Origin of the sequence: Nocardiopsis sp. NPDC006198 (assembly GCF_040613895.1) — a bacterium.
Taxonomy (GTDB): domain Bacteria; phylum Actinomycetota; class Actinomycetes; order Streptosporangiales; family Streptosporangiaceae; genus Nocardiopsis; species Nocardiopsis tropica.
Window position 1 is genome coordinate 145,322 of record NZ_JBEXSY010000007.1, and the last position, 45,953, is coordinate 191,274.

General features: G+C 72.0%; 42 protein-coding genes, 2 tRNA genes, 1 other RNA gene and 1 pseudogene. 21 read left to right on the forward strand and 25 right to left on the reverse strand.

The features are described from left to right. Positions 1–80: 80 nt before the first annotated feature. The 4 genes from ABZ234_RS07565 to ABZ234_RS07580 form a co-directional block, all read right to left on the reverse strand. The gene (locus tag ABZ234_RS07565; protein ID WP_267947301.1) at positions 81–1,139 is read right to left on the reverse strand and encodes an aspartate-semialdehyde dehydrogenase; all 1,059 of its coding nucleotides are present in this window, start codon (positions 1,137–1,139) and stop codon (positions 81–83) included. Further along, a complete protein-coding gene (locus ABZ234_RS07570; RefSeq protein WP_267947302.1) occupies positions 1,136–2,407 on the reverse strand; it encodes an aspartate kinase in 1,272 nt (423 codons plus the stop codon). Before ABZ234_RS07570 ends, ABZ234_RS07565 begins: the two co-directional genes overlap by 4 nt. 181 nt (positions 2,408–2,588) lie before the next feature. Continuing rightward, on the reverse strand, positions 2,589–3,188 hold the full coding sequence (gene recR / locus ABZ234_RS07575; RefSeq protein ID WP_267947303.1) for a recombination mediator RecR: 600 nt from the start codon (positions 3,186–3,188) through the stop codon (positions 2,589–2,591). Between the two features lie 124 nt (positions 3,189–3,312). Beyond that, complete coding sequence (locus ABZ234_RS07580; RefSeq protein ID WP_267950577.1) at positions 3,313–3,660, reverse strand: YbaB/EbfC family nucleoid-associated protein; 348 nt, start codon at positions 3,658–3,660, stop codon at positions 3,313–3,315. A 300-nt stretch (positions 3,661–3,960) separates the two neighbouring features. Here ABZ234_RS07580 and ABZ234_RS07585 point away from each other — a divergent pair, with 300 nt between their 5' ends. Next, complete coding sequence (locus tag ABZ234_RS07585; protein WP_355011414.1) at positions 3,961–5,133, forward strand: methyltransferase domain-containing protein; 1,173 nt, start codon at positions 3,961–3,963, stop codon at positions 5,131–5,133. 120 nt (positions 5,134–5,253) lie between these two features. Here the strand turns inward: ABZ234_RS07585 and ABZ234_RS07590 are convergent, their stop codons facing one another. Further along, on the reverse strand, positions 5,254–5,460 hold the full coding sequence (locus tag ABZ234_RS07590) for a DUF6243 family protein (protein WP_355011415.1): 207 nt from the start codon (positions 5,458–5,460) through the stop codon (positions 5,254–5,256). Between the two features lie 119 nt (positions 5,461–5,579). Here ABZ234_RS07590 and ABZ234_RS07595 point away from each other — a divergent pair, with 119 nt between their 5' ends. Continuing rightward, the gene (locus ABZ234_RS07595) at positions 5,580–6,209 is read left to right on the forward strand and encodes a TetR/AcrR family transcriptional regulator (protein ID WP_355011416.1); all 630 of its coding nucleotides are present in this window, start codon (positions 5,580–5,582) and stop codon (positions 6,207–6,209) included. 202 nt (positions 6,210–6,411) lie between these two features. Here the strand turns inward: ABZ234_RS07595 and ABZ234_RS07600 are convergent, their stop codons facing one another. After that, a complete protein-coding gene (locus tag ABZ234_RS07600) occupies positions 6,412–8,658 on the reverse strand; it encodes a DNA polymerase III subunit gamma and tau (protein ID WP_355011417.1) in 2,247 nt (748 codons plus the stop codon). Positions 8,659–8,764: 106 nt separating this feature from the next. After that, an RNA gene (ffs, locus tag ABZ234_RS07605) (signal recognition particle sRNA small type) lies at positions 8,765–8,860 on the reverse strand. Between the two features lie 116 nt (positions 8,861–8,976). Here ffs and ABZ234_RS07610 point away from each other — a divergent pair. Continuing rightward, positions 8,977–10,329, forward strand: coding sequence for a DUF2252 domain-containing protein (locus ABZ234_RS07610; protein ID WP_352982188.1), 1,353 nt, complete (start codon positions 8,977–8,979; stop codon positions 10,327–10,329). A gap of 173 nt (positions 10,330–10,502) precedes the next feature. Further along, positions 10,503–10,587 (forward strand) — tRNA-Ser (locus tag ABZ234_RS07615). 138 nt (positions 10,588–10,725) lie between these two features. Here the strand turns inward: ABZ234_RS07615 and ABZ234_RS07620 are convergent. Beyond that, on the reverse strand, positions 10,726–12,474 hold the full coding sequence (locus ABZ234_RS07620; protein ID WP_355011418.1) for a pyruvate dehydrogenase: 1,749 nt from the start codon (positions 12,472–12,474) through the stop codon (positions 10,726–10,728). A gap of 189 nt (positions 12,475–12,663) precedes the next feature. Here ABZ234_RS07620 and ABZ234_RS07625 point away from each other — a divergent pair, with 189 nt between their 5' ends. The 4 genes from ABZ234_RS07625 to ABZ234_RS07640 all read left to right on the forward strand — a co-directional run bounded on the left by ABZ234_RS07625 (position 12,664) and on the right by ABZ234_RS07640 (position 17,214). Next, a complete protein-coding gene (locus ABZ234_RS07625) occupies positions 12,664–13,443 on the forward strand; it encodes an SGNH/GDSL hydrolase family protein (RefSeq protein WP_355011419.1) in 780 nt (259 codons plus the stop codon). A 211-nt stretch (positions 13,444–13,654) separates the two neighbouring features. Continuing rightward, positions 13,655–15,670: an NADPH-dependent 2,4-dienoyl-CoA reductase gene (locus ABZ234_RS07630; protein WP_355011420.1), complete on the forward strand. Its 2,016-nt coding sequence runs from the start codon at positions 13,655–13,657 to the stop codon at positions 15,668–15,670. A gap of 118 nt (positions 15,671–15,788) precedes the next feature. Further along, entirely contained in the window at positions 15,789–16,646 is an 858-nt protein-coding gene (locus ABZ234_RS07635) for a Rieske 2Fe-2S domain-containing protein (protein ID WP_355011421.1), read from the forward strand. A 28-nt stretch (positions 16,647–16,674) separates the two neighbouring features. After that, positions 16,675–17,214: a PadR family transcriptional regulator gene (locus ABZ234_RS07640; RefSeq protein WP_355011422.1), complete on the forward strand. Its 540-nt coding sequence runs from the start codon at positions 16,675–16,677 to the stop codon at positions 17,212–17,214. A gap of 139 nt (positions 17,215–17,353) precedes the next feature. Here ABZ234_RS07640 and ABZ234_RS07645 read toward each other — a convergent pair whose 3' ends face one another. Continuing rightward, positions 17,354–18,652: an ROK family transcriptional regulator gene (locus ABZ234_RS07645; RefSeq protein ID WP_355011423.1), complete on the reverse strand. Its 1,299-nt coding sequence runs from the start codon at positions 18,650–18,652 to the stop codon at positions 17,354–17,356. Between the two features lie 400 nt (positions 18,653–19,052). On the opposite strand from ABZ234_RS07645, the gene ABZ234_RS07650 reads away from it, so the two are divergent. Further along, the gene (locus ABZ234_RS07650; protein ID WP_355011424.1) at positions 19,053–21,554 is read left to right on the forward strand and encodes a glycoside hydrolase family 2 protein; all 2,502 of its coding nucleotides are present in this window, start codon (positions 19,053–19,055) and stop codon (positions 21,552–21,554) included. After that, positions 21,554–22,414 (forward strand): substrate-binding domain-containing protein, encoded by an 861-nt coding sequence (locus ABZ234_RS07655; protein WP_355011425.1) that lies wholly within the window; start codon positions 21,554–21,556, stop codon positions 22,412–22,414. Before ABZ234_RS07650 ends, ABZ234_RS07655 begins: the two co-directional genes overlap by 1 nt. 500 nt (positions 22,415–22,914) lie before the next feature. Here ABZ234_RS07655 and ABZ234_RS07660 read toward each other — a convergent pair whose 3' ends face one another. From ABZ234_RS07660 to ABZ234_RS07680, 5 genes and pseudogenes are all read right to left on the reverse strand, one after another. Then, positions 22,915–23,388 carry an NUDIX domain-containing protein gene (locus tag ABZ234_RS07660; RefSeq protein WP_355011442.1) on the reverse strand — a complete coding sequence of 158 codons (474 nt, stop codon included), beginning with the start codon at positions 23,386–23,388 and terminating at the stop codon, positions 22,915–22,917. A gap of 48 nt (positions 23,389–23,436) precedes the next feature. Beyond that, positions 23,437–23,850: pseudogene (locus tag ABZ234_RS07665) on the reverse strand (Clp protease N-terminal domain-containing protein); the annotation flags it as partial. A gap of 114 nt (positions 23,851–23,964) precedes the next feature. Next, complete coding sequence (locus ABZ234_RS07670) at positions 23,965–24,465, reverse strand: Clp protease N-terminal domain-containing protein (protein ID WP_355011426.1); 501 nt, start codon at positions 24,463–24,465, stop codon at positions 23,965–23,967. A gap of 47 nt (positions 24,466–24,512) precedes the next feature. Beyond that, positions 24,513–24,749 carry a hypothetical protein gene (locus ABZ234_RS07675; RefSeq protein ID WP_355011427.1) on the reverse strand — a complete coding sequence of 79 codons (237 nt, stop codon included), beginning with the start codon at positions 24,747–24,749 and terminating at the stop codon, positions 24,513–24,515. Between the two features lie 45 nt (positions 24,750–24,794). Next, the gene (locus ABZ234_RS07680) at positions 24,795–25,052 is read right to left on the reverse strand and encodes a hypothetical protein (RefSeq protein WP_355011428.1); all 258 of its coding nucleotides are present in this window, start codon (positions 25,050–25,052) and stop codon (positions 24,795–24,797) included. Positions 25,053–25,166: 114 nt separating this feature from the next. Between ABZ234_RS07680 and ABZ234_RS07685 the strand changes: the two genes are divergently transcribed. Then, positions 25,167–25,382, forward strand: a complete 216-nt coding sequence (locus tag ABZ234_RS07685) for a hypothetical protein (RefSeq protein ID WP_355011429.1) — start codon at positions 25,167–25,169, stop codon at positions 25,380–25,382. A gap of 168 nt (positions 25,383–25,550) precedes the next feature. Here ABZ234_RS07685 and ABZ234_RS07690 read toward each other — a convergent pair. The 4 genes from ABZ234_RS07690 to ABZ234_RS07705 form a co-directional block, all read right to left on the reverse strand. Continuing rightward, positions 25,551–25,638: transfer RNA gene (locus ABZ234_RS07690), tRNA-Ser, on the reverse strand. 92 nt (positions 25,639–25,730) lie between these two features. After that, positions 25,731–26,225, reverse strand: coding sequence for a nucleoside deaminase (locus ABZ234_RS07695; RefSeq protein WP_267947319.1), 495 nt, complete (start codon positions 26,223–26,225; stop codon positions 25,731–25,733). Position 26,226: 1 nt separating this feature from the next. Beyond that, positions 26,227–26,715 (reverse strand): tRNA adenosine deaminase-associated protein, encoded by a 489-nt coding sequence (locus ABZ234_RS07700; protein ID WP_355011430.1) that lies wholly within the window; start codon positions 26,713–26,715, stop codon positions 26,227–26,229. A 42-nt stretch (positions 26,716–26,757) separates the two neighbouring features. Next, a complete protein-coding gene (locus tag ABZ234_RS07705) occupies positions 26,758–27,258 on the reverse strand; it encodes a tRNA adenosine deaminase-associated protein (RefSeq protein ID WP_267947321.1) in 501 nt (166 codons plus the stop codon). A 321-nt stretch (positions 27,259–27,579) separates the two neighbouring features. Between ABZ234_RS07705 and upp the strand changes: the two genes are divergently transcribed. The 9 genes from upp (at position 27,580) to ABZ234_RS07750 (ending at position 35,570) form a co-directional block, all read left to right on the forward strand. After that, a complete protein-coding gene (gene upp / locus ABZ234_RS07710) occupies positions 27,580–28,233 on the forward strand; it encodes a uracil phosphoribosyltransferase (protein WP_267947322.1) in 654 nt (217 codons plus the stop codon). A 410-nt stretch (positions 28,234–28,643) separates the two neighbouring features. After that, on the forward strand, positions 28,644–28,877 hold the full coding sequence (locus ABZ234_RS07715) for a hypothetical protein (protein ID WP_355011431.1): 234 nt from the start codon (positions 28,644–28,646) through the stop codon (positions 28,875–28,877). A gap of 318 nt (positions 28,878–29,195) precedes the next feature. Then, entirely contained in the window at positions 29,196–29,360 is a 165-nt protein-coding gene (locus ABZ234_RS07720) for a hypothetical protein (protein ID WP_170293704.1), read from the forward strand. A gap of 18 nt (positions 29,361–29,378) precedes the next feature. Next, entirely contained in the window at positions 29,379–29,888 is a 510-nt protein-coding gene (locus tag ABZ234_RS07725; protein WP_267947324.1) for a PH domain-containing protein, read from the forward strand. A 375-nt stretch (positions 29,889–30,263) separates the two neighbouring features. Continuing rightward, entirely contained in the window at positions 30,264–30,494 is a 231-nt protein-coding gene (locus ABZ234_RS07730; protein ID WP_267947325.1) for a hypothetical protein, read from the forward strand. A gap of 563 nt (positions 30,495–31,057) precedes the next feature. Further along, a complete protein-coding gene (locus tag ABZ234_RS07735) occupies positions 31,058–32,719 on the forward strand; it encodes a TlrC/CarA/OleB/SrmB family ABC-F type ribosomal protection protein (protein ID WP_355011432.1) in 1,662 nt (553 codons plus the stop codon). Positions 32,720–32,837: 118 nt separating this feature from the next. After that, a complete protein-coding gene (locus tag ABZ234_RS07740; RefSeq protein WP_355011433.1) occupies positions 32,838–33,899 on the forward strand; it encodes an AraC family transcriptional regulator ligand-binding domain-containing protein in 1,062 nt (353 codons plus the stop codon). Positions 33,900–33,950: 51 nt separating this feature from the next. After that, a complete protein-coding gene (locus ABZ234_RS07745) occupies positions 33,951–34,952 on the forward strand; it encodes an NADP-dependent oxidoreductase (protein ID WP_355011434.1) in 1,002 nt (333 codons plus the stop codon). Between the two features lie 36 nt (positions 34,953–34,988). Beyond that, a complete protein-coding gene (locus ABZ234_RS07750) occupies positions 34,989–35,570 on the forward strand; it encodes an NAD(P)H oxidoreductase (RefSeq protein WP_355011435.1) in 582 nt (193 codons plus the stop codon). Here the strand turns inward: ABZ234_RS07750 and ABZ234_RS07755 are convergent. Beyond that, positions 35,537–38,362: a replicative DNA helicase gene (locus tag ABZ234_RS07755; RefSeq protein WP_355011436.1), complete on the reverse strand. Its 2,826-nt coding sequence runs from the start codon at positions 38,360–38,362 to the stop codon at positions 35,537–35,539. The two genes, ABZ234_RS07750 and ABZ234_RS07755, sit on opposite strands and share 34 nt — an antisense overlap. 150 nt (positions 38,363–38,512) lie before the next feature. Between ABZ234_RS07755 and ABZ234_RS07760 the strand changes: the two genes are divergently transcribed. Next, positions 38,513–39,862: an MATE family efflux transporter gene (locus ABZ234_RS07760; protein ID WP_267947329.1), complete on the forward strand. Its 1,350-nt coding sequence runs from the start codon at positions 38,513–38,515 to the stop codon at positions 39,860–39,862. 517 nt (positions 39,863–40,379) lie between these two features. Here the strand turns inward: ABZ234_RS07760 and ABZ234_RS07765 are convergent. The 6 genes from ABZ234_RS07765 to ABZ234_RS07790 form a co-directional block, all read right to left on the reverse strand. Next, entirely contained in the window at positions 40,380–41,213 is an 834-nt protein-coding gene (locus ABZ234_RS07765; RefSeq protein WP_355011437.1) for a peptidoglycan recognition family protein, read from the reverse strand. Between the two features lie 222 nt (positions 41,214–41,435). Further along, the gene (rplI, locus tag ABZ234_RS07770; protein WP_267947331.1) at positions 41,436–41,882 is read right to left on the reverse strand and encodes a 50S ribosomal protein L9; all 447 of its coding nucleotides are present in this window, start codon (positions 41,880–41,882) and stop codon (positions 41,436–41,438) included. Between the two features lie 27 nt (positions 41,883–41,909). Then, entirely contained in the window at positions 41,910–42,146 is a 237-nt protein-coding gene (gene rpsR / locus ABZ234_RS07775) for a 30S ribosomal protein S18 (protein ID WP_013155832.1), read from the reverse strand. A 114-nt stretch (positions 42,147–42,260) separates the two neighbouring features. Continuing rightward, positions 42,261–42,860, reverse strand: coding sequence for a single-stranded DNA-binding protein (locus ABZ234_RS07780; RefSeq protein ID WP_267947332.1), 600 nt, complete (start codon positions 42,858–42,860; stop codon positions 42,261–42,263). Positions 42,861–42,981: 121 nt separating this feature from the next. After that, positions 42,982–43,272: a 30S ribosomal protein S6 gene (gene rpsF / locus ABZ234_RS07785; RefSeq protein WP_267947333.1), complete on the reverse strand. Its 291-nt coding sequence runs from the start codon at positions 43,270–43,272 to the stop codon at positions 42,982–42,984. Positions 43,273–43,523: 251 nt separating this feature from the next. After that, positions 43,524–45,887: a transglycosylase domain-containing protein gene (locus ABZ234_RS07790; RefSeq protein ID WP_355011438.1), complete on the reverse strand. Its 2,364-nt coding sequence runs from the start codon at positions 45,885–45,887 to the stop codon at positions 43,524–43,526. Positions 45,888–45,953 lie beyond the last annotated feature (66 nt).

Below are 45,953 nucleotides of genomic sequence, written 5' to 3' on the forward strand. Positions count from 1 at the left end.
CGGCGCCCGCCCCCCCCCCCCCCCCGCCCCCCCCCCCCCCCCCCGCCCCCCCGCCCCCCCCCGCCCCCGGATCGATGCCCCTAGGAGGTGAACTCCCGGGCGACGACCTCGGCGATCTGCGCGGTGTTCAGCGCGGCGCCCTTGCGCAGGTTGTCCCCGCACAGGAACAGCTCCAGCGCCTTCGGGTCGTCCAGCGACTGGCGGATCCGGCCCACCCAGGTCGGGTCGGTGCCCACCACGTCGGCCGGGGTCGGGAACTCGCCCCGGGCCGGGTCGTCCAGGACCGCGACGCCCTCGGCGGAACCGAGCAGCTCACGGGCGGCGTCGGCGGTCACCTCCCGCTCGAAGGTGGCGTGCACGACCAGCGAGTGGGTGGTGATCACGGGGACGCGCACGCAGGTCGCGGAGACCCGGAGGTCCTGGAGACCCAGGATCTTGCGGGACTCGTTGCGGACCTTCAGCTCCTCCGAGGACCAGCCGCCGTCCTTGAGCGAACCGGCCCACGGCACGACGTTGTAGGCCAGGGGCGCCGGGAACGGGCCGAGCTCGCCGACGGCGGCGCGGACGTCGCCCGCCCTGTCGCCGAGGCCGCGGTCGGCGCCTGCCTTCGCCATCTGGTCGCGCAGGGTGTCGATGCCCTCCTGGCCCGCACCGGAGGCGGCCTGGTAGGAGGACACGACCAGGCTGGAGACCTGGTAGGCGCGGTGCAGCGCGCCGATGGCCACGATCATCGACAGCGTGGTGCAGTTGGGGTTGCTGATGATGCCGCGCGGACGGTTGGCGACCTGGTCCGCGTTGACCTCGGGCACCACGAGCGGGACGTCGGGGTCCATCCGGAACGCGCCGGAGTTGTCGACGGCGACCGCGCCGCGGGCGGCGGCGATCGGGGCCCACTCCTTGGAGACCTCGTCGGGGACGTCGAACATGGCGACGTCGACGCCGTCGAAGACCTCGGGGGCCAGGGCCTGGACCACGACGTCCTCGCCGCGGACCCGCAGGACCTTGCCCGCGCTGCGCGGGGAGGCGACGAGGCGGATCTCGCCCCAGACGTTCTCGCGCTCGGACAGGATGCCGAGCATCACGGTGCCGACCGCTCCGGTGGCGCCGACGACGGCGAGGGTGGGAAGACGGTTGCTCATCGGCCGGTACCTCCGTAGACGACGGCCTCGACCTGGTCTGCGTCGAGCCGGAACTCACTGTGGGCCGCACGGACGGCCTCGTCGACCTGGTCCTCCTCGACGATGACCGAGATGCGGATCTCCGAGGTGGAGATCATCTCGACGTTGGTGCCGGAGGCGGCGATCGCGTCGAAGAAGCGCGCGGTCACGCCGGGGTAGGAGCGCATGCCCGCGCCGATCAGCGAGACCTTGCCGATCTTGTCGTCGTAGCGCAGCGACTCGAAGCCGACCTTCTCCTGGACCTTCTTCAGCGCGGCGACCGCCTCCTTCCCGAAGTCCTTGGGGACCGTGAAGGAGATGTCGGTGCGCGAGGTCGAGACCGCCGACACGTTCTGCACGATCATGTCGATGTTGATCTCGGCGTCCGCCAGGGCCCGGAAGATCGTCGCGGCCTCACCGATCTTGTCGGGCACTCCGACGACGGTGATCTTGGCTTCGCTCCGGTCGTGGGAGACCCCGGAGATGATCGGCTGTTCCATGCCTTCGCTTTCCTCGACTTCCGGGACGACCCAGGTCCCCTGCTTCTGGCTGAAAGATGAACGGACGTGCAGGGGCATGTTGTACTGGCGCGCGTACTCGACGCAGCGCAGGTGCAGGATCTTCGTCCCGCACGCAGCCATCTCCAGCATCTCCTCGTAGGAGATCTGGGGGATGCGCCGCGCGGACGGCACGATGCGCGGGTCGGCGGTGAACACACCGTCGACGTCGCTGTAGATCTCGCAGGCGTCGGCCTCCAGCGCGGCGGCGAGCGCCACCGCGGTGGTGTCCGAGCCGCCCCGGCCAAGGGTGGTGATGTCCTTGGTGTCCTGGGACACGCCCTGGAACCCGGCGACGATGCAGATCGCGCCCTCGTCCACGGCCTCCTTGATGCGGCCCGGGGTCACGTCGATGATCTTGGCGTTGCCGTGCAGCGACGTGGTGATGACACCGGCCTGGGAACCGGTGAAGGACCGGGCCTCGAAGCCCAGGTTCTCGATGGCCATGGCGACCAGGGCCATCGACATGCGCTCGCCGGCGGTGAGCAGCATGTCGAGTTCGCGCGCGGGCGGCAGCGGGGACACCTGCTCGGCGAGGTCGATCAGCTCGTCGGTGGTGTCGCCCATGGCCGAGACCACGACGACGACGTCATATCCCGCTTTTTTCTGAGCCACGATCCGTTGGGCTACTCGCTTGATGGCTTCCGCGTCGGATACGGAAGACCCACCGTACTTCTGCACGATTAGGGCCACGATCGATTGCTCCTGAGGAGTTGGGATCAAGACAATGAAATGGAGTGTAGCCAGCGACGCCGTCGTCTACACCGTCCGACCTGGGACGGGAACGCTCGGAGTGCATGACGCACCAGCGCTCGGGCCTACCCGGTGAAACGGAGGTTACTCATATTTCGCCTGGATTACGGCGAAGTGTGAGCTAGAACTCGAGACTGCGGCGGCCCTCGAAGGCGCGGCCGAGGGTGACCTCGTCGGCGTACTCCAGGTCGCCGCCGACGGGCAGCCCGCTGGCCAGGCGCGTCACCTTCAGACCCATGGGTTTGACCAGCCGCGCCAGATAGGTCGCGGTGGCCTCCCCTTCCAGGTTGGGGTCCGTGGCGAGGATCAGCTCGGTGATCTGGCCGTCCGCCAGGCGGACCATCAGGTCCTTGATGCGCAGGTCGTCGGGGCCGACGCCCTCGATCGGGCTGATCGCGCCGCCCAGGACGTGGTAGCGGCCGCGGAACTCGCGGGTGCGCTCGATGGCGACGACGTCCTTGGACTCCTCGACCACGCAGATGACGGCGGTGTCGCGCCGGGCGTCACGGCAGATACGGCACTGCTCCTCCTCCGCGACATTGCCGCAGACGGAGCAGAAACGCACCTTCTCCTTGACCTCGACCAGCGCGTTGACCAGGCGCTTGACGTCCGCGTGCTCGGCGGACAGCAGGTGGAAGGCGATTCGCTGCGCGCTTTTCGGACCGACGCCGGGCAGTCGCCCCAGCTCGTCGATCAGATTCTGCACCGCGCCTTCGTACATCGCCTACCCACCAGGTCGGACCGGATCGGCGGGGCGGTCCGTATCCCCTGACACCACCGTATCCGGCGCGACGACCTCTCGCGTACGCGCCGCGGAGGCCGCCCCGCCCGGCGGCCGCTCCGGGTCAGAAACCGGGGAGGCCGGGCATGCCCCCGGGCATCCCGCCGCCGCCGAGCCCCTGGGTGAGCGGGCCCATCTTCTCCTGCTGGAGCCTTTCCACCTGTGCCTCGGCGTCGCGGATGGCCGCCAGGACCAGGTCCGCGACGGTCTGCGCGCTCTCGTCCGCGTCGCTCGGGTCGATCGCGTCGGCGGAGACCGTGATGTCCTCCACCTGGCCGCGGCCGCTCAGCCTGACCTTGACCAGGCCGCCGCCGGAGGTGCCCTCGACCTCGGCCTCGTCCAGGGCCTGCTGGGCCTCCACGAGCTGCTGCTGCATCTGCTGGGCCTGCTGGAGCAGGGCCTGCATGTCCATTCCGCCAGGGTTCACGGCCGTCTCCTCGCCGCACTCATGGTGCTGGGTCTCGCAGTTGTGTGGCTGTCGCTGTGAGACTAACCGGTCGTCAGGGAACATGCTGGACCGACCCGGGCGGCCCGGCGGCCGGGCGGGGCGACGCGGAGTCGACTCTCCGGAAGGCGCCCCGACCCGTGGCCAGCGCGAAGAGTAGCGGTAATATCACTTTCGGTCGAAGAGATGTCCCGCGGGGCACGGCCGTCCCGGTGGAGCCCGCGGGCGCCGCCGGCATCACGACAGCCACGGGGGACTGAGGACGTGTTGACCGCCAGTGAACGCCACTCGGCACTGATCGAGGCGATGATCGCGGACGGCACCCTGACCGACGCCGCGCTGATCCACGCCTTCCGGTCGGTTCCGCGACACCGGTTCATCCCCGAGACCGGCGCGCTGACCGCGCGCGGCGGCGTGCTCGACGCCACCAACGACCCGGAGCGCTGGCTGGCCGCCGTCTACGCCGACAACGCCATCGTCACCCAGGTGGACGAGTCCGGGATCCCCCGGGACCGCGAGGCGCCCGCGCCGCGCGAGCCCGAGCCGGCGGCCCCCGCGCCGGAAGCGGCCTCGGCTTCCTCCAGCGCGGCCCCCACGGTCCTCGCCCGCATGCTGGAGCTCGCCGGCCTCGCCGCCGGGAACACGGTGCTGGAGATCGGCACGGGAACCGGTTGGAACACCGCGCTGCTGGCCCACCGGCTGGGCGACGGAGCCGTCACCTCCGTGGAGATCGACCCCCGCCTGGCCGGGACCGCGCGCGGGGCCCTGCGCGCGGAGGGCCTCTCCCCCGCCGTCCACGTGGCCGACGGGTACGGGGGCCTCGTGGACGGCGCCCCCTACGACAGGATCGTCTCCACCTGCGGCGTGCGGCGGCTCCCGCCCGCGTGGCTCGACCAGGTGCGGCCCGGCGGGCTGGTGGTGTGCCCGTGGGGGCTGTTGGAGGGGGCCGGGGTGCTCGCCCGGGTGGAGTGCCCGGGCGACGGGACCGCCCGGGCGAGCTTCCACGGCGGCGTGGGGTTCGTCCCGCTGCGCACGCCCGACCCGGCGGCCCCGCCCGCGCGCGACTCCGGGCAGCAGCCGGACGAGTACCGGCTCACGCAGACCGACCCCCTGGCTCCGCTCATGGCCTTCACGACGGCGTTCGCCCTGTCGGTGATGGTGCCCGACTGGCGTGTGCGGCGGCGGTGGATCGGGACGGGATCGGGCGTGTGGGTGTGCGACCGGGAGGGCGGCTCGTGGGTGAGGGTCTACCCCTACGGAACGTCGTGGATGATCGAGCAGGGCGGCCCGAGGAGCATCTGGGACGAGTTCGAGGAGGCCCTGGCCCTGTGGGCCGAGCTGGGCAGCCCCGAACCGGACCGGTTCGGTCTGTCGGTGTCGGACGACGGGGCGCACCGGGTGTGGCTGGACTCGGCGGACGGCCGCGCCTGGGACGTGTGAGGGCGTCCGGTCCTCACAGCGGCGCCCGGTCGGACGGGGGCCGGGGCCGTGCGGACGGACCCTGCGGGCGGGAACGCCGACGGCCCCCGACCGTCTCCGGTGGGGGCCGCCGCCGTGCGTTCACGCCGTTCCTTCGGTGTCCTCGGACTCCTCGGAACTCTCGGGCGCGTTCTTCTCGCGGAGCTTGCGCAGCAGCTCCTGCTTGCGCTCCTGGGCCTCGGCGCTGGGGCCGCCCTTGCCCCCGCCGGGGCCTCCGCGCATCGCGGAGCGGGAGACCGTGGTGCGCTGTCCGCCCATACCGAGAAGGTTGTCACTGTTCTTGGACATGCGGACCTCCTTTCGGTTTCGGCGAGACGTGCCGTCTCGCCAGATGTGATCCTGCCTCTGTAGGGTATCGGTGTCAAGACGATACGTCTCGTCATTTTTGAGCGGTTAACGTGGCAGGTATGGCTGAGAGCACCCCATTGGAAGACTCCCGGGCACCCCGGCGCGGCCCGGACCCCCGCCGCCGCAGCGAACGGGCGCGACGCGCCGTCCTGCGCGCCGCGTCGGAACTGCTGGGCGAGGTCGGTTACGCCAAGGTGACCGTCGAGGCGATCGCCGCGCGGGCCGGTGTGGGCAAGCAGACCATCTACCGCTGGTGGCCCTCCAAGGCCGCCGTGGTGTTCGACGTCTTCACCGCGCTGACCGGCGGCACGGCCGGCGAACCCCTGCCCGACACCGGCAACCTGGCCGCCGACCTGAGGACCGTGCTCCGCGCCATCGTCGACGAGTTCAACGACCCCGAGATGGACCGGACCACCCGCGCGTTCACGACCGAGCTCCAGAACGACCCCGTGTTCGCCGAGGCCGTCAACGAGCGCCTGCTCCGGCCCAACACGGAGGCGTTCAAGGACCGGCTGCGCGCCGGGCGCGAAGCGGGCCAGCTCGCCCCCGGGGCCGACCTCGACATCGTCACCGAGCTGCTGACCGGACCGCTCCACCACCGCTGGCTGATGCGCACCGGGCCGCTGACCCACGCGTACGCGGACGAGCTCGTGGAGACGGTCCTGGCCGCCGTGGGCCCCCGGGACTGACCGCGTCGGCCGGGGGCGGCGCCCCGGTGCCGGGCGCGGGCTCCGGGGCCGGCCGGGGCCTCCGCCGGGCACGCCGGCGCGGTGACCGAAACGGTGCTCCCGTCCCGCCCCCCACCTCACACCGGCAACGCTTCCGGACACTCCCGGGGAGCGCGCTCGGCGGGCGCCGCCCGCCGCCCGGCGGGGTGGGTGCCCGCCGCACCTAGAAGGGCGCGTCCGTGTCGGCCCCGTGCTCGATCTCCTCGATCATGCGGCCGCCCAGCTCCGTCTCGATGAGCGACGTTCCGCCCGCGCCGGGGGACGCGGACCCGCCGGCGGGGGCCCGGCCCGCGGCGGAACCCTGTCCCCCTGCCGGCGCGGTGTCCACGGCCGCGGACGACGGTCCGCCCGAGGGCGCCGGAGCCGGCCGCTGCGCACCGCCCGGGGCCGGAGCGGGAGTCGGGGAGGGTGCGGCCTCCTGGCGCCCGGGGGCGGGGACCGTCCGGGGCTGCGACCGGCCGGCGGACGGGTCGTCGTACTCCGGCGGCGGGGACGCGGCCGCGTCCTCGTAGGGGTCCGGCGGCGGCTCCTCCAGACCGGTGACGATCCGGTCCGGCGGCGGGCCTGCGGCCCGGCCCGCGGCCTCCGGCTCCGGGGCGGTGGGCGGAGGGGCGGGTTCGGCCGGCCGTGCCGGGGCGGGGGCGTCCCACCCGGAGGGCTCGGCCGGGCGCGCGGGCTCGGGGCGCCGGGCTGGCGCCGCGGCCGACGCGGCGCCGCCGGCCGCGGCGACCCGCACCTCGATGCCGAGGACCTGCCGGATCGCGTTGGCGACCACCTGGTCGCTGCCGCTGTTGCTGAAGCCCTTGGCCTCGCTGGGGCGGGAGAAGCCGAGCAGGACGGCGTTGCCCTCGACCCCCACCGGCCGGACCTCGCCGCCGGAGAGCACCATCCAGGTGAACCGGCGCAGACCCTTGACCGCCTCCAGGATCTGGCTCCACGACCCCTGGACGCGTCCCAGGTCGAGGGCGCCGCCCCCGCCGGACGGGGCGGCGGGCGCCGGCGGTGCGTGGCGGGCGGGTTCGGGCGTGCTTGGACGGGCCGGAGCGTCCCAGCCCGCCGGCTCGGCGGCGCGCTCGGGGGCGGGCGCCGGCGCGGGGGCCGGGGACGCGGGGGCCGCCTGCGGGGCGGCCGGGGCACGGGAGGGTCGGGGCGCGGGAGACTCGGGAGCCCGCACCGGCTCGGGGGCCGGGGCGGCGGACCGGACCGGCGCGGCGGGTGCTGCGGGTGCGGCGGGTGCGACGGCGCCCGAGGCGATCCGGCGCTCCATCTGCTCCAGGCGTGCCAGCAGGGCTGCGCCCTGGCTGCCGTCGGTGCCGGGCAGGAGCACCCGCGAGCACATGAGTTCGAGCAGCAGGCGGGGCGCGGTGGCTCCGCGCATCTCGGTCAGGCCCTGGTTGAGGATGTCGGCGGCGCGGGTCAGCTCGGCGGGCCCCATCCGGGCGGCCTGCCCCCTCATCTGCTCCGCCGCCTCGTCGGCCACGTTGACCAGGCCCTTGTCCAGGGCGTCCGGCACCGCTGCCAGGACGACCAGGTCGCGGAAGCGCTCCAGCAGGTCCGTGGTGAACCGCCGCGGGTCGTGCCCGCCCTCGACCACGCGGTCGATCAGCCCGAACACGGCGGCGCCGTCGCGGGCGCCGAGCGCGTCGACCATCTCCCCCAGCAGGCTGGAGTCGGTGTAGCCCAGCAGGGAGACGGCGCCCTCACGGGTGATGCCGCCCTCGCCGGACCCGGCGATGAGCTGGTCGAGCACCGACAGCCCGTCACGGGCGGAACCGGCGCCCGCCCTGACCACCAGCGGCAGCGCGGCGGGGTCGTAGGAGATCCCCTCCTCCTTGAGGAGGTCCTCGAAGAGCTCCCGGAGCGTGCTCGGCGGGATGAGCCGGAACGGGTAGTGGTGCGTTCGCGAGCGGATCGTGCCGATGACCTTCTCGGGCTCGGTGGTCGCGAACACGAACTTGAGGTGCGGGGGCGGTTCCTCCACCAGCTTGAGGAGCGCGTTGAAACCCTCGCGGGTCACCATGTGCGCCTCGTCGATGATGTAGATCTTGAAGCGCGAGTTGACCGGTGAGAAGAAGGCGCGCTCGCGCAGGTCGCGGGCGTCGTCCACACCGCCGTGGGAGGCGGCGTCGATCTCGATGACGTCGATGCTGCCGCCGCCATCGGGGGCCAGCGCCACACACGAGTCGCAGGTCCCGCACGGGTCCGGGGTGGGCCCCTCGGCGCAGTTCAGCGAACGGGCGAGGATGCGCGCGCTGGTCGTCTTGCCGCAGCCGCGCGGGCCGCTGAACAGGTAGGCGTGGTTGATGCGACCGCTGCGCAACGCCTGGCGGAGCGGGTCGGTCACGTGTTCCTGGCCCCGCACCTCACCGAACGTCGCGGGGCGGTACTTGCGGTACAGCGCGATGCTCACGGTGTGCTCACTCCCCTGGTCCCTGCCACCCGTCCATTCAACCCGCCGGCAGTGACAGCTCGCACCGGATCGGGGAACCGGGAGGGTCCGACCGGGCCCGAGAAACAGAAAGGACCCCCCGCGCACCCGCCAGAGCCCATTTATCCTTGCTGCCTTCCGGCCCTGGGGAGGTTCATAGGGTGACGCCGCACGAGGGGTCTGCCCCGAGTGTATCCGACCTCCCGACCGCTCTGGCAACCCCGCGCGCCCGCCCCCGCGGGGCGTCCCACGGCGCCCGGATCCCGGCACGCATGGCCATGACGGCCCCGCGGGGCCATCATGGACGGCATGTTCGACCCCCTGGAAACCACCGACCGCTCCTCCGAGCGGCAAGACCTCATCGTGGACACGCTGGAGAACGCCTTCTCCGACCTGATGTCCACGGCCCCGGCCGCGTTCCGGGCCAAGTTCCGCAAGATGGCCGCCAGTCCCTTCGCGTTCTACCGGGGCAGCGCCTCGCTCTTCTACTCCGACGTGGCGTCGATGGAGGACCCCTGGGCGGACGACCGCACCTCACGGGTGTGGATCCAGGGCGACCTGCACGCCGAGAACTTCGGCACCTACATGGACTCGACCGGGCGCCTGGTCTTCGACGTCAACGACTTCGACGAGGCCTACCTCGGCCACTTCACGTGGGACGTGCTCCGGTTCGTCTCCAGCATCGCCCTGATGGGATGGCAGAAGGCCCTGTCCGACGAGGACATCGGCGCGATCGTGCCGTGCTACGTCGACGCCTACGTGTCCCAGGTCCGCCAGTTCGCGACGCGGGGCGGCGACTCCGGTTTCTCCCTCAAGCTGGACAACACCGACGGCACGGTCCACGACGTGCTCCAGCGCGCCCGCCTCCGCAGCCGCGCCGCCATGCTGGCGTCCATGACCGACAGGGACGGCTACAACCGCCGGTTCCGGGAGGGCCCCCGGGTGCGCCGGCTGGAGGACGGCGAGCGCGAGAAGGTGCTCGCCGCCTACCACGACTATCTGGGGACCATCCCGGACGACCGGCGCTTCGCCTCGCTGGACTACGGGGTCAAGGACGTGGTGGGCAGCGGCGGCTTCGGGATCGGCTCCGCGGGGCTCCCCGCCTACAGCGTGCTCATCGAGGGCCGGTCCGAGGCGTGGGACAACGACATCGTCCTGTCCGTCAAGCAGGGGAACGTGGCCGCGCCGTCCCGGGTGGTGACGGACCGGCGCATCATGGAGGCCTTCGAGCACCACGGGCACCGCACCGCCGTGTCCCAGCGCGCGCTCCAGGCCCACGCCGACCCGCTGCTGGGGCACACCGAGATCGACGGCGTGGGCTTCGTGGTGAGCGAGGTGTCCCCGTACACGAACGACCTGGACTGGGAAGGGCTCACCGAGCCCGAGGAGGTCGTGCCCGTACTGGACTACCTGGGCCGCGCCACCGCCAAGGCGCACTGCGTGTCCGACTCGCACGCGGACGCGACCCTGGTGGCGTGGGAGACCGAGGAGGCGCTCATGACGGTGCTCGACGGCCGTGAGGCGGAGTTCACCGAGTGGTGCGTGCGCTTCGCCCACCGCTACGCGGCCCAGGCCCGGGCGGACCACTCGCTGTTCGTGGACGCGTTCCGCAACAACGCCATCGAGGGGGTGCGGTCCAGCCGGGCCGGCTGAGCCGCGGTCGGCCCCGCGGGGCCGTGAACAGGGACGGAGAAGGTCCGCGCGACGGCCCCGGCCGCCCGGCGGGGCGCTCCCCGGAGCCTTCCCGGGCCCCTCCCGGCGGCCCTCGGGGAGGGCCCCGGGAAACCCGTTCGGACCACCCCCCTCCGGCGTGTAGAGTTGTGCGCGGAGGATTCGCCTAGTGGCCTAGGGCGCACGCTTGGAAAGCGTGTTGGGTGCAAGCCCTCAGGGGTTCGAATCCCCTATCCTCCGCAGCGGCTAGCTGCCGAGACGAAGGCCCCGACCGGACACCGGTCGGGGCCTTCGCCGTTCGCGGCCCCGATCCCGGTCCCGGCCGGCCGTTTCCGGGCCGCTCTCCCCCGCCCGGGCGACCCGGCCTCCCCCGCGCCCCTACGGCCGGGGGATGTTGCGCAGGTTGGAGCGGGCCATGTCCACCATCGCCCCCACCCCTCCCCGGAGCACCGTCCGTCCCGCGGACAGGGCGAAGCCCGCCACCTGGTCGGCGGTGATGCGGGAGGGGATGGAGAGCGCGTTGGGGTCGGTGACGACGTCCACCAGCACCGGCCCGGGGGCCGCCAGGGCCTCCCGGAGCGCGTCGCGGACCCGGTCGGGGCTCTCCACCCTCAGGGCGCGCATGCCGATCGCCCCGGCGACGGCCGCGTAGTCCACGCGCGGGTGGTCGGTCTGGAAGGAGGGCATCCCGTCCACCATCATCTCCAGCTTCACCATGCCGAGCGAGGAGTTGTCGAACACGACCGTGGTGATCGGCAGGTCGTGCTGGTGGACGGTGATCAGCTCGCCCAGCAGCATGCTCAGCCCTCCGTCGCCGGACAGCGAGACGATCTTCCGGTCGGGCGCCGCGTAGGCCGCGCCGATCGCGTGCGGCAGCGCGTTCGCCATGGTGCCGTGCGTGAACGACCCGATCACCCGGCGGCGGCCGTTCGGGGTCAGGTAGCGGGCGGCCCACACGTTGTTCATGCCCGTGTCGACGGTGAACACGGTCTCCCCGTCGGCCTCCTCGTCGAGGATCCTCGCCACGTACTCGGGGTGGACGGGCGTGTGGTGCTCGATGTCCCTCGTGTACGCGTCCACCACCTTGGTCAGCGCGCGTTCGTGGCGGGCCAGCATGTCGTGGAGGAACCGGGTGGCGGAGGCGGCCGTGCGCTCCCCGACGAGCGGCCTCACGGCGCGCAGGGTCGCCGCGACGTCCCCGTGCACCGCCAGCCGGAGCGGCACCCGGCGGCCGAGTCGGCGCGGGTCGTGGTCGACCTGGACGACGTTCTTCCTGGGCAGGAAGTCGTCGTAGGGGAAGTCGCACCCGAGCATCAGCACCAGGTCGGCGCCGTGCAGCGCCTCGAAGCACGCGCCGTAGCCGAGCAGGCCGATCATGCCGACGTCGTACGGGTTGTCGTACTGGATCCACTCCTTGCCGCGCAGGGTGTGTCCGACCGGGGCGTGCACCCGTCCGGCCAGGGCCATCACCTCGTCGTGCGCCTCCCTGGCCCCGGCGCCGCAGAACAGGGCGACCTTGTCGGCGGCGTTGATCAGTTCGGCCAGCGCGCGCACGTCGTCCTCGGCGGGCCAGGCGGTGGCGCGTCCCGCGGCCACCGGGCTGGTGTCGGCCGGGCCCACGGCCTTGCGCCCGGCGATGTCCCCGGGCAGGACGAGGACCGCCGCGCCGGGGGTGCCGAGGGCGTGCTGGACGGCGATCCGGGCCAGGCGCGGCATCTGCTCGGCCTCGGAGACGAGTTCGCGGAACTCGGTGACGTCCGCGAACAGCCTCTCGGGGTGGGTCTCCTGGAAGTAGCCGGTGCCGATCTGGCGCGAGGGGATGTGGGAGGCGATGGCCAGGACGGGGGCTCCGCTGCGCTGGGCGTCGTACAGGCCCTGCACGAGGTGGGTGTTGCCGGGGCCGCACGACCCGGCGCAGACGGCGAGCCGCCCGTCGATCTGCGCCTGGGCCGAGGCGGCGAACGCCGCCGCCTCCTCGTTACGCACGTGGATCCACTCGATGCCGTCGGTCTCGCGGACGGCGTCGACGATCGGGTTGAGGCTGTCGCCGACGACCCCGTAGATCCGGGTCACCCCGGCGGCGACCAACGTCCGGACGAGCTGTTCGGCGACGGTGTTCCTGGCCACGTTGGTTCCTCCTGGGCACGTCATCGCAGGTCCGGGGCGCCACGGGGGCGCCCCGGTCCACGCTAGGAGCAGGAACCGGCGCCGTGCCGCACCGCCACGCGCCTCCGTCCGCCTACCCCTACTCCCCTAAATGATTAGTCATCGAGTGGAGTACTCTTCCGGTGCTGTCCACGAGGAGGAGGAGAGGGCATGGAGCTCGAGGGGGACCTGCGCTACGTGGCGCTGGGCGACAGCCACACCGAGGGGGTCGGGGACGGTGACGACGAGACCGGGCTCCGGGGCTGGGCGGACCGCCTCGCCGACCGCCTGGCCGCCACCGGCGCGCGGGTGGAGTACGCCAACCTCGCGGTCCGGGGGCGGCTGGCCCGCCAGGTGCGCGAGGAGCAGCTGGCCCCCGCCCTGGAGATGCGCCCGGACGTGGCCACCGTGTTCGCCGGGGTCAACGACGTGATCCGGTCCGGGTACGACGCCGGGGCGGTGGTCGGCCACATGGAGGCGATGTTCGCCGAGCTGACCGCGTCGGGGGCCCGGGTGGCGACCCTGACCTTCCCCGACATCGCCAGGATCGCGCCGCTGACCAAGCCCCTGCTGCCCAGGGTGCTGGACTTCAACGAGCGCCTGCGCGCCGCGGCCGGGCGGCACGGCGTCGTCGTGGCCGACGTCGCCGCGCACGAGGTGTCCACGGACCGGCGCCTGTGGGCCACCGACCGCCTGCACTGCACGCCGCTGGGGCACGACCGGATCGCCGGAGCGCTGGCCTCCGCGCTGACGCTCCCCGGCGCCGACGGGTCGTGGGCGGACGCCCTGCCCCGGATGCCCGAGCGGAGCGCGCTGCTCGCGGTGGCGGAGGAGGTCCGCTGGCTGGGGACCTTCCTCGGCCCGTGGATCCTCCGACGCCTGCGCGGCCGCTCCTCGGGCGACGGCCGCGTGGCCAAGCGCCCCGCGCTCCTGCCGGTGGAGCCGGTCTGAGCCGGACGCCCGGCGGTCCCGTACCCCCGGGCGCGTGCACGCCGTGGCCTCCGGGCGTCGCGGCGGCTCCGCCCCGACCGTGCTCCCGGGCGCGCGCGGACGTCGTCCGCGAACCGTCGCCGGGGCACCGCGCGAGTCATTTTGCAACTTGTTGCATAATGAAGTCGAGGTCGGCCGGACACCGACCGGGCAACCGCGCGAGGAGACGAGCATGAGCGACTACCCCCACCTTCTGGAACCCCTGGACCTGGGCTTCACCACCCTCCCCAACCGCGTGATCATGGGCTCCATGCACATCGGCCTGGAGGAGGCCCCCCAGGGGTTCGAGCGGATGGCCGCCTTCTACGCCGAGCGTGCCCGCGGCGGCGTCGGCCTCATCGTCACCGGCGGCATCGCGCCCAACCCCGAGGGCGCCACCTACACCGGCGCGGCCAAGCTGACCACCGAGGCCGAGGCCGCCGAACACCGCGTGATCACCGACGCCGTGCACCGCGAGGGCGGCCGGATCGCCATGCAGATCCTGCACACGGGCCGGTACGCCTTCAGCGAGCAGTCCGTAGCGCCCAGCGCGATCCGGGCCCCCATCAGCGCGTTCACCCCCCGCGCCCTGTCCGACTCCGAGGTCGAGCAGACCATCGAGGACTTCGCGCGCGCGGCCGAGCTCGCCAGGCTCGCCGGATACGACGGCGTCGAGGTGATGGGCTCCGAGGGCTACCTCGTCAACCAGTTCATCGCCTCCGCGACGAACCACCGGGAGGACCGCTGGGGCGGCTCCTACGAGAACCGGATGCGCTTCCCCGTCGAGATCGTGCGGCGCGTCCGCGAGCGCGTCGGCGACGACTTCATCCTCGTCTACCGGCTCTCCATGCTCGACCTGGTGCCCGGCGGCTCCACGTTCGACGAGGTCGTCCGGCTCGCCAAGGCCGTCGAGGAGGCCGGCGCGACCATCATCAACACCGGCATCGGCTGGCACGAGGCCCGCGTCCCCACCATCGCCACGTCCGTGCCGCGGGGCGCCTACAGCTGGGTGACCCGCAAGCTGATGGGCGAGGTGTCCGTCCCGCTGGTCGCGGTCAACCGCATCAACACCCCGGAGGTCGCCGAGGCCGTCATCGCCGGGGGCGACGCCGACATGGTCTCCATGGCCCGGCCGTTCCTCGCCGACCCGGACTTCGTCGCGAAGGCGGCCGCCGGGACCCCCGAGGAGATCAACACCTGCATCGGCTGCAACCAGGCCTGCCTCGACCACACCTTCAGCCTCAAGATCACCTCCTGCCTCGTGAACCCGCGTGCCTGCCACGAGACCGAACTGGTGCTCTCCCCCACCAGGAACCGCAAGCGCGTGGCCGTCGTCGGCGCCGGCCCCGCCGGCCTCGCCTTCTCCGTGTCCGCCGCCGGGATCGGCCACGAGGTCACCCTGTTCGACGCGGCCGAGGAGATCGGCGGCCAGCTCCGCTTGGCCCGCCGCGTGCCCGGCAAGGAGGAGTTCGACGAGACCCTGCGCTACTTCCGGGTGCAGCTGGACAAGCACGGCGTGGACGTGCGGCTGGGGACCACCGTGACCGCCGCCGACCTGACCGGCTTCGACGACGTCGTGGTGGCCACCGGGGTCGTCCCGCGCACGCCGGAGATCCCCGGCGTCGACCACCCCAAGGTGGTCGGCTACGCAGATGTCCTGCGGGGGAACGCGGACGTGGGCGCGCGGGTCGCGATCATCGGCGCGGGCGGCATCGGCTTCGACGTCGCCGAGTTCCTGACCGACGGCGGCGAGGGCGCGAGCCGGGACCCCGACGTGTTCTTCCGCCAGTGGGGCGTGGACACCGGCCACACGACGGCGGGCGGGCTCCGGACCCCCGAGCGCCAGGCCCCGCCGCGCACCGTGCACCTGCTCCAGCGCAAGGCGGACAAGGTCGGCGCGGGCCTCGGGAAGACCACCGGGTGGATCCACCGCCTGGAGCTGCGCCACCGGGGTGTGGAGATGATCGCCGGCGTCTCCTACGACCGGATCGACGACGAGGGCCTGCACCTGACCGTCGGGGACGACAAGACCGTGCTCGACGTGGACACCGTGGTGCTCTGCGCCGGCCAGGAGCCGCGCCGCGACCTCGCCGACGAGTTGGCGGCGGCGGGGATCGGCGTGCACGTCATCGGCGGTGCGGACGTCGCCGCCGAACTGGACGCCAAGAGGGCCGTCGACCAGGGCACCAGACTGGCCGCCGCGCTGTAGCCGGGGCCGGGCCCGGGGCACCCGCACCCGGGTCCGGACAGGGGAAAATCCGGTTCAAGCCCTCCCCGGGCCCCCGGAACGGCGAGTGAACCCGGGGGACCGGGGTAGCCGTCCCACCATGAGGCTTGGTGAAGACGTGCGCAAGATCGAACGGAACGACGGACTCGACCCCGCGGTCTCCCTGTTCAAGCGGGTGGCGGGTCGCATCCCCCGCGGACGGGCGCGCGACCTGCTGAACGGTGTGCAGCTCGGGCACCCGGCCCACCCGATCCTGGTCCAGCTGCCCATCGGCGCGTGGATGTCGGCGGTCCTGCTCGACCTCCTGCCGGGGGACCACCGCCGGAGCGCCCACGCGCTCGTGAACACCGGACTCCTGGCCACCCTGCCCGCGGTGGTGAGCGGGCTCGCCGACTGGTCGCAGCAGCACGAGAGGCAGCAGCGCGTGGGCGTGGTCCACGCCGCGTCGAACGCCGCGGGGAGCCTGCTGTTCGCGTCCTCCTCCCTCGCCCGGGCGCGTGACCGCCAGGGCTGGGGGCGGGTCCTGGCCCTGGCGGGCATGGGGGCGGTCGCCCTCGGCGGCTCCCTCGGGGGACACATCGCCTACTACCGGGCGGGCGGCGCCAACAGCGCGGACCACCTGACCGACCTGGTGCCCGGCGGATGGCACGACCTCGGCCCGCTCGACGGGTTCGACGAGGGGGAGCCCGTGCGCGCCTCGCTGGGCGACGTGCCGGTCGTGGTGGTCCGGACGGGGGACGCCGTGCGGGCGGTGCTGGGGACGTGCACGCACATGGGGGCCCCGCTCGCGGACGGCTCCGTCGTGGACGGGTGCCTGCGCTGCCCCTGGCACGGGAGCGAGTTCGACATGGACGACGGGTCGGTCGTCCACGGTCCGGCGACCGCCGGGCTGGAGACCCTGGAGACGTCCGTCACCGGCGGGACCGTGCGGGTCCGCCACCTTCCGCCCGACGCCTGACGTCCCCGGGCCTTCCTAGAATGCGCTCATGTCCCTGCCCCACGCGATCCTGACCGCCCTGCTCGAGAAGCCGTCCTCCGGGCTGGAGCTGACCCGCCGCTTCGACCGCTCGATCGGGTACTTCTGGTCGGCGACCCACCAGCAGATCTACCGGGAGCTGAGCAAGCTCGAGAAGGCGGGGCTGATCAGGGCCCTGGACGGCGAGGGGCCGACCCGGGGGCAGAAGAAGGAGTACGAGGTCCTGCCCTCGGGCCGGGAGGAGCTGGAGCGGTGGGTCGGCGTGCGCGAGGACCCGCGCGCGCCCCGCGACCCCCTGCTGCTGCGCCTGCGCGCGACGGGCGTCGTGGGGGTCGGCGGGGACATGGTGGACGAGCTGCGCCGCCACCGCGCGCTGCACCGGGAGCGGCTGGCCGAGTACCGGGAGTTCGAGAGGCGCGACGCGGCGCGCGGCCACGGGACCGAGCGGGACCGCGTGCACCGCCTGGTGCTCCAGGGCGGGATCGAGCTGGAGCTCTTCTGGCTCACCTGGCTCGACCGGGCCCTCGCCGACCTGGAGGGCGCCGGCTGAGCCGCGTCCGCGGCGGAGGCCCCGGGCGGTCGCGGCGTTGCGGCCGTCCCCGCGCCCCGGCCGCACCGGGGCCGGGGCACGGCCCGGGTCGGGGCCGGACGCGCCCGGCGGAGCGGTACGCGCCCCGCTCCGCCTCCGCTCACCGGGGAGCGGGCGCCGCCGACTCCGACAGGTCCTCGGGCAGGCGCACGCGCGGCCGCAGCGGCACCAGCCGCGACTGCAGGACCATGGTCGCCGCCCCGATCGCGGGGGCCGTCGCCGCCGACGCGGACAGGCGCACCTCGACGGGGTGGCTGGCGCGGGCGAAGAAGGCGCCCTCCAGCTCGGACCTGATCGCGGGCAGGTAGACGGACCCCGCCACCGCCAGGCCCGGCCCCGTCAGCACGAGCAGGTCCAGGTCCATGACGTTGGCCAGCGTCCGCACCGCCGCCGCCAGGTACCGGGCGGAGCGCTCCAGGAGGGCGCGCGCGGTCGGCTCGCCGCGACGCGCGGCCCGGACCACGGCGGCGAACTCCGCCGCCTCGGACCGCCCCGCGCGCCCGCCGCCCCCGGGGCCGTCCGTCGGGCCGCCGTCCGCGCCGTCGGCCTCCGCCGCCCCCAGCTCGGCGGCGCGCGCCAGTCCGGCGTCCGCACGCGCGGCACGCACCACCGCGGCGGGCCCGGCGAGCGCCTCGACGCACCCGCGCGCGCCGCACCAGCACGGCGGGCCGTCCACGTCCAGGCACACGTGCCCGATCTCCCCGGCGTTCCCGCTGGCCCCGTGGTAGGGGATGCCGTCGACCAGGATCCCGGCGCCGATGCCGGTCCCCATGTACACGGCGGCGAAGACCGACGTCTCGCCGACGCCTCCGGACCAGTACTCGCCGAGCGCGGCGGCGGTCGCGTCGTTGCCGGGCACCACGGGCAGGCCGCAGGCCCTCTCCAGCTCCTCCGCCACCGGGAAGTGCGCCCAGTGCCGCATCGACGGCAGCGGCCTCGCGCCCCCGGTCGCGGAGACGAGCCCCACGCCCAGGACCCGGTCGCGCTCCACCCCGGCCCCCTCGACCAGCGCGTCGACCTGGCGGGCCGTCCGGGCGACCATCGCGGCGGGGTCGTCGCCGCCCGCGTCGGCCCTGGTCACCCTGGACACGACGGCGCCGGTGAGGTCGGTGAGCGCGTACGTGACGCCCATCGGGTCGAGGTGCACACCGACGGCGTACCGGGCCCCGTGGTCGAGCTGGAGCAGCACGCGCGGCTTGCCCCCGGTCGACTCGGCGCGGCCGGTCTCGCGGACCAGGCCGTCGTCGATGAGCGCGCGGACGACCGTGGAGATGGTCGCCCCGGTGAACCCGGTCGCGGCCACCAGTCCGGCCCGGCTGATGGTGCCCGCCGCCCGGATGACGTCGAGGACCGCCGCCCTGCTCGTGGTGTGGGGGGTGGCGCGTGATGGACCGCCCAAGGGAACCTCCGCCGCTTCCGTGCCGTGGCGTCCGCGCGGGGAAAGGCCTCGGCGTACGCCCGGCGGCCCTGCCGCCGCGCCCCGGCGGGGCGCGTACCAGCGTACCGCCGCACGCGCCCCTCCCCCGGGGGACGGTCGCCCGGCCCCCGGCAGGCGGCCCGCGACCGGGCATCCGGGGAGGCCGGCGCGGAGGAGCCCGCGGGCCGCTCGGCGGGGCGCAGGCCCCGTCCGCGAGCGGGGGCGCGTACCGCTCTCCTCCGACGGGTCACCGCACCCCATTGACTTAGTTAGTTCATCGAAGTAAGAATCTTCGGAGTGGTCCGGCGCACATCGGCGCGCCCGGCCGCCGACGGCCCGCCTCCCCCGGGCGGTCGTCCCCACACCCCCGGAGAGGCAGAGGATGATCCGCCGCACCCTGCATGACGGCTGGCTGCTGACGAGCGCCACCGGAACCGTCCCCGAGCACATCGCGGGGCGCTCCGTCCCGGCCCTGGTACCGGGAAGCACGCACCTCGACCTGCTGGCCGCCGGGCTCATCCCGGACCCCTACCTCGACTCCAACGAGACCGAGCTGGCCTGGGCCCACCGCGTGGGCTGGCGCTACACCCTCACCTTCGACGCCGAGCAGGCCGCCCCCTCCGAACACGTGGACCTGGCCTTCGACGGCCTCGACACCGTGGCCACCGTCGAGCTCAACGGGGTGGAACTGGGGACCACCGCCAACATGCACCGCGGCTACCGCTTCCCCGTGGGCCGCGTCCTCCGCGAGGGCTCCAACGACCTCACCGTCTCGTTCCGGCCCGCGCTGGAGTACGCCGAGGAGGTCCGCGACGCACTCGGCGCGCGCCCCCACACCAACACCCACCCGTACAACATGGTCCGCAAGATGGCCTGCTCCTTCGGATGGGACTGGGGCCCCGACTTCCAGACCGCGGGGATCTGGAAGCCCGTGCGCCTGGAGCGCTGGAGCACCGCCCGCCTGGCCTCCGTCCGCCCGCTGGTCACCGTCGGCGAGGACGGCGTCGGCCGGGTCGAGGTCCACGCCGACGTCGAGCGCTCCCTCACCGAGGCCCCGGCCGCCCTCACCCTGACGGCCGAGGTCGCCGGGCACACGGCCACCGCGACCCTGGCCCCGGACGCCGACACCGGCGTCGTCGTGGTGGAGGTCCCCGACGCCCGCCTGTGGTGGCCGGTCGGCTACGGCGACCACCCCCTGTACGACCTGGCCGTCACCCTCGCCCCGGGCGGCGACGCTTCCGCCGGCTCCGACGCCCCGGCGGCCCTGGACACGGCCGAACGCCGGATCGGCTTCCGCACCGTCACCGTGGACACCGAGCCCGACGAGCACGGCACCCCCTTCACCGTCACCGTCAACGGCAGGCCGATCTTCGTCAAGGGCGCCAACTGGATCCCCGACGACCACTTCCTCACCCGGATCACCCGCGACCGCCTCGCCCGGCGCGTGGATCAGGCCGTCGACGCGCACATGAACATGCTGCGCGTGTGGGGCGGCGGGATCTACGAGAGCGAGGACTTCTACGACGTCTGCGACGAGCGCGGCGTCCTCGTCTGGCAGGACTTCCTCCTCGCCTGCGCGGCCTACCCGGAGGAGGAGCCGCTGCGGAGCGAGTTCGAGGCCGAGGCACGCGAGAACGTCGCCCGCCTCACCTCGCACGCCTCGCTCGCCCTCTGGAACGGCGGCAACGAGAACCTCTGGGGCTTCATGGACTGGGGCTGGCAGGAGCAGCTCGGCGACCGCACCTGGGGCCACGGCTACTACACCGACCTCTTCCCCCGGATCGTCGCCGAACTCGACCCGACCCGCTTCTACTCCGCGGGCAGCCCGTACAGCCCCGGGTTCGCCCCGGACGACGTCCACCCCAACGCCGAGGCGCACGGCACCCGCCACGAGTGGACCGTCTGGAACCAGACCGACTACCGGGCCTACCAGGACCACGTCCCCAGGTTCTGCTCCGAGTTCGGCTTCCAGGGCCCCCCGACCTGGACCACCCTCACCGACTGGGTGCACGACGAGCCGCTCACACCCACCTCGCCCGCCTTCCTCCTGCACCAGAAGGCCGAGGACGGCAACGGCAAGCTCGACCGGGGGTACTCGGCCCACCTGCACACCCCGCGCACCTTCGAGGACTGGCACTGGGCCACCCAGCTCAACCAGGCCCGCGCGGTCGCCTTCGGCATCGAGCACTTCCGGTCCTGGTGGCCCCGCACCTCCGGTGCCCTCGTCTGGCAGCTCAACGACTGCTGGCCGGTGACCTCCTGGGCGGCCGTGGACGGCGACGAGAGGCTCAAGCCCCTCTGGTACGCGCTCCGCCGCGCCTACGCGCCCCGCATGCTCACCGTCCAGCCCAGGGACGGGCGCCTCGTCGTCATCGCCGTCAACGACACCGACGAACCCTGGACGGGCCCCCTCGACCTGCGGCGCCAGGGCTTCGGGGGCGAGGTGCTCCACACCGGGAGCGCACAGATCTCCGTGCCGCCCCGCTCGACCGCCGAGGTCGAGCCGGAACGGCGGCTCCTCGCCCCCGCCGACCCCGACCGGGAGGTCTTCGTGGCCGCGTCCGGGGAGGTGCGCGTCGTCCACACGTTCCGGGAGGACCGCCACCTGGCCTACGACCCCGAGGCCCTGACCGCCGTGGCGGTCCCCGTCCCGGGCGGCTACCGGGTGGACGTGCGCGCGTCCTCGTTCGCCCGCGACGTCTCGGTGCTCGCCGACCGGGCGGCCCGCGACGCCGAGGTGGACGACATGCTCGTGGACCTGCTGGCCGGGGAGACGCACAGCTTCACGGTGCGGACCGGGGCGGAGATCGACCCCCGCTCGCTGACCACGGCGCACGTCCTCCGCTCGGCGAACACGCCGCACGCGTCGGCGAAACAGGTCTGATGGGCCGTCCCGAACCCGTCGGCGCGGTCGGGCTGGTCCTGGCCCGGCCGCGCCGCCTGCTCAGCGCGGAACCGTTCTTCATGGAGTTCGTCGCCGGGATCGAGGAGCGCGTGGCCGCCCGCGACATGGCGTTCCTGCTGCACCTGGTGACCGACGCGGACGCCGAGGACGCCACCTACCGCCGGTGGGCGGAGCGGCGCCTGGTCGACGCGGTGGTCGTGGTCAACCTCGCCGAGGAGGACGCGAGGCCCGCCCTCCTGCGCGGGCTCGGCCTGCCGGCGGTGCTGGCGGGCGTCCAGGAGCCCGACCCCCCGGGCGCCCCGGCGGTCCGTACCGACCACGTGACCCCGGTCCGGGAGGCCCTGGCACGCCTCCTGGACCTGGGGCACCGGCGGATCGCCCGGGTGTCCGGGCCCGCCCGGCTGCTGCACACCCGTGCCCGCACCGCGGCCCTCGCCGAGGGCTGCCGCCGGGCCGGGATCGCCGCCCCCGTCGTCCTGGAGGGCGACTACTCGCACGAGGAGGGCGCACGGCTCACCCGGGAACTGCTCGGCCGCGAGCGGCCCCCGACGGCGATCCTGTACGACAACGACGTCATGGCCGTCTCCGGCCTGGAGGCCGCCCGCGACATGGGCGTCTCCGTCCCCGGGCAGGTGAGCATGGTCGCGTGGGACGACTCGACCCTGTGCCGCCTGTCCTCTCCGGCGCTGACCAGCGTGAGCGTGGACGTCTACCGGTACGGGACGGAGGTCGGCGCGTCTGCGCTGGAGTGCGCCGACGGCCTCCCCGTCGCGGAGCGGTGGTCTCCCGCGGCGGCCTTCGCGGCCCGAGGGAGCACGGGCCCGGCCCCCGCCCCGTAGCGGGAGGGCGCGGGCGGCGGGGCGGGCCGCCCGCGCCCCGGGCCGGGGAGGGCCGGCCGGGTCCGGCCGGAAGGCCCGCCGCCCCGAACATGCGGACGAGAAGACCGCCCCCGGCGAACCGGGGACGGTTGAGCGGTGACCTCGCACCCGGGGGCACCCTGCCCAGCGAAGCCGCCCTCGTCCGCCGGTACGACGTCTCCCGGGGACGGCCCGTCAAGCCCTCTCCGCGCTGGAGGCAACCGGACTTGTCATCGCCGTCCACGGCAGGGGCCGATTGGTCCAAGGGCCGGAAACTCCCACCGGCTGGCCCGGTACATGCGGAACATGTTCGCTGGACGCGGGAGCTCGCGCGAGAACTGCTCGAAGGACCGCTTCCCCGTCGCTGGGCGCCCTCCTCTGGGGCAGCCGAACAGGAGCGCTCCCCGTAACCCGCCCCTCGCCGCTGCTGACGGCGTCGGTGCGGTTCGTGGAACGGCGCCTGGCCGAGGATCGCTGACCCCTCACCCGATGTAGGTCGGCCCTCCGGCAAGGAAGTGCTCCACGCGCAAACGCATGGACCGGTCCATCCGGTAGCCGGTCAGCTCGTGCTTGGGCACCCAGACGACTTCCCTGGACTCGTCGCTCGGCGTGGGCTCACCCGCGAGCGGATATGCCGCGAACACGAGCGAGAACTCCTGCCGCGCTTCGCCGTCGCTCGTGTAGTAGATGATGTGCTTCGGGTCGCTGTAGATGCCGATGGTTCCGGTGATCACGCAGGTTATGCCGGTCACCTCCAGCGTCTTCCGAACGGCGGCGTCGGGCACGGAAGCGCCCAGACCCAGCGCACCGCCAGGGACGGCCCAGTTGTCGTTGTCGGTACGGCGGATCATCAGCACCTCGTCGCGCTCGTTGACCACGAACACGTTCACCGACGGGACGAGGCTGTTCGCCGTCGGAGCCTTGGGGTCGTCGTAGTAGTCGATCCGCTTGCCCACGGGTCTCTCTCCGGCTTCTTCAGCCGGCTGAGCCATCATCGTCCGCACCTGATCGCGAACCGCATCAGGTGAGATGCCGAGGCCACGGAGCAACTTGGCTCCCGTTCCTCGCTTCTTACGCAGCAGCGCCAGAAGAACATGCTCCGGTTCGAGTTCGTCTGCTCCGGAGCTTCGAACCTCGGTCGCAGCGTGCTGAAAGGCCGTCGTTACTTCAGACGAGAACGGCAGATAACCCTCACCCGTGTCGCCCCTCCTGGGCTTGGTGATCTTGAGAACTTCGATCACAGCAGCATCGTCGCGAACGCCCAAGCCCACCAGGGTTTCGGCGGCGGCTCCCTCTCCGTCCGACAGGATTCCCAGCACCACATGCTCTGGCCCGATCACCTGGTGATTGAACCTCTTGGCCTCTTCCTGGGCGAAGACGACAACGCGCCGGGCGCGGGGGCTGAACAGCTCGAACATGGCCGAGGCTCCTGGATCACTCACGAGGGGATGCTTGATCCCCTACCTTCTCGTAGCTCTCCAGGCAGGTGCCGAACAGGCTCCCGCCCAAGACGGCTCCCATCGTCCTGGCGGTCAGCCCGCTCGCCCGTGCGCCTGCTCCTGGATCTGCTTCGACAGATGGGCCCATACTCCGTGCACCTGCTCACGGACCAGCTCCGGGGAAACACCGAGGCCGCGCAACACGGGAAGCGCCGCGCCGTGGTCCTCGTGGAGCAGACCGAGCAACAGGTGCTCCGTGTCGATGAAGTCGTGCCGCACCTGCAACGACTCGTACAGCGTCTGTTCCAGGGACTTCCTGGCGTCCGGGGAGAAGGGCAGGTAGGTCCGGAAACGCCATCGTCCACGACCACCGGTCCTGACCACCTCGGCCCGGACGGTTCCGTGGTCCAGGCCCAAGCTCCCCAGGACGCCGGCCGCGATCCCCGTTCCCTGCTTCAGCAGTCCGAGCAACAGGTGCTCGGTGCCGATGTGGTTGCGCCTGAGTTCCACGGCCTCTTCGCGCGCCAGGACGGTGACGTCCTTCGCCTGTTGGGTGAACCGATCGAACATGGTCAGGGCTCCTGGGTCGCTCAAGAGGGGATGCTTGGTCCGGACGAGGACATCACCGCGATGGCTGATCGCTACGGGGCGGGCTCCTCCGTCGCTGGGGAGACGGAACGTTGAACTCGGTCGTGCCGACGAAGCAGCCAGTAGTGCATCGGTGCCCACACCAACATGACTCCGGCGAACAGCATGTGCGGCCACATCGGCTCCCCCATGAGGGGGCTGGCCCACACCAGCATGATCAGAGCACCGACGAACATCATTCCGGCAGCTGCCCTCAGCACCAGAAGTTCAAGGGGACTGCGTACGGTCACGAGGGATCCCACTCTGTGCGTGTGTCCAGTTGTGCCGGCAGTTGGCTACGGGGCTGGCTCTGCCTCGGAGGGAGGGGCGGGCTCCTGGGCCCGTTTCGCCAAACGCAGTTGTCGGTACTCCACCACGAGGAACACCAGCGTGATGGAGCACATGATGCCGCCCCACCACGTCATAACCGACCCGCCTATCAAGGCTTCGTCGCCACCCCACTTCACGATGACGTCGACAGCGAGCCAACCCAGCAAGACCACGCACAGAATCGTCCTCAGGAGGAGAGAGATCTCCTTGGAGAGTCTCGCCATCGGGGGCGCTCCTGTTCTGTGGTTGTGCGGGCGGGCTGATGCCGACGCCCACCGGTAAGTCAACGAGGGCCGAACCGTCCGCGCAACCCCTGGCCTGTGAGGTGGCCGAACAGGTTGCCTCCGAACCCGTCGTGGAACCCGACCCGCCCTCCGAGGAACACCTGGGCTACCCGGGCCGCCGCGTCACTCGCCATCGCGGCCGGCGCGGACGGCGAGGTCGTGCAGGCCGTGCTCGGGCACGCGACCGCCACGATGACCCTCGACCGGTACGGGAACCTGTTCCCGACCGCCTGGACGAGGTGGCCGACGCGATGGACGCGGCCCGTGTGAAGGCTCCCGCCACCGCCGCGTAAGGATCCTGGCGGAGCCTCCCCGGGGATCGAACCCCGGACACGCGAAAGGCCGGTCTCTCCGACCGTGTGCACCGTGTGTGCACCGGCCCGGATCAACCGACCCCGCGGACGAAAAAACCGCCCCCGGCGAACCGGGGGCGGCTGGTGGCGGTGGAGGAGGGATTTGAACCCTCGAAGGGTTGCCCCTTACCCGCTTTCGAGGCGGGCGCCATCGGCCACTAGGCGACTCCACCGCGAGCAACTCTACCGGATGCTCCGCCGTGCGGAAAACCGGATGGCGCGAGCGGTTCCGGCGGCGTCCCGGACGTCCTCCGGGGCGGGCCGGTCAGCCGCGGTCCCGGCCCCCGCGGCGGTGCTCGAAGAACGCGGTCAGGAGTTCGGCGCACCTCGCCGCGACGTCCGCGCCGACCAGGTCGGGCGGCACCACCTCCGGCCGGTGGTTGAGCCGCGGGTCGCGGACCACGTCCCACACCGACCCCACGGCGCCGGCCTTAGCGTCCCGCGCGCCGAAGGCCAGGCGGTCCACCCGGGAGAGCACCGTCGCGCCCGCGCACATCACGCAGGGCTCGAGGGTGACGACCAGCGTGCAGCCGCTCAGGCGCCACTCACCGCGTGCGCGGGCCGCGGCCCGCAGGGCCAGCACCTCGGCGTGCGCCGTGGGGTCGCCCGCCGCCTCGCGTTCGTTGTGCCCCGTCCCCAGGACCGCGCCCGCGGCGTCCAGGACGATCGCCCCCACCGGGACGTCGCCCGTGGCCAGGGCGAGCTCGGCCTCGGCTACCGCCGTCCACAGCGCGGCGTCGAGGACCCCGCGGTCGTCCACGTCACAGCCTCATGGCATCGAGGATGTCGCCGAACCCGGCCCGCTCGGCCACGACGGCGAGGACGTCGGCGGGAAGGACGCCGCTGCCGACGGACAGCGAGCGCAGCTCGTCGCCGTCCACGCCCAGGTCGGTGATCAGGTCGCCGTCGCCCACCGGTACCGGGTTGGGGCGCGCGCCCGCGCTCTCCGAGGGCTGCGGGGCGCCGAGGGCGCCCGCTTCGGAGAGGACCGAGGCCACGGGGTGGTCGTGGACCACACGGCCGTCCGAGAGGTACACGCGCGGCTCACCGCCGTCGTCCGAGGCGCGCACGACGGCGAACCACTCGTCGTCGGCTTCCACCAGAAGGAGCGCGCTGTCGCTGCCCCGCTCTGCGGCGAAGTCGAGCATCAGGTCGGTGACGTCGTCGATGACGTCCACGTCCCCGAGTTCGACCTCGGTTCCCCGCCATGTCTTCCCGTTGGGGGTGAAGACAGCTGCGAAGGTCGACACCGCGTGCTCTCCTGTTCTCCAGGGTGTTCTACCAGGGGTCCCTTACCCCATCCCGTCCAGGACACGCTGGAAGGACTGTGCGAATCCGAGGCGTTCGGACACGCTCGCCAGGACCTCGTCGGGGTACAGGTCGAGATCGCCCGCGAGGGCGCCGAGCTCCATCTCGTCCAGGCCGAGGTCGGCGACGATGGACAGGTCACCGGCGGGGAGCACCTGGTCGAGGTCGTCGTCGTCGGGGAGGTCGATGTCCAGGTAGTCGAGGACGTCCCTGGCGACCTGCCAGTCCACCGACGCGGTGACGTCGGAGAGGAAGAGGGAGACGTCCTCCCCGTAGACCCGCACGATGATGAAGAAGTCGTCGCCGACCGAGACCAGTCCGAGGGAGCCGCTGATGCTCGGTTGCTGGCGCAGTGCGTGGATCAGGCCCTTCAGGTCGTGCGTCAGCGTCACGGGGAGGAGGTCGACGTCCCAGTACTCCTCTTCCCTGTACGCGACCGCCGCGAAGTCACCCGAGTCGTCGTCACCATGATCGAGTACTGTCATCGTCACCCCAACCCGGCCGGTGTATCGGTGCGGACGAGGAAGAGCCGCGCCCGCGCGAGTGCAATGGTAACGATCACTCCCGCTCCGCCGTCTCCCTCGGTCCGTGTCAGTCCGGACCACGCTCTCATGAGAACGGGGCCCGCGCTGCCGCCCCGGCGGTTCCGCCGGGCCGCCCCGGGAGCGGACGGGCGCCCCCGCAGGTCCACCGCGTGACAGGCACGGCTCCGGGACGCCCTGTTCCGGGTGGTACGCGCGGTTAGACTCGGGCGGGCCCCCATCCCCAGCCACCGTCCCGTTATCCCAGCTCACCCGGAGAACGCCTTGGAAACCCTGGTCGTCGACCATCCCCTGGTCGCGCACAAACTGACCACCCTGCGCGACGTGCGGACCGACTCACCGACCTTCCGGCGCCTGACCGACGAGCTGGTGACCCTGCTCGCCTACGAGGCGACCCGCGACGTCCGAGTGACGGACGTCACCATCAGGACTCCTCTCGTGGAGACCACCGGAACACAGCTGACGCGTCCCACGCCCCTCGTGGTCCCGATCCTGCGCGCGGGTCTGGGCATGCTCGACGGGATGACCCGCCTGCTCCCGACCGCGGAGGTCGGCTTCCTGGGCATGGCCCGCGACGAGGACACGCTCCAGCCCGCGACCTACGCCGACCGGCTGCCGCAGGACCTGTCCGGCCGCCAGTGCTACGTGCTGGACCCGATGCTGGCCACCGGCGGCACCCTGGCCGCCGCGCTCAAGCTCCTGGTGGAGAGGGGGGCGGACCACGTCACCGCGATCTGCCTGCTCGCCGCCCCCGAGGGACTGGTCGCGGTGGAGCAGAAGCTGGCCGAGACCCTGGCGCCGGACCACGGTGCCACCCTGCGCGTGGTGACCGCCGCGGTGGACGAGCGCCTGGACGAGAACGGGTTCATCCTCCCGGGGCTGGGCGACGCGGGCGACCGCCTGTACGGCTGCGCCTGAGCCCTCCCCTCGGCCCCAGGAGCCTCAGCGCCCAACCGGATCACCGGTTGGGCGCTTTTTCGGCTCTTTTGAACACCGGACGAATGATCGACCGAAAATCGGGCATTGAACCCTGAGGCAGCCGCGTCAGACCAGGTGGCGCACCCCTCCGGACGCAAGCGCCGACACGGCTTGCATTAGCCGAATTCATTTCGAGATTGGAACGTAACAGATTAGAGTGATCATGGTTCCTGACCACCCATAACCGCGAAGGCCAGCCGGACCGAAACCACGCCGCACGGCCGGGGTCCGCCGGAGCGGAGGCCCCGTGTCCGCTTCCTGCGCGGCGTTCAGGCAACCCTCCGTCGACTACCCAAAGACCCCGACCGCACACGCTGCGCCATCAGCCCCCACGGCCCTCAAGGAGTGAGATGCCCGAGACCCCCTCCCCCTCGACCGACCGCGACCCCCGCTACGGCTCCGTCGTCGACCGACTGTCCGCGGAGTTCTCCGGCGTCCACCACGATTCCACCGTCACCCGTTGCGTCGACGCCGCCAGACACGGCGCCGAGGACGTCATGGGCCGGGCCACCCCCGATCTCGTCGAGCGGATCGCCCGGCAGCACCTCCAGGTGCTCGCCCTGGCCTTCGCCGAGCAGCACTAGGGATCCGCTCCGCACGAACCACGAGTTTCGGCCCGACCGTCACTCGCCTCCGGCCGGGGAACCAATCGGTCCCGGGGAAGTCCCTCCCTTCTCCGGACAAACCATCCCTAATGCCCTGACCTGCGAGGGGCTTCGACCGTATTCCGGTCGACCGAACACTGGTTCACCAACACCACCGGAACCGGACAGAGCCCGCAAGCGCGGTAGGCCGGACATACCGCCACGCCGAGGGTGCGCCCCAGGCTTTACGGGCATCATTGTCAATGGAACAATCACTGCTGGGTTGGTGGGTCAGGTGGATTCCAAGGGGAGTCAGTCGTGGCGAAGTTGAAGAAATGGGGCGGCTACGCTCTCATCGGTTTCGTGGCGTTTTATCTGCTCACGCAACCTGAAAGCGCCGCTGGTGTGATCCAGAGCGCGTTGGGCGGTCTGATGGGTGGCGCGGAGTCCATGTCCCGCTTCGTCAACGCACTGCTGCCGTAGTGGGGATGGACGGGTGCCATGCGGCTCGTAGCGTCGAGTAACAGCGCTCCGGCGTCGGTCAACCGCTACCTTCTGCCGCACGAGCAGGACGTCGTGACCATCCGTCGGCACCCCGCGGTCCTCATCGGACCGGTCGGGGCCGTCCTCGGTGCGTTGATCGTCGCCGGCATCATCAGCAACACCCAGATCGCGGACAGCGCCGCGGCTCTGGCGATCATCTGGTGGCTGTGGCTGCTGGTGTTGGTGTGGTTCGTCTGGCGGGTCGCGGAGTGGTCCGTGGACTACTTCGTCATCACGTCGGCGCGCCTCCTGCTGACCACGGGGCTGATCACCCGACAGGTCAACATGATGCCGCTGGGCAAGGTCACGGACATGAGGTTCGAGCGGACCCTGGTGGGCCGCTTCCTCGGCTACGGCACCTTCGTGATGGAGTCCGCCGGTCAGGACCAGGCCCTGAGCCGGATCTCCTTCATCCCGTACCCGGAACAGCTCTACCTGGAGGTCGTGGGGCTCATCTTCAAGGAGTGAGCCGCCGCAGGTCCCGACCACCGTCACGGGGCATCCGCCGAGGGCGGATGCCCTTCGTCGTGCTCCCGGCCCCCGCGCGCCGACCGCGGCCCCCGGAGGGCAGGGTCACCCCGCCCGATTCGCCCCTTGTTCACCTTCCGTTCACCTTGCCTCGGGGCCACACTTCCCTGCCCCCACACCGCGGCCACCTGCGCGTCGGCGGACCACCCACACCCCCCTGACATGGGAGGATGCCTGCAGGGGGAAGAACACCCCACAGATCCGCAACACGGCATCCCTACCCAGCGGGCTCGAACCTTCGCAAGCCAATCGAATTGACGCGAAGGTGAACATAGGGTTAACTCATAACATCTGATACGGAAACGAGGAGGGCCCATGGCGCGCTGGACAGACCGTGCACCACACCCCACTCGCTCCGCGACGCCCCGTCGGCGTATCCGCCCCGCGGCTGCGACCCGCCGTCTCTCCGGCCTTACGCCCGAGCCCGTGCACGTCCCGCAACCGCGCGAGGACGCCGACGCCATCGCGTCCGAATACCCGATCATGCACTGGGTGCTGGTCACCGACCACAACGGTCGGACCCGCCCGGAGGCCCGCTGGCTGTAGCCGCACGAGCGACCGTCGAGTGAGCCCTTCGCCACCGCGGCGAGTGCTCCGGAGTTCATGAAGAGCGAGTGTCGTGAAGGGGCCGCCCCTGCGGGGGCGGCCCCTTCACGCGTCCCGGAACCGGCCCCCGAACCGGACAACGCCACTCCGCCACTAAAACGGTTTGGCAATTAATCAGAATCCGGTCGACCGCATATAGGGCCCGAAGCGCCGACCGAGAGTGATCCCCGTCTCACCGAAAGCACACTTGACGCCAGGCAAAACGAGACGTACCGTCTTGCACATGAGGCTGTACATCTTCCTGTAGATCCGCGCCAGACGCCCGCGTCCGAGCACCGCCGCACCCGCTGCCCAGCGGCGACACCCCTGTCGCCCCTCCGGCACCGTGCGGCTCCGCCGGCGTCGCCGTACCGCGGTCGACCCAGGGAAGCCTCAGCGTTCCCGCTGTACCGGACCCCGTCTCGCCCGTGCGAGCCCTGTCCGAAACCAGCCGGCACGCGTGCTCCTCCGGCGATCCGCGGCCCCGTACCGCCAGACCGCACCGCAGCCCAGGAGGCGCGCACATGCACACCGCCGCACTTCGAGCACACTCCCAGCTCACCCTCGACGAGATCACCAAACGCTACGACGACCACACCGTCCTCGACCGTGTCACCCTGACCATCGGCCCGGGTGAACGCGTCGGAGTCATCGGGGACAACGGATCGGGCAAGAGCACCCTGCTGCGCCTGCTGGCGGGCGAGGAGCGCCCCGACAACGGGGACCTCACCGTCAGGGCGCCCGGCGGGATCGGCTACCTGCCCCAGACCCTGGAGGGGGTCGGCGTGCGGACCGGCACCGTGGCGGACGCGATCGACTCCGCGCTCGCCGACCTGCGGGACCTGGAGGCGCGGCTGCGCGTGGCCGAGGCCCGCCTCGGCTCCGCCACGGCCCGGGAGATGGACGGCTACGGCGACCTGCTCGCCGAGTTCGAGACACGGGGCGGCTACGACGCCGACGCGCGCGTCGACGCCGGGCTCCACGGCCTGGGCCTTCCCGGACTGGACCGCGAGCGCCCGCTGCGCACGCTCTCCGGAGGGGAGCGCTCACGTCTGGCCCTGGCCGCGATGCTGGCGGCCTCGCCCGAACTGCTCCTCCTGGACGAGCCCACCAACGACCTGGACGACCGCGCGGTCGCCTGGCTGGAGGACCGGCTCCGGAACCACAGGGGCACGGTGGTCGCCGTCACCCACGACCGCGCCTTCCTCGCCGGAGTCACCGACACCGTCCTGGAGGTCGACCACGACCTCCACCGGATCAACAGGTACGGCAACGGGTACTCCGGGTTCCTGGCCGCGAAGGCGGCGGCCCGGGCCCGGTGGATCCGGGAGTACCAGGACTGGAGGGCCGACCTGGCCAGGCAGAGGACGCTGGCGGACAACGGCGTCGCCGCGCTCCGGGCCATCCCGCGCAAGGTGGACAAGGCCGCGTTCGGGCACGGCGGGTTCAGGATGCGCAGTCGGGCGCACGGCTCCATGAGCCGTATCCGCAACGCCAAGGAGAGGCTGGAGAGGCTGGCCTCGGACCCGGTGGCGCCGCCTCCGGTCCCGCTCCGCATGACCGCCGAGTTCACCGGGGCCCCGCAAGGGGAGCCCGGCCCGGCGCCGGTCGCCGAACTGGAGCGGGTGCGGGTCGACCACCGGCTCGACGTCCCCGCACTGGAGCTGGCACCGGGTGAGCGCGTCCTGGTCACCGGCCCCAACGGGGCGGGGAAGTCGACCCTGCTCCGGGTCCTCGCCGGAGAGCTGGCCCCCGGCCCGGGGCGGGTCTCCGTCCCGGCGAGGGTCGGCTTCCTGAGGCAGGAGGACGGCGTGTCCCCCTCCCGGCGGACCGTGCTCCAGGCGTACGCGTCCGGCCGCCACGGCCCCGCCGAGGAGCACCGGGAGGAACTGGCCTCGCTCGGACTGTTCCGCCCCAAGGAGATGGACCAGGCGGTGGCGTCGCTCTCGGTCGGGCAGCGCCGCCGGATCGAGGTGGCCCGACTGGCGTCGGGGGTCCACGACCTCCTGCTGCTGGACGAGCCGACCAACCACCTCTCCCCCGGTCTCGTGGAAGAGCTGGAGGAGGCGTTGTCGCACTTCACCGGGGCTCTGGTGATCGTGACACACGACCGGACGATGCGCGGGAGGTTCGCCGGCCGCCACCTGGAGATGCGGGAGGGGATGATCGTCGGGGACTCCCGGTGAGACGGCCGTGACTCTTTGTCGACAAATCGGCTTGACCACAAATAGGCAAAGAGGCTGACCGATAAACGGGGCCCGTCGCGGGGCGGCGGGCCCCGCCCCTCCCGCATAGGCTGGCCCCATGCTCGACGGTACGGCCTCGACCCACGTGGTACGGCTCGTGCGGGACACCGCCCTGGCCGCCGGGGTACCCGAAGCCCTCGTGGCGGGGATACCCGGCACCGGCTCCCTCGCCGACGACCGCCTCCGCATCCCCCTGAGCAGCCTCGGACGCCTCTGGGACCTGCTCGCCCACACCCTCCCCGAAGGCACCGCCGGCCTGCGCGTCGCCGATGCGGCACCCCTGGGCACCATGCCCGCCTGGGACTACCTCCTCGTCAACGGCGCCACCCTGGCCGACGCCCTCACCGACAGCCTCCCCTACCACCGGGTCGTCACCGCCGCCGAGGAACACTTCGAGGTCCACGAATCCTCCGACGGCACCGTGGAGGTCGCCTACCGCACCACCGTCGGCGACCCCCGCACCTCCGCCGCCGTCCACGAGTACGTGCTCGCCTACTACCTGCGAAGATCCCGAGAGGCCACCGGCCGCGACCTCGTCCCCGCCCGCGTCGCCTTCAGCCATCCCGCGCCGCCCGACCACGGCGCACTGGTCCGCGCCTTCGGCACCGACCGCGTCGAGTTCGGCGCGGAGGCCGACACCATCGCCTTCCACGCCCGGGACGCCCGCGCCCCGCTCCCCGGCGGCGACCCCGGCCTCGCCGCCCTGCTGCGCCACCACGCCGAGATGATCCTGGCGACCGCACGGCCCCTCCCCGGCTGGCCCGACCTCTTCCACGCCGCGCTCGACGCCGAACTCGACCTCGGCACGCCCGCCCTGGACGCGGTCGCGGCCCGGCTCGCCCTGAGCGCCCGCACCCTCCAGCGCAGACTCTCCGAGCACGGCACCACGTGGCGCGCCGAGGTCGACCTCGCCCGCTACGAGCGGGCCCGCCGCCTCCTGGCCCAGGGCCTCACCGTCGACACCGTGGCAACCCTGCTCGGCTTCACCGACGACCGCGCGCTGCGCAAGGCGTTCCGGCGCTGGAGAGGCCACTCCCCCGGCGCCGAGCGCCGCGCGCTGGCGCGTACGGACCGGTCCGTGGCGTCCGAGGACCTGGGACAGGACCTCGCCCGGACCTAGTTTCGGGAGTGCCCGCCGGGAACCCCCGGCCCACCGGAACGAAGGTCCGTCATGAGCTTCTGCACCCGCGAGATCCACCTGGCCGCCCGCCCCGCCGGCGCCCCCGGCGCCGAGCACTTCACCCTCACCGAGGTCCGGCTCCCCGAGCTCGCCGAGGGCCAGGTCCTGGTCCGCAACACCTGGATGTCGGTCGATCCCTACATGCGCGGCCGTATGGACGACGCGCCCTCCTACATCCCGCCCTTCGAGCTCGGAAAGCCCCTGGAGGGCAGCGCGGTCGGCGAGGTGGTCGCCTCCCGCTCCGCCGACGTCCCGGTCGGCGCGACCGTCTCCCACTTCCTGGGCTGGCGCGAGCACTCCGTGGTCGACGCCGCCGGCGCCGTGGTCGTGGACACGTCCCGGCTGCCCGCCAGCACCTACCTGGGTCCGCTCGGCACCACCGGGCTGACCGCGTACCTGGCTCTCACCGACATCGCCCCGGTCCGCGAGGGCGACACCGTCTACGTCTCCGCGGCGGCCGGAGCCGTCGGCAGCGTCGCCGGACAGATCGCCCGCCGACTGGGCGCCGGCCGCGTCATCGGTTCGGCTGGAGGACCGGCCAAGACCGCGCTCCTGATGGAGGAGTTCGGCTACGACGCCGCCGTCGACCACCGCCTCGGCGACCTCCCCGGCCGCCTGGCCGCGGCCGCCCCCGAGGGGATCGACGTCTACCTGGACAGCGTCGGCGGGGACCACCTCCGGGCCGCCCTCGAGGCCATGAACCAGCGCGGCCGGGTGGCCCTGGTCGGCGCGGTCAGCGGTTACAACGACGCCGAGCCCGCCCCGGGCCCCGACCTGTACCGGGCCGCCACCAAGGAGCTGTCGCTGCGCGGCATGATCGTCGGCCACCACCTGGACCGCTTCCCCGAGTTCCTCGGCAAGGCCGTGCCGTGGCTGCTGGACGGCTCGCTGCGCACCCGGGAGACCGTCTACGAGGGCCTGGACCGCGCGCCCGAGGCACTGCGCGGCGTCCTGCAGGGCGCCAACACCGGCAAGATGCTCGTCCGCCTCTGACACCCCGACCGCCCCTCCCGAAGGGAGTCCCCGTCCATGCACGCCCTCGTCGTCTCCGCACACCCCCGCACCGCCTCGCTGACCGCCTCCACCGCGCTCCGGGTCCGCGACCGCCTCGCCTCCGCCGGATACACCGTCGACGTCCTCGACCTGTACCGGGAGGGGTTCGACCCGGCCCTGCGCCCCGAGGACGAACCCGACTGGGCGGACCCCGCCAAGGAGTACTCCGCCGAGGTCCGCGCGCACATGGGCCGCGTGACCGCCGCCGACCTGGTCGTGGTGGTGTTCCCCGTCTGGTGGTTCGGCCTGCCGGCGATGGCCAAGGGCTGGGTCGACCGCGTGTGGAACCGGGGGTTCGCCTACGAGCCCTCCACCCTGGAAGGGCGGCGGATGCTGTGGATCGGCCTGGCCGGAGGCTCCCGGGGCCATTTCGCGGCGCACGGCTTCGACACGTCACTGGACATCCAGCTGCGCGTGGGGATCTCCGAGTTCTGCGGGATCACCGGGGCCGCCGTGCACCTGGTGCACGACAGCCTGGGCTCACCCGACCTGGACGGCGTGGACGCGGCCGTGGACGCGACGGCCTATCCGGGCGCCATGTCGACGAACCGGCTGTAGTGGCCCTGGAAGGCCACGGTCACGTCCGCCGTGGGGCCGTTGCGGTGCTTGGCCACGATGATGTCGGCCTCGCCCGCCCGCGGCGACTCCTTGTCGTGCACGTCCTCGCGGTAGAGCAGGATGACCATGTCCGCATCCTGCTCGATGGAGTTGTGGACGCTGATGCCGTTCGCGACGAAGTTGTGGGTGCCCTCCACAGTGGCGTCGAACACCTCTCGTTCTCCCAGGGGTTCGATCTCCACGACCTCGTCCCAGAAAACGTCGTTCGTGGCCAGGAGTTCCAGGTCGCCGTCGTCGAGTACGGCGGCCACCTTGGACAGCCGCGTCCGGCTGGGGGCGGACTTCCACATCGCACTGCCGCAGAACTCCGTCTCCATGGCGGTGGAGAACTGCCTGTGCGTGATGCCCTTGGCGCCGATGGTCGTCCGCACCCTGTCCCACACCTGCACGGGGATCGTGTCCAGGTTGGTGTTGCTCCGTCGGCCCTCCATACCGGCCACGCACTCTGCGAGCCGCGCAGACCGAGCGCCGTGGCATCCGACGACCTCAGCGAAGCGACGCTGGTTGTCCATCCCATAGACGTCAAGGTTGTAGCAGACCCGGTAGCCGCTCTTACGCACCTTCTTGATCCGCGTCATGATGCCGAGCCTGGCGAGCAGTACAGCGATGCCGTCGACGAGGCGGCGGCTCGTGGTCGAGTAGTAGATGCGGGCCCGGCCGCCCTTCTGGTTCCAGTGCGCGCTGCCGTCCGTCGCCCACAGGTGCCGGAGGAACAGGCCGATCTGGCGATCGGAGAGGGAGTACACCCCCTCCGGAAGGAACTTCTCGTGGCTGCGCAGGCCGAACAACCCCAAGCCGTCCAGCCACGCGGCGATGGGGTTCCGCTTTCCGTGCGTCAGCCGGAAGGGAGCAGGGAGCCGGAGTGTCGTCGTCCGCGCGGAGGCATACTCGTCCCGTACCGCCGTGATGCCGAAGTGCCGGGCGGCCTCCTCCACCACTGCCAGGTTCGCCTCGTCGGTATTGGCGTAGCGAATCGGCTGGCGACGGACGAACGAACCGTCCCCGATGAGGTGGGCGAGCATGATGACCTCGGCCTCGGGCCACTCGGTCGTCCGGCCCGGCTCGGGAACGCTTCGAGCCACCGCGACCTTCTCTCCCACCACGAGGTTCTCCAGGGCGGCCCATCCGTCGAGGTTGAGGAAGGGGTGGTTGCCGGAGGCGACGACCTCCCTGCCGGAGGCCAGCCTCAACCGGAACACATCCTTGACCCCGCTGGAGAAGACATGGGTCATCGTCCTGGGCACCATGCGCAGCCGCTCGTCGAGCGACCACACCGGAATGTCGCGTTCGCCGCTCAGGTAGAGCTCCCCCATGGTCACCTCGGCACCGGTGTCGGCTCGCATCACACGCGATTCAGCGACGAGGCAGCCAGATTCGCGCAGGTCAGAGACCTGCGGACGCTTGTCGGTGCGCTGTTCGGGGCCACGGTTCAGCTGGGAGAGCGCCACGACGGGGACCTCGAGCTCCTTGGCCAGAAGCTTGAGGGACCGGGACATCTCCGAGACCTCCTGCTGGCGACTCTCCACGCGCCCCGGCGAACTCATCAGCTGGAGGTAGTCGACGATGACCAGCTTGAGGTCGTGCTGCTGTTTGAGCCTGCGGCACTTGGCCCGGATCTCCATCATCGACATGTTCGGCGAGTCGTCGATGAAGAGGGGCGCGTTGGCCACCTCGCCCATGCGCCTGGCCAGCCTGGCCCAGTCCTCGTCGGTCATCAGGCCGGAGCGCATCGTGTGCAGGGGTACCCGGGCCTCCGCCGACAGCAGGCGCATGACGATCTCGTTCCGGCCCATCTCCAGGCTGAAGAAGACCGAGGCCATGTCGTTCTTGATCGACGCCGCGCGCGCGAAATCCAGGGCCAGGGTCGATTTACCAACGGCCGGCCTGGCGGCGATGATGATCATCTGGCCGGGGTGGAGGCCGTTGGTGAGGGCGTCGAAGTCGGCGAAGCCGGTGGGCACGCCGGTCAGGGTGCCGTCGCGAGCCCCGATCGCCTCGATCTCGTCGAGGGCGCCGGGCATGATGTCGGCGAGGACCACGTAGTCCTCGCCGGTCCGCTTCTCGGCGACCTTGTAGATCTCCGCCTGGGCGTGGTCGACGAGGTCGTCCACCTCGCCGTCGCCGGCGTAGCCGATCTGGGCGATACGGGTGCCGACCTCGACGAGGCGGCGCAGGACCGCCCGGTCGGAGACGATCTTGGCGTAGTAGCCGGCGTTCGCGGCGGTCGGGATGGCCTCGGTGAGGGTGTGGAGGTAGAGGGCGCCGCCGACGCGGGTGGCCTCGCCGCGCTTGGTGAGCTCGGCGTTGACGGAGATGGCGTCGACCGGCTCGCCGCGGGAGAAGAGGTCGACGACGCTGTCGTAGATGATCTGGTGCGCGGGGCGGTAGAAGTCCGCGGAGCGGATGATCTCGACGACCTGGGTGATGGCGTCCTTGGAGAGGAGCATGCCGCCGAGCACGCTCTGTTCGGCCTGGATGTCGTGGGGTGGGGTGCGCTCGTATCCGCCTTCTTCAGGTGGCTGCTCAGCGACACTCACGAACGCTCTCCCCAGGACCGTACTCCGCCGGCCCGAACGGGCCGACCCCTCCAGGATGCCCCATCGCGACCGCTGGGGGCGCCGCGGACGGGACCTGTGGACGGAGCCATTACCACCATGTCCCGCCCCGCGCGGGGCATGGCGGGCACAGGTTGTGCACATCACCTGTGGATAACTTTGCCATGACCCTCGCATATAGGCTTTGATCTGCAAAAACACTGTGCGTAGGCGGGCCGTGCAAGATGCCTCACAGGGAGTGTTTCCACAGGTTATCCACAGGCATCCGGGCGGGTGTGGACAACTCCACACCCGACTAGAACGCCTGTCCGATACTGTGGCCTGGTCATGCCAAAACTGCTCTCGGCCGCCCCCTTCCGGCACCGCCACGACCGCGAGATCTTCGCCCTGGCGGTCCCCACGTTCTTCGCCCTCATCAGCGAACCCCTGTTCCTGCTCACCGACGCGGCGGTCGTCGGCACCCTGGGCACCCAGGCCCTGGGAGGGCTGGGCGTGGCCGGGCAGGTCCTCCTGACCCTGGTGGCCGTCTGCGTCTTCCTGGCGTACGGCACCACGGCGGCGGTCTCCCGCCGGTTCGGCGCCGGCGACGTCGCGGGCGGTATCCGCGACGGTGTGGACGGCCTGTGGCTCGCCGTCCTGCTGGGGGTCGCGGCCATCGCGATCGGCTGGCCGCTGGGGCCGCTGATGGTGGACCTGCTGGGCGCCTCGCCCGAGATCGCGCCCTACGCGCTGACCTATCTGAGGATCAGCCTGCTCAGCACGCCGTTCCTGCTGATCGTCATGGCGGGCACCGGTGTGCTCCGGGGGCTCCAGGACGCACGCACCCCGCTGCTGGTCGCGGTGGCCTCCTACGCCGGCAACGCGGTGCTGTGCGTGGTGTTCGTGCTGGTCATGGACTGGGGCATCGCGGGTTCGGCGTGGTCGACGGTGATCGCGCAGGGCGCGGGGGCGTTCTGGTACGTGGCGGCGATCTCCCGTTCCGCGCGGCGTGCGGGGGTCTCCCTCGCCCCGACCGCGGCGGGGCTGCGGGCCTCGGCCTCCGCGGGGTTCGCCCTGTTCCTGCGCAGCGTGTCGATGCGGGTGGTCGCGCTGGTGACCACCGCGGTGGCGGCGCGCCTGGGCGACGAGTCGATCGCCGCGCACCAGGTGAGCTACAACATCTGGGCCCTGCTGGTGTTCGCCATGGACGCGATCGCGATCGCCGGCCAGTCCATCGTGGGCCGGTACCTGGGCGCGGGGGACGTGCGGGGCACGAAGGAGGCCACCCGCCGCATGGTGGAGTGGGGCGTGATGCTGGGTGCGGTGTTCATGGTCCTGGTGTTCCTGGTGCTTCCGTGGGCCCCGGTCCCCTTCACGTCCGATGCCGAGGTGCGGGCCCTCATCATGGCCACGCTGGTGGTGGTCGCCCTCATGCAGCCGCTGAGCGGCGTGACCATGGTCCTGGACGGGGTGCTGATGGGGGCGGGCGACCAGCGCTACCTGGCGTGGGCGTCGCTGTGGACGATGGCGGCGTTCCTGCCGTGCGCCCTGGTGATCCCCCGCTTGGCGGAGGACTCGCTGTGGGGCCTGGTGGGGCTGTGGATCGCGTTCACGGTGTGGATCCTGGCGCGCGCCGTCACCCTGGGCGCCCGTGCGCGGGGGACCGCCTGGCTGGTCACCGGGGCGACGAGGCCCTGACAGGGGGCGCCGCCGCACGGGCGGGCGCCTGGAGGTCCGCGCCGGTCCCCGGCCCCGTCGTGCTCCCGTCGCCGGGCGGGTGCGTGGGGGCCGCTCGCCGGAGGGGGAAGCGGGAGCGTCGCGCCCGGGCCCCGTGGAGGCACGCCTCATGGTGGCGAGCCGCGGGCTCCCCCTTGTGAACCAGGGGACCACGGACCGTCGGGCCCCGTCCAGGGCGGACATGTCGACCTGTGGACAAGTCGCTCCGCCGTGTCGACCTGTGGACATGTCCCCTCCTCCGCTTGTCGACCTGGCGGGAAGACGATAGGCGGACGGGTCGACACCGCGCACGGCAGCGGGCCGCTTGCCTTCCCCTGTGCGTACCGGCCCGGCGCCCGCGCCGCCCGCCGGACGTGCCCCCGGCCGCTGCCGGCCCGCCGCAGCTCCCGCGCGGCGGTGCGGGCCCGCCGGGACGCGAAGGAGCCGCCCCGGGGGGTCGGGGCGGCTCTCCGGCGGGCATCGTGTCAGGTCCCTCGGGTCACGGGGACGCGTCGAGGTCGCCGACCGCCGGGCCGTGGTAGAACGGCACGGCCCGTTCGGCCTGCGGAACCCTCGGGTAGGTCGGCAGCTGCTCCAGGGTCAGCTCGGTTCCGGCGACCCGGCTCAGGTGGCTGAGCTGTTCGCGCATCCTGCTCGTCACGTCCTTGCGCAGCTGCGGGAGCATCGAGTAGAGCTGGTCCCCCGGGCAGCTCGTGGCGTTGTAGTCCCGGTGGCCGACGATGGCCTCCGACGGGTCCAGCTGATAGACCAGGCACAGCCACGCACAGGTGTCGACCAGCGACCCCATGAGCGCCTGGGTCGGGGTCTGCGAGGTGTACGTGCCCTCGTTCTCGATCCCGATGGTGTGGGAGTTGTGGTTGGCGGTGTGCGCGCCGACCACGTGCTTGCCGTCGCGGATCGCCTTGAGGGACAGGTCCCTGCCCTCCATGATGTGCCCGCCCCGGCTGATGGTGAGCTGCTGGCCGGTGTCGCTCCACCCGTTGCTGTCCATGTGGTAGCGCTGGATGGACCGGGACAGCGCGGCGGCGTGCTGTGTCGAGGTGTCGGACACGTTGCCCGTGGCGGTGTGGTGCACGACGATGTGGGTCGGCCCCTTGGACACCAGGTCGATCTTGTTCCTGGGCGCCCTGGCCTGCCAGTCGGCGCGCGTGTACACCTTGGGCATCGCGGCGGCGGAGGCCTGCCCCGCCGTCGAGATGCCCATCATCCCGCCGAGGAGCACGCCCCCTGCGGCGAGGGCGGTCCCGCGCAGGATCGTCCTGCGGTCCACCTGCGGGTGTCGGTCCGGATCGGTCGTTCTCTCTACGGCCATCGGTCGTCGTCCTCTCCGTGCGGGGCGCCGCGACGTGCGACACCAACACAGACAACACGATAGGTTACAAAGAGTAGTCAAAGGGTTGCTTTTGGTAATGAGGCGTGTCAGGAAAGCCCCACCCCGCGAGAGCACGACCGACCCGCCGGGACACGTCCCGACACGAAGCGGGCCCCGCCTCTCCGAGGAGAGGCGGGGCCCTGACGCGTCCGGTGCCTGGGATCAGGCGCCGACGACGTCCAGCTTGATCGTCGCGGAGACCTCGGGGTGCAGGCGGACCTGGACCTTGTGGCTTCCGACCGACTTGATCGGGGTCTTGACCTCGATCCGGCGCTTGTCCAGCTCGGGACCGCCGGTCGCCTTGACGGCGTCGACGATGTCCGCGGGCGTGACCGAACCGAACAGACGACCGCCCTCGCCGGCGCGCTGCTTGAGGCGCACGGTGAGCGCACCGACCTGGCCGGCGACCTGCCTGGCCTCGTCCAGGGTGCGGATGTCACGCGCGGAGCGCGCGCGCTGGATCAGGTCGATCTGCTTCTGACCGCCGCGTGTCCACCGGATGGCGAACCCGCGGGGCAGCAGGTAGTTGCGACCGTAACCGTTCTTCACCTCGACGACGTCGCCGGGGGCTCCGAGACCGTTGACCTCGTGGGTCAAAATCAGCTTCACGACAAAAACCTCCCTCGGATATCGCCGCTAGCGAGCGGTGCTGGTGTAGGGCAGCAGGGCCACCTCGCGCGCGTTCTTGATCGCGGTCGCGACGTCGCGCTGGTGCTGGGTGCAGTTGCCCGTGACGCGGCGGGCACGGATCTTGCCGCGCTCGGAGATGAACTTGCGGAGAAGCGTGGTGTCCTTGTAGTCGATGTAGGACTGCTTCTCCTGGCAGAAGAGGCAAACCTTCTTCTTGGGCTTGCGCGCTGCCGGCTTCGCCATCGTGGTGCTCCTTCGCAAGAGCCCCGGGGTCCTCCCGGGGATGGTCTGTGGATGGAAAGGTGACTCGGTGCCCTGGGGCACCGGGCCGTGTGCTGCGTGGTGCGGGGTGGAGCGCTAGAACGGGGGCTCGTCGGAGAAGCCTCCGCCGCCGCCACCGAACCCGCCGCCACCGCCGCCACCGTTGGTCGCCCACGGGTCGTCGGCCGGGGGGCCGCTGCGGCCTCCGCCGCCCTGCGCCCCGCCGAAGCCGCCGCCCTGGTTCCCGTAGCCGCCGCCACCCTGCTGGGGCTGGCCGCCGCCGAAACCGCCTCCGCCGCCGTTGCCGCCGCCGAAGCCGCCGCCACCCTGGCGCTGCGTCTTGGTCACCTTCGCGGTGGCGCTGCGCAGAGCCGGGCCGACCTCCTCGACGTCGATCTCGAAGACGGTCCGCTTCTCACCCTGCTGGGTCTCGTACGAGCGCTGCTTCAGCCGGCCCTGCACGATGACGCGCATGCCCCGCTGAAGGCTCTCTGCCACGTTCTCCGCGTACTGCCGCCAGACAGTGCAGGTGAGGAACATGGACTCGCCGTCCTTCCACTCCCCCGACTGCTTGTCGAAGGTGCGGGGCGTCGAGGCCACACGGAAGTTGGCGACCGCGGCTCCACTGGGCGTGAAGCGCAGCTCAGGGTCGTCGACGAGGTTGCCGACGAGCGTGATCTGGGTTTCGCCTGCCATGGATGGGCTCCGGTTCGAGGTAGTCGGTTCAGGCGGTTTCGCCTGCTCCCCCGATCATCCGCGCCGGTACTGACAGAACCGGGGCGGACGGAAGGGGGTGAGGGGTACGGGCAGGGCCGTCCTAGTGGACCTCGGGCCGGAGGACCTTGGTGCGGAGCACGGCCTCGGCGAGGCCGAGCTGGCGGTCGAGCTCCTTGACCGTGGCGGGCGTGGCCGTCAGGTCGATGACCGCGTAGATGCCCTCGGGGTTCTTGTCGATGTCGTAGGCGAGACGGCGCTTGCCCCAGATGTCGACCTTCTCGACCGAGCCGCCGTCGTTGCGCACGACGCCCAGGAAGTTCTCCAGCGACGGGGCGACGGTGCGCTCGTCGAGGTTCGGGTCGAGGATGACCATGATTTCGTAACGACGCATAGGCGTACGTTCCTCCTCTGGACTGTTGCGGCCATGGAATCTCCATGGCAGGAGGGCAGGAGTCCGCGAGCTGTTCCGCGCCGGGGTCGGCGGGCCTCGCACGGACTCTGAGCCATACAGCCCCCAAGGTTACCAGTCGCCGCGTACCACCGGTGATGGCTGTGGACGGCCGGACAAGCGAGGGGGCCGGCACGCGGAACCTCCGCGCACCGGCCCCCTCCGTCAGGCCTCCCGCCGTGGCGGGAGGGGGGTCACTCGTCCCGGCCGAGGACGATCATCCTGTTGTTCTCGTTGGAGCTGCTCCGGGGCCAGCCCAGGCCGCCGTCGTCATCGCTCGCGTCGTCGCCGGGCTCGCCCGGCGTGGTCTGCTCCTCGCACCAGGAGGGCGGGTTCGGACCGGTGCACTCCTCGGGGACCTCGGGGTTCCCCCCGTTCTGGCACTCCCAGTCGAACTGGTCGCACTCCGGCGGGGACTCGACGCCCTCGCAGTTGGGGTTCTCCGGGTCGATGGCCGCGGGGTCGCACTCCGGGAAGTCGGAGGGCTCGTCGGAGGGCTCCTCGCTCTCCTCCTCGGTGGGCTCCTCGCTCGGGCTCGGCGTGGGCAGGAAGCTCTGGTCCGCGCCGACGTAGGCGGGCGGCGGGAACTGCTCGACGGGCATGCCCTCCACGGCCGTCGTCATGAACTCCTTCCACACGTTGGCCGAGGTGGTGCCACCGAAGATCTCGTTCTCGGGCTGGCCCTCGAACTCCAGCGAGAGGTTGGCGTCCGCCCGGCTGAGTCCGACCGCCGCGACGAGCTGCGGCGTGTAGCCCACGAACCACGCGGAGACCGCCCCGCTGGAGGTACCGGTCTTGCCGGCGACCGGGCGCCCGTCGGGGAGCGCCGCGCTGCTGCCACCGCCCGCCTCGACCACCTGGGTCATGGCGTAGGTGACGTCGGCGGCGACCTCGGTGGAGACCACCTGGGTGCCCTGCTCGATCTCGTCCGCGTCGTCGGGCGCGACGACCGTGCCGTCGGCCATCCTCAGCTCGGTGACCATGTGCGCCGGCCGGTGGACGCCGCCCGCGGCGAAGGTGGCGTAGGCGGACGCCTGGTCGAGGGCGGTCACCTGGTGGGTGCCGAGCGCGACCAGCGGGCCCTGGGTGGAGGTCGTGATCTGGTCCTCGTCCACCCCGGCCGCGACCGCGGTCTCGTCCACCACCGCGGCGCCGAGCCGGGACGTCAGCTCCACGAAGGGGGTGTTGACCGAGTCCGCCGTGGCCCGGACGAGGTCGACGGGCCCGTAGCTGGTGCCCCCCGCGTTCTGCACCGGGCTCTGCAGCCCCGGGAAGTTCTGCGGCGAGTCGCCGTCGAACATGCTCCGGAGGCTGATGTCGTTGCTGAGCGCGGTGGCGAGCACGTAGGGCTTGTAGGAGGATCCGGCCTGCGTGCGGTGCTGCAGCGAGTTGTTGACGACCTCGGACACGGCCGGGCCGCCGTGGAAGGCGAGGATCTCGCCCGTGGCGGGGTCGACCGCCGTGAGGCCCTTCATGGTGTCGTCGGGGGTGCCGGGGAGGACGTCGAAGGCGCCGGTCGCGGCGTCCATGAGCGCGGGGTCGAGGGAGGTCTCGACGACCAGGCCCTGGGTGGCGATCGTCGCGTCGGTGATGCCCGAGCCCGCGTAGCGCTCGGTGATCTCCTGGATGACCGCGTTGCGCACGTAGCCGAACTTGGGGTCGACGTCGGCCTCGGCGGTGGGGTCGTAGGGGATCCGCTCGGGGATCTCCAGTGCCTCGGCCTCCTCGCGCGGCAGGCCGCGGCCGCTGCCCTCCTCGTGCATGAGGGCGAGCTGCTCCTGGATGTAGGGCCAGCGCTCCTCGTTGAGGTACGTCGTGGTCCAGTCGCCCATCTCGTTGGCCTCGAAGTTGCTGGGCATCTGGATGATGACGCCCAGGAAGGCGCCCTCCTCCGAGTTCAGCTCCGACACGCTCTTGTCGAAGTAGGCCTGGGAGGCCATCTCGATGCCCGAGGCGCCGCGGCCGAAGTAGATCGTGTTGAGGTAGGCCTCGAGGATCTCCTCGTGCTCCATCTGCTGGCCGAGCTTGATGGCGATGAAGATCTCGCGGATCTTGCGGACGATGCGGTCGTCCTGCTCGAGGTCGCTGTAGTAGTTGCGGGCCATCTGCTGGGTAATGGTGGAGCCGCCGCCGGCCTCGCCGCGGGAGAGGATGGCTCGCCCGATGCCGCTGATGCTGATGCCGGGGTCCTGGAAGAAGGTGCGCTGCTCGGCGGCGAGCACGCCGTCGATCACCTCGGGCGGGATGTCCTCGTAGTTGACCTCGACGCGCCGGACCTCGCCCGTGGTGACCGCGACCTCGGGGTTCTCGTCCCCCTGGGGCGCCCACATGATCTGGGTGGCCGACATCGTGTTCTCGGCCTTGGTCTCGAGCTCGTCCCTGTCGGGGGCCTGGGCGTACAGGACCGCGAAGGCGCCCACGCCGCCGATGACCATCAGGCCGAAGGCCGCGAGCGCGGGCTTCCACGCCTTGGCGAAGAAGCGCTTGTACCAGGGGCGGTCGTCCGGCTCCTCGTCGCGGGACCGGCGGCGTCCGCCCGGCATGACGATGTTCCGCATGCCGATCTTCACCTGGAACACGCTGCTCACCAGCGTCCTGGTGCTCATCGCGTTCCCGGTCCTGAC

Excerpts from the sequence above, each read along its gene's own strand:
- ABZ234_RS07565 (WP_267947301.1), bottom strand. The coding sequence starts at position 1,139 with ATGAGCAACCGTCTTCCCACCCTCGCCGTCGTCGGCGCCACCGGAGCG.
- recR (WP_267947303.1), bottom strand. The coding sequence starts at position 3,188 with ATGTACGAAGGCGCGGTGCAGAATCTGATCGACGAGCTGGGGCGACTG.
- ABZ234_RS07580 (WP_267950577.1), bottom strand. The coding sequence starts at position 3,660 with ATGGACATGCAGGCCCTGCTCCAGCAGGCCCAGCAGATGCAGCAGCAG.
- ABZ234_RS07590 (WP_355011415.1), bottom strand. The coding sequence starts at position 5,460 with ATGTCCAAGAACAGTGACAACCTTCTCGGTATGGGCGGACAGCGCACC.
- ABZ234_RS07595 (WP_355011416.1), top strand. The coding sequence starts at position 5,580 with ATGGCTGAGAGCACCCCATTGGAAGACTCCCGGGCACCCCGGCGCGGC.
- ABZ234_RS07610 (WP_352982188.1), top strand. The coding sequence starts at position 8,977 with ATGGACGGCATGTTCGACCCCCTGGAAACCACCGACCGCTCCTCCGAG.
- ABZ234_RS07625 (WP_355011419.1), top strand. The coding sequence starts at position 12,664 with ATGGAGCTCGAGGGGGACCTGCGCTACGTGGCGCTGGGCGACAGCCAC.
- ABZ234_RS07630 (WP_355011420.1), top strand. The coding sequence starts at position 13,655 with ATGAGCGACTACCCCCACCTTCTGGAACCCCTGGACCTGGGCTTCACC.
- ABZ234_RS07635 (WP_355011421.1), top strand. The coding sequence starts at position 15,789 with ATGAGGCTTGGTGAAGACGTGCGCAAGATCGAACGGAACGACGGACTC.
- ABZ234_RS07640 (WP_355011422.1), top strand. The coding sequence starts at position 16,675 with ATGTCCCTGCCCCACGCGATCCTGACCGCCCTGCTCGAGAAGCCGTCC.
- ABZ234_RS07650 (WP_355011424.1), top strand. The coding sequence starts at position 19,053 with ATGATCCGCCGCACCCTGCATGACGGCTGGCTGCTGACGAGCGCCACC.
- ABZ234_RS07655 (WP_355011425.1), top strand. The coding sequence starts at position 21,554 with ATGGGCCGTCCCGAACCCGTCGGCGCGGTCGGGCTGGTCCTGGCCCGG.
- ABZ234_RS07680 (WP_355011428.1), bottom strand. The coding sequence starts at position 25,052 with ATGGCGAGACTCTCCAAGGAGATCTCTCTCCTCCTGAGGACGATTCTG.
- ABZ234_RS07705 (WP_267947321.1), bottom strand. The coding sequence starts at position 27,258 with ATGACAGTACTCGATCATGGTGACGACGACTCGGGTGACTTCGCGGCG.
- ABZ234_RS07715 (WP_355011431.1), top strand. The coding sequence starts at position 28,644 with ATGCCCGAGACCCCCTCCCCCTCGACCGACCGCGACCCCCGCTACGGC.
- ABZ234_RS07725 (WP_267947324.1), top strand. The coding sequence starts at position 29,379 with ATGCGGCTCGTAGCGTCGAGTAACAGCGCTCCGGCGTCGGTCAACCGC.
- ABZ234_RS07730 (WP_267947325.1), top strand. The coding sequence starts at position 30,264 with ATGGCGCGCTGGACAGACCGTGCACCACACCCCACTCGCTCCGCGACG.
- ABZ234_RS07735 (WP_355011432.1), top strand. The coding sequence starts at position 31,058 with ATGCACACCGCCGCACTTCGAGCACACTCCCAGCTCACCCTCGACGAG.
- ABZ234_RS07740 (WP_355011433.1), top strand. The coding sequence starts at position 32,838 with ATGCTCGACGGTACGGCCTCGACCCACGTGGTACGGCTCGTGCGGGAC.
- ABZ234_RS07745 (WP_355011434.1), top strand. The coding sequence starts at position 33,951 with ATGAGCTTCTGCACCCGCGAGATCCACCTGGCCGCCCGCCCCGCCGGC.
- ABZ234_RS07750 (WP_355011435.1), top strand. The coding sequence starts at position 34,989 with ATGCACGCCCTCGTCGTCTCCGCACACCCCCGCACCGCCTCGCTGACC.
- ABZ234_RS07755 (WP_355011436.1), bottom strand. The coding sequence starts at position 38,362 with ATGCGAGGGTCATGGCAAAGTTATCCACAGGTGATGTGCACAACCTGT.
- ABZ234_RS07760 (WP_267947329.1), top strand. The coding sequence starts at position 38,513 with ATGCCAAAACTGCTCTCGGCCGCCCCCTTCCGGCACCGCCACGACCGC.
- ABZ234_RS07765 (WP_355011437.1), bottom strand. The coding sequence starts at position 41,213 with ATGGCCGTAGAGAGAACGACCGATCCGGACCGACACCCGCAGGTGGAC.
- rpsR (WP_013155832.1), bottom strand. The coding sequence starts at position 42,146 with ATGGCGAAGCCGGCAGCGCGCAAGCCCAAGAAGAAGGTTTGCCTCTTC.
- ABZ234_RS07780 (WP_267947332.1), bottom strand. The coding sequence starts at position 42,860 with ATGGCAGGCGAAACCCAGATCACGCTCGTCGGCAACCTCGTCGACGAC.
- rpsF (WP_267947333.1), bottom strand. The coding sequence starts at position 43,272 with ATGCGTCGTTACGAAATCATGGTCATCCTCGACCCGAACCTCGACGAG.
- ABZ234_RS07790 (WP_355011438.1), bottom strand. The coding sequence starts at position 45,887 with ATGCGGAACATCGTCATGCCGGGCGGACGCCGCCGGTCCCGCGACGAG.